The sequence below is a fragment of the Streptomyces yamdrokensis genome (assembly GCF_053890455.1).
Genome location: NZ_CM132679.1, coordinates 7,637,296 through 7,693,915, shown reverse-complemented (window position 1 = coordinate 7,693,915; position 56,620 = coordinate 7,637,296). Strand labels below are relative to the sequence as shown.

The following is a 56,620-nucleotide window of genomic DNA, read 5'->3' as shown; positions in this document are numbered from 1 at the left end:
AGGGATGTCATGGCTGCCCGCCCTTTGGGACCCGTGGGCTGTCTGGGGCAGGCCGTCATGGCAAGGCGACGGACCAGGAGGGAGCACGCTGCCTGCTACTAGTATCCTGAGTCGGGAATTCCGTTCAGATGTGTAGGCTTGCTCTATGGCGCGGACGGGGCGACCGAAGGCCGAGTTGACACTGTCGGACGAAGAACGGGCCGCACTCGAGGAGTGGGTGCGGCGACGTTCCGCACCACAGGCATGGGCATTGCGGTGTCGAATCATCCTGGCCTGCGCCGAAGGCGCCTCGAACAAGGACGTGGCTGCTCAACTCGGTTCCACACCACATGCGGTGGGCCGCTGGCGGGCCCGGTTCGTGCAGTACCGGATCGCCGGTCTGGGTGACATGCCGCGTCCGGGCGGCCCCAGGACCGTGACGGACGAGCAGGTCGCCGCGGTGGTCACCAAGACGCTGGAATCCACTCCGAAGAACGCAACGCACTGGTCGACGCGCTCGATGGCGAAGGAGATGGGCCTCTCGCAGTCGTCGGTGTCACGGATTTGGCGGGCGTTCGGCCTGCAGCCGCACCGGTCGGAGCCCTTCAAGCTGTCGACCGATCCGTACTTCGTCGACAAGGTCCACGATGTCGTCGGCCTTTACTTGGACCCGCCCGAGCGGGCCTTGGTGTTCTGCGTCGACGAGAAGTCTCAGATCCAGGCCCTGGACCGATCCCAGCCCGTGCTGCCGATGATGCCCGGAGTTCCCGAGCGGGCGACCCACGACTACGTCCGCGCCGGCACCACCACCCTGTTCGCCGCCCTCGAGGTCGCCACCGGCAAAGTGATCGGCTCCCCGCACCGCAGACATCGGGCTGAGGAGTTCAAGAAGTTCCTCATCAAGCTCGACAAAGAGGTACCCGCCGACCTGGACATCCACCTCATCTGCGACAACTACGCCACCCACAAGACCCCCGCGATCAAGAAGTGGCTGCTGGTCCACCCCAGGTTCCATCTGCACTTCACACCGACCGGCTCGTCCTGGCTCAACCTCGTCGAGCGATGGTTCGCCGAACTGACCAACAAGCAGATACGGCGCGGCGTTCACAGGTCCGTCCAAGCCCTGGAGAAAGACATCCGCAACTGGAACGCCGCCCGGAACGCCGACCCGAAGCCCTACGTCTGGACGAAGACCGCAGACGAGATCCTCGAACGCCTCGCCAGTTATCTGAACAGAATTCCCGACTCAGGATACTAGGGGTGGCGACTGGTGGCGTGTCCACCGGGGCCGTCGGACAGGGCGATGCGGGCCGTGATGTGCTTGCCGACCGGCTCCTGCTCGGTGAACAGGGCTTCGGTGACGGCCTTGACGATCTCCAGGCCGTGCCGGCCGATCCGGTCGGGATCGGCGGCCCGGGCAGCGGGCGCGGTGGGGTCGCTGTCCCACACGACAACGTCCACGGCGCGGGCATTGAGGCACAGTTCCAGCAGGACAGGGCCGGGAGCGTACTTGCGGGCGTTGGTGACCAGCTCGCTGACCACCAGTTGGGTGAGGTCCCTCGCGCGAGCGGGCACGGGCAGGTGACGGTCGGTCCGGGCCTTCTCGAGGAAGGCGACGGCGTGGTGGCGGGCTTCGGCGATGCAGCCGTCGTACCCGCTCAGGGCGTAGTCTGCGCGCACCAGGTATCCGTCCGCGGCCCCACAGCCGTCACCATCGGCATGGGATCCCACTGGCCTCGCCCTCATTCCCCGTACACGAGTGCGCGAGTACCCACCCTGCCTGCACACGTGGCAGAGGCACGTTGTTCGGCAGGCACCCGAATGCATTCCGCCTGGGCGGTGGGGCAGAATCATCCGCGCACGCCCTGCCCGGGCCAGCCCAGACGCAGTCGAGGAGACAGTGAGCAACGTCCAGAAGGAAGACCGGCCGGGCCGGTTCTCCGTCAAGCCCGAAGTGGTCGACGGCGTCCTCGTTGTGACCGTGCACGGCGAGATCGACCACAACGTCAAGGACGCCCTCAGCCAGGCGCTGACCTCAAGGGACGGCATGACGCCGCCCCTGCGGATCGTGGCGGATCTCAGCAGTGTGACCTTCATGGACTCCAGCGGCATCAACGTCTTCATCACCGCCCAACGCAAAGTGGGCCAGGCACAAGGGTGGCTGCGCATCGCCGGCGCCCAGGAGTCCGTCCTACGTGTGCTGCAGATGGTCGGCGTCGACACCGTCATTCCATGCCACCCCACCGTGGAGCAGGCGCTGAACGCCTGACCGCCCCCTCCTCGGGCCGGTCCATGGCCTCTGCATGAGGCCTGCGCCGCTGCGCCGCCGGGTCCAGTGCCTGGCCCAGCGGCTCCGGTGCGCGGGGGGCGGAAGTACAAGGTCTGCGAGACGAACGAGGCGGTCGTGGGCGCGGTTGGCTCCCTGGCCGCTCCCACCGGTCCATTCGGCGACGATGGTCTCCTGCAGTACACCGACCGCACCACCACCCTCGCCCCGACCGCCGGCTCACCGGTCGCCGGGCCACTCTCCCCGGCGCGGCGCGGTCAACCATGGACGGGCTGGTCATTCCCCGCCGGGCAGGGCAGCCGGGAAACGCTGAACGTCACTTCTGGTGGAACCCGAACTGGTGGTGGAAGCCGGCGTCGCGTCGCCCGCAATACCTCCGGCCGATGGAGCCACCCCACACACTGGTGCCACACCAGCTCCGGCCTCTCCCCCACCGGCACTCCCCGCCTGACATCGCCGCCGCACTCAGTGACTTGCGCAACCGTGATCCGAGGGTTTGCGTATGGTCGGGTTTCGAGGGTAGTTGAACGCCCTTAATCGGGTGGCTCAGGACAAGGCGGCGGTATGGGGCCAGTGGTGCACGAAGACGAGGACCAGTCACTGGCCAGCCGCCCCCCACTGTCCGCGGTCGCCCTGGAGGGCGGGGAGCGGATCGGTGAGGCCCGGGATGCGGCCCGCCGTTTTATGACCGAGGTGCAGGCAGTCCACGGGATCCCCGTGTCAGAACGCGCGATGGGCCTGGTGGAGCTGGTCGTCAGCGAGCTGGTGACCAACGCGCACAAGTACGCGCCCGGCCCGTGCTTGCTGGATCTGGAAGTCAACGACGGCGCCGTGGAAATCAGCGCCTGGGACAGCAATCCGGCTCTGCCGGTGCCCCAAGAAGCCGATCCGAACCGGATCGGCAAGCACGGCCTGGAGATCGTGATGGCCGTGTGCCGCAGCTTCGAGATCCACCGCGAGCCGGTGGGCAAGCGCGTCAAAGCCACAATCGTGCTGGCCGACGATCCCGACGGGCACCCCGCAGGCCGACTGATGTGACCGGCCCGGTTACCGGGCTGCTTGTCAACCTCCGGGGCTGGAGGGCCTCCCCAAGGCCGGGTAATTAACGTTTTCGCAAGTCACACAAGAGGTGTCGGAGTCCATGCCGTGACGGCGCAGAGGCCGGGGCCGGGTTTATGGATGAGTCCGGTCTCGGCCCATCTGGAGAACTGCCAATACATGGTCTCCATGGTGATGTCACCGAAGTGAGAAGCGATGTCGCGGGGGCGCCAGAGACGGGTGAGGTCTTCCTCGAACAGGCCAAGGATCCGGTGACGGCGGCGGCCGGCAAGGGCGGTGTTCCGGTCGTCGCGAAAGACCGCGGAGAGTTGAGGGCGCGGTTCGCGAGGTTCGAGGACGCTGATGTCGAGACTGGTAATGGTGCGGCTGGTGTCGGACCTGCCGTCGCCATGGCGGGCGCCGTAACGGGACATCGATGACTTGACCTTGCGGGTGCTGAGCCGTTGCCACCGAAAAGGAAACAGACCAGCGAGGACCTGACGGCCGATCGTCCCGAGAAGAGCATCCCGACCAGTGTCCGCGGTAACGACACCAGCGGCCTGGATCAGCCGGCGGTCAGCTTGGCCCAGACGAGCCGGTAGCCGACCTCGGGGAACAGGCACATCGCGAGCAGGAAGCAGACCCCGACCCGCGACGGAAGATCACGCAGCCTCCGCTGCACCGTCCGCGTCTCCGCAAGGACCGCGTCCACGAGCTCGAACGGCACGACGGCGGTCAGCTCCCCCAGATGGCCGGGCGCGAACCGGCCCGCTGCCACGGTGACCGTTCGGGTGATGACCGTCAGCGCAGACGGCAGGACACAATGACGGGGCAACGGAGCTCCTTCGGGACAAGCTGTCTTGGTCGACTGCCTGTACCGACGAGCTCCGTTGCTCTGCGTCCAGAATCCTGTAACTCACTTGCGTGACCTGCGAAAACGTTAACTACCCGGCCTTTGGTCAAGGCCCGTCTAGACTTCCGAGACCGACTGACGGAAAGCTGGCGCTATGCGGAGACTGCTCTACGGCATGAACCTGTCCCTGGACGGCTATGTCGCCGCGCCCGGCGACGACCTCAGCTGGAGCGGGCCGAGCGACGAGCTGTTCCAGTGGTGGCTCGACCAGGAGCGGGCGATCAGCCTGTTGCTGTATGGGCGCAAACTGTGGGAGACCATGAGCGCCTACTGGCCGACCGGCGACCAGCAGCCGGGCTCCACCCCAGCGCAGATCGAGTTCGCGCGGAACTGGCGGGACACGCCGAAGGTGGTGTTCTCCTCGACGGTCGACAAGGTCGACTGGAACACTCGCCTGGTCACCGGCGACGCGGTCGCGGAGATCACTCGGCTCAAGGCCGAGAACGGTGGGCCGATGAGGATCGGCGGCGCAGCGCTCGCCGGGGCGGCGATGCGGGCCGGGCTGATCGACGAGTACGCGATCGTCACCCATCCGGTCCTGGTGGGTAGCGGCACACCGTTCTTCACCGCGCTGGACAGCTGGACGAACCTGAACCTGGTGGAGACACGGACGTTTCCCGGCGGCGTGGTCCTGACCAGGTACGAGACGAGGCGCTGAACGCGCTGGTCGAGCGGTGGGACATCGACGACGACCAGCGACGGATCGGGTCACGCCCACAGACCGTCGGCGAGCAGTTCGCGGTCGAACAGCCGCTGCGGGTATCGGAGCGGGTGCGGACGCTGCTGCGGGTCACGCTGTACGCGGTCGCCCGCGACTGCGCAGTGCGGGAGCTGGCCTGAGTCATAGCCGGAGGGGTGTTCCCTCGCACGCCTGCTCGGCCTCGGACAGGACCTGATGATCACCCGCACGCCGGCCCCGCGGACGGGACAGCAGCGCGTCCGGCCACCCGCCTGCCACCTCGCCCACCACTTGTCCACGGCCCTGACCGACACCCTGAACAGGGCGGCAGCCTCCGACCGGCCCCGGCCCTCCACCAACGCGGACACCGCCGGCAAACGCACAGCCTCCTGCGCGTCCGGTGACCAGGTCCGCGCATCCCCCACCAGATCACTCACACACCGTCAACGAGCGCGAACACAAAGCGTTTCGGATCAATAGGCGACGTGGAAGATGAGAACGGCCAGCGCGCACAGGGCCCGGAGCCCGTCGAGCGCGGGGATCCTTCCGTTCGCGGATGGCGCCGCATCCTCCTGGCGTGCTGTAAATCCCGGATGCGGCAGGGCATTACCGTCAGGGCGTTTCGAGTGCCCCCAGGTACCAGGAATGAAAGTCTGCCGCTATGTGGTGCTCGTGCGGGACGAGAACACCGCCGGGTTCATAGACGCTGGACTTCATGTTGAGCTGGCACATCTCGCAGACTTCGAAGTCCTGCTGGTTCACCCGGTGAAATAGTTCGACGGAATGGTCGAGTTGCGCACTCTCCGGAACGTCTTTTGCGAACAGCCAGTCGCACTCGACGACCGTGCGTTCCGCGGAGACGGGGAAGAGCCGGTGAAAAATGACGTGGTCGGGAACGAAGTTGATGAAGACCTGAGGGTTGATGGTGACCCCCCAATATGTGCGGTCCTGGTCCTCGGTGATGCCGGGGAGTTTGTCGAACCCACCGGTGCCGTCGACGCTGAACGCCTCCGCGTCGTCCCGGAAACTGAGGCCGCGTCCCACGTAATGCTGAGCCGCGTAACCCTGGGCGCATTCGGGAAGGACGCTCGTCAGCTCGGGGTGGATGGAAGCACAGTGATAGCACTCCATGAAGTTCTCGACGATGATCTTCCAATTGGCCTTGACGGTGTAGCTGATGCGGCGGCCGACCTTCAGCTCCGCCATCTGCCAGCTGTCGATGGCCTGTTCGTCGTCGAACCGCTGGGTGATCGCGTGGACGACGGTCTCCTCGAAGGACGGCGGCTCCTCGGCGAGGCAGACCCACACATAGCCGAGGTATTCCCGCACGTGGAGCCGCTTGAGGCCCCAGTCACTGCGGTCCACATCGGGCATCTTGGCGAGATGCGGCGCCGCGACGAGCCTGCCGTCGAGGCCGTAGGTCCACGAGTGGTACGCACAGCGGAGGTTGCGCCTGACCTCTCCGTACTCCTCCTTGCAGAGCAGGAACCCGCGGTGCCGGCAGACATTCAGGAAGGCCTGGACCGCACCGTCGTGTCCACGGACCACGACCACGTTCTCCCGGCCCACTTGCGCCGTGCGGAACTTGCCAGGAGTGGGCACGTCCGACACGTGCGTGACGGCGAACCAACTCCGGTGGAATATACGGTCCCGCTCCTGCTCGAAGATCTCCGGATCACTGTAGTAGCGACCGGACGGGGTCGCCATCAGGCTGGGCACGATGGTGGTCACTTCTCTTCCCTTCCCATCCTCGCCGTCGGCGGTAGCAAACCACCGGTCAGATCTCCTTTATCGGTGGACCTTCACCTACTGCCATCTACAGAAGTACCCGGAGTGCCCTCAAGACCACAAGGCTTTTCAGACCACGGCCCCAGGTCCGCAACTTGCGATAAAAGCAGCGAGGCGCGCATCCGGTGCGCCGTAACTCACCGTTTACACAGGTAAATTCCGGCCGGCAACGCAGGTACCCTGTGAAATATTCCCAGAACAGGCGAGCAATCCACGAGATGCCGATCCGAACGGGTCTGACTAACGCTGGTTGAACTGCCATCCCAAGGAGGAATTGAGCATGGCGGAAGATCTGCTCACCCGAACCGTCTCAGAATCCGGCCAGAGTTATGCATGTGGCGTCGGCGACGTTCCGCTCCTGGACGAGACCATCGGAGAGAACTTCGACCGGATCGCCGCATCCTTCGGTGCCCGCGAAGCTCTGGTGGACTGCGTGACGGACCGCCGGTGGACGTACGCCGAACTGGCCGACGACGTCGACACCGTGGCCCGAGGGCTCCTCGCACTCGGGATCACCAAGGGCGACCGCGTCGGTCTGTGGGCGCCCAACTGCGCGGAGTGGACCCTGACGCAGTACGCGACGGCCAAGATCGGCGCCATTCTCGTCACCGTCAACCCCGCCTACCGCACCCATGAATTGGAGTACGTGCTCAACCAGGCGGGGGTGCGGCTCCTCGTGGCCGCGAGGAGCTTCAAGTCCTCCGACTACGAGAGCATGATCGCCGAGGTACGGCCCGCGTGCGCGAGCCTCGAGCACGTCTGTCTCATCGGGACCGACGACTGGGACACCCTGCTGGCCGGCGGGGCGCACATCACTCCCCGGGAGCTGACGGAGGCCGGGGCGTCCCTGGACGCCGGGGAGCCGATCAACATCCAGTACACCTCGGGCACGACGGGGTTCCCCAAGGGCGCGACGCTCTCGCACTTCAACATCCTCAACAATGGTTACTTCGTCGGCGAGTTGTGCAACTACACCGAGGCCGATCGCGTCTGCATCCCCGTGCCGTTCTTCCACTGCTTCGGCATGGTGATGGGCAACCTCGCGGCAACCAGCCACGGCGCGTGCATGGTGATCCCGGCCGCGGCGTTCGACCCCAGCGCGACCCTGGAGGCCGTCCACGCCGAGCGCTGCACCTCGCTGTACGGCGTTCCGACCATGTTCATCTCGGAGTTGGCCCACCCGGCCTTCGACTCCTTCGACCTGTCCTCCCTGCGCACCGGGATCATGGCGGGCGCGCCGTGCCCCGTCGAGGTGATGATGCGGGTGATCGACGAGATGGGCATGGCGGAGGTGACCATCTGCTACGGCATGACGGAGACCTCCCCGGTGTCCACCCAGACCCGTGCGGGCGACTCCCTGGAGCGCCGGGTGTCCACGGTGGGGCGCGTCGGCCCGCATCTGGAGGTCAAGGTCGTCGACCGGGAGACGGGCGCCCTGCTGCCCTGCGGCGAGCAGGGCGAGGTCTGCACCCGGGGCTACTCGGTGATGCAGGGCTATTGGGAGCAGCCGGACAAGACCGCCGAGGCCATCGACGCGGACGGCTGGATGCACACCGGTGACCTCGGAGTCATGGACGCCGACGGCTATCTGAGCATCACCGGACGGCTGAAGGACATGGTCATCCGCGGTGGCGAGAACCTCTACCCCCGGGAGATCGAGGAGTTCCTCTACACCCACCCCGACGTCCTGGACGCACAGGTCATCGGCGTACCGGACCAGCACTACGGCGAGGAGTTGATGGCCTGGATACGGATGCGGGAGGGCACCGAGCCGCTCACCGCCGCGTCACTGCGGACGTTCTGCGCCGGCAAGCTGGCGCACCACAAGATCCCCCGCTACGTACGTGTCATCGACGAGTACCCGATGACCGCAAGCGGCAAGGTGCGCAAGGTGGAGCTGCGCGAGCTCGCCGCCGACCTGCTGCGCGTCGACTAGCTGGTGAGCGCCTGAGCGGCCGGGCGGTGGCCGCACACCGCTGAGGCCGGGCATCGCCCCCTGAGCGGGCGGTAGTTCAGTCTCCGACCCCGTGCGTGCCGTTCCCCCGCGGCGCGCACCGCCCGAACACTCGCCATCACAGGAGGATTTCGTCATGACCGCCGAACTCGCACCACAACCGAGCACACCGGACTTGCCGCCACCCGCCCCGGACACGCACACGCACACGGGACGGCGTACGGCGGGAGGACGTCTGCAGTCCCTGACCGGTCTGCGGTTCATCGCCGCGTTCCTTGTCCTGATCGGCCACGCCGCCTACGTGCCCGTGTTCACGGATGCCGCGACGTACGAGTACTTCCACGCCCACGGGCTCAACTTGGGGTACCTCGGCGTCTCAGTGTTCTTCGTCCTCAGCGGATTCGTGCTGACCTGGGTGGCGAAGGCGGGCGACCCCGCGAAGTCCTTCTGGCGACGACGAGCGGTCAAGATCCTCCCCACCCATGTCGTCGTCTTCGGATTCGGCATCGTCTTCCTGCTCGCGCAGGGCCTGCCGGTCAAGCCGCTCGAGGCGGCCGCGACGCTGCTTCTGGTGCAGGCATGGCTGCCCGACAGCTCCTTCGTCATCCACTCCGTCAACGGCATCACCTGGTCGATCTCCGTCGAGCTGGCCTTCTACACGGTCTTCCCCCTGCTCATCGTCTGGATACGGCGCATCAGGCCCGAGCGCCTTGTGCACTGGTTCACGGCCGTCGCCGTCGCCGCGCTCGCCGTTCCCGTGTTCTCGTCCCTCTTCCTGGCGGGCCCGGACAGCCCCGTGCTGCCGGGCCTTTCCTGGGCGCAGCTGTGGGTCGGCTACTTCAGCCCGCCCGTCCGCGGCCTCGAACTGGTCGCGGGCATGCTGACCGCCCGGCTGATCAGCGAAGGCAGGTGGACGCTGCGCGTGGGCGTGCTGCCGGCGTCGCTCGCCGTGGCCGGGGTGTATGTGCTCACCCTGTTCCTGCCGGTGGTGTACGGCTTCGGCGCGTTCTTCGCCGTGCCGGTCGCCGCGCTGGTCGCCGCTTTGGCCACCCGCGACATACAGGACCGCGGCAGCTGGCTCGGGCGAAGGCCGATGGTGTGGCTCGGTGAGGCCGCGTACGGGTTCTGCCTGGTCAATCTGATCCTCCTGTTCACGATCCACATCGTGCTCGGGAGGCCGGTCATGGGCACCGCGGCCGCGGTCCTGTACCACCTGGGGACGGGCCTGGTCTGCGTCGTCGTCGCGCGGCTGTTGTACGTGCTCGTGGAGATGCCGGCGACGCGCCGATGGGGGCGGAAGCCGGACGCCGAACAGCGCAAACCGAAAGATGCGGCGGCCTCCGGTCGGGTGTGACCTTCTGGTAGTGCTTGGTCAGGTCGGTGCGGGGGTGGGTATGTCGCGGTGACAGGTGGGGCAGGCGCCGGTCCATGTCGCGAGAAGGGTCTGTAGCTCGCGGACGACGCGGTAGAGGCTCAGTCCGGCGCCGTGTCTTTTGGGGCTTTGGCCAGCCTCCGTAGGGTGCAGAAGGCGTGCGCGACGGAGACGAGGGTGACGTGGTGGTGCCAGCCGCCCCAGGTGCGGCCCTCGAAGTGAGCCAAACCCAGGGCCTGTTTCATCTCGCGGTAGTCGTGTTCGATGCGCCAGCGGAGCTTGGCCAGGCGGACCAGGGTGGTCAGCGGGGTGTCGGCCGGCAGGCCGGAGAGCCAGAACTGAACCGGTTCGCCCTGGTCGGCCGGCCACTCGGCCAGGAGCCGGCACGCGGGCAGTTCCGGGCCGTCGGCGGCCTGGCGGGCCTCGCGTCCGGCAGGCCGGATCCGCAGGGCCACGAACCGCGAGTACATCCGCTTGAAGCCGCTGCGGCCCGCGCCGGGCCGGGAGCCCTCACGCCATTGCACCGGCTTCGCCGCCCGGCGTCCGGCGGCCATGACCAGCTGTTTCACCGTCCGCGGCTTGTCCGGGTACTTTGCCACCGGTGGGCGTCCGGTCCCGGAGTACGGCTCGGTTACCGGCACGGCTGCACCGGGCTGGGCCGACATGGTGGTCGAGATGCCCACCACATAATGAAGGCCGCGGGCCTGCAGGCCGAGGCGGAAGGCCGCGGCATCGCCGTATCCCGCGTCCGCGATGGCCAGCGGCACCTCGATGCCCCACGAGCGGGTCTCATCGAGCATGTCCAGGGCGAGCTGCCATTTCTCCACATGCCCGATGTCCTCGGGGATGCCGCAGGCGGTGCGGCGGGCGACCTTGGCCGGGTCCGCCTTCACGGATCCGGGCGCCCAGGTCTCGGGCAAAAACAGCCGCCAGTCCACTGCCGCCGAGGCATGATCGGAGGCCAGGTGCACGGAGACGCCCACCTGGCAGTTGGTGACCTTGCCGGCGGTGCCGGTGTACTGCCGCGACACGCACGCCGAGGCGGTGCCGTCCTTTCCGCACCGCAGGCTGCCGCAGGGCGCAGGAAGCAGCCGCGCAGTGGGGTGCAAGTCTTGGGAGTCGAGCGCGCGTCCGACAGGTCCAGCGTGATCGGCCACTCCCTCAACGCTGCGCCAAATGGCCTCTTCTGCGGCTCACTTCGGTTGCCCGATTGGGCAGCGCAACCTTGTGAGCGGGTTGTGGGTCTTCTGATCGATCACTTTCGTGATCGGACCCATGAGGAGACCATCATCAGCACCATACGCAAGACCCTCACCGCTACCGCCGTCGTCGGTGCCGTACTCGCGGGCTCCGCTGCCTGCGGAACCGCGGAGCAGCTTTCCGCCGGCCAGAAGCTCGACCATGCCTTCGAGCAGCTCGGCAAGAAGAAAACGCTCTCCCTCCAGCTCGACCTGGACACCGACGTCACGTCCCTGAAGGCGCTGGACGCCAAGTCCGACCCCGCGCCCGGCGACGAGATCCCGGATGAGGCCGCCGAGTTGATGAGCGACGCGACGATCACGGTTACCGTGCGGTCGAAGAAGCCGCTCGACGAGTCCGGCGAGAAGGATCTCGTCGGTATGGCCATGAAGATCAGCAATCCGGAGGGCGACCTCGCCGAGTACCGGGTGATCGGCGACTACATCTACGTCCGTGCCGACGTCGACACGATCGGCAAGATGATGGGCAGCCCTGTACCGGCCGTTGAAGACCTGCCTCCGAAGGCTCAGTCCTTCAAGAGCGTCCTTGAAGGCAAGTGGGTGAAGTTCAGCGCCAAGAAGATGGAGGAGGTCACCGCCGAGGGCCAGGAGGGCCAGGGCGGCCCCGCGCCCGCCCCGTCCCTCGACGCCAAGACGCAGAAGAAGCTCGTGGAAGCCCTCCGGACGGTCGTCGCCCGTGAGGTGAGTTTCAAGACGGCCGACGGCGAGAACGGCATCGAGCACGTCACTGCCACGGCTCCCTTCCGCACGCTGATCACCGAGCTGCTCGACGAGATCCGCCCTCTGGCGAAGGACATGCCGCTGGGCATGGGGTTGCCGACTGACAAGGACCTCAAGGACGCGCCCGACACCAAGGTGACGGCGGACTTCACGCTGAAGAACGACGAGCTGACCGAGGTGAATGTGGACCTCGCCGCGTTGGCCGAGGACGCCAAAGTCAAGAAGCTCGGCCTGACTGTGCGGATGAGCGATGGCACCAAGCCCACCGCTCCGGCCGGTGCCACCGAGCTGGATATGCAAGAACTCATGGAGGGCTTCTTCGCCGGCCCGGCGATGAACGACGCCGAGTGGGACGAAAGCGACTACGCCGACCCGGACTTCCCAGAGGACGAGTTCTGATCGCACCGAGCGCTGACGGGGCCGGACGCCGCACTCGCGCGGTGAGTGACCGCACGGGTGCCCCCTGTCCGCCCGTGGCTCCCGGGTTGCGTATCCCTGCGATATGCACATGCGTCCCACTCTGGGACCTGTGGGGCTCGTAAAGTCATCGCTGCAGGTGGAAGCCCGCGCGCAAGACTTCTCGGTGGTGGCTGGGATGCTGCACCAGTGATCATCTCGCTGCTGTGCCGGGCCACCGGGCGTTGCTGTCCTTGCCTGCGGTCCCGCTGCGCCGGGACACAGCCAAGGACACCGAACTGCTGGTGCTGCGACACGAGAACGCGGTGCTGCGACGGCAGCTCGCCGGTCCGGTCCGCTACGAGCCCGCGGACCGGTTCTGGCCGGCCGCGCCGTCGTCGCTGATACCGCGCCGGCGCTGGAGCTGTGTCTTCCCGGTCACGCCGGGGACGCTGCTGGCCTGGCACCCCAGGCTGATCGCCAAGAAGTGGAACTACGCCGCACCGGCCGCCCTCCCACGGCCGCCACGCTCAAGAAACTGGTGCTGCGTCCGGCAAAGGAGAGCCCGCGGTGGGGCCACCGGCGGATCCAGGGTGAACCGGCCCGGCTGGGGCATCCGATCGCACCGTCCACGGTCTGGGAAATCCTGCACGCGGCCAACATCGGCCCGGCACCGAGCCGGCGTGAATTGCTCACCACCCAGGCCGAGGATCATCGCGGCGGACTTCTTCCACGTCGACACGATCACCGGCAGGCGGCTGTACGGCGCTGGCGTTCCTCGAACACGGCGGCCCGTGAAACATTGAGCCGAAGCTCAGTAGTTGTCACCCGCCAAGCTGGTTCAGTGGCGGCGACCAGAGCGCCCACCGCCGCAGCGGATATGGAGAGCTTCTTGAACATGGCGTCCCGTCTTCGGGCCGTTTGCAGGCATGTGGCGGCGACACACCGACGCATGAACTGGGATACGTGGGTTCTTCCTGCGGGGTGGTGTCCCGCGGGAGCCTTGAGGTAAGGCGGGTCAGGGCCGGGGTCGGGCAGAGGACGGGCGCCAGCTCGTTGAGGTAACGCCCGGTGATGGTGTGGGTGTCAGTCCCTGTCGGCGCGGGACCGTGGCCGCGCCGCGTCAGAGGACAGATCGGCCCGCGCGGCATCCTCGCCGGTGGTCTGGGCGAGCAGGGCGAGAGCGGCCCGCGACGGCGAGCCCACCTCTGTAGTGGCGACCACGACAACGGGACCTCGCCCGCTGCTCATGGTCTGCTGAATGACGGTCAGCGTCCCGACCAGAGGATGGCGCATCTCGTAGTCAGTGACGGTGCAGGCCTTGACCCGGTGGTCGGCCCACATCAAGGCGAACTCAGTGCTTTTCGCGGACAGTTCACCCAGGAGCGCATGCAGTGCCGCGTCCTCCGGGTGCTGGGCCGCTACCAGGCGCAGATTGCCGACCACGGCCCTGGCCTTGCTCGGCCAGTCCGCGTACAGGTCACGGACATGGCCGTCGAGGAACACCAGCCGGGCCATGTTGGGGCGCTGCGCCGGCAGGTCAGGGGCACCGAAGTCCAGATGCCCGGCGAACAGCGCATGGCCCAGCCGGTTCCACGCCAGCACGTCGCTGCGCCGGCCGAGCACGATCGCGGGAACATCGCCGAGCACGTCCAGGAGCTGGCGTGTCGCCTCCGGCACCCGTTCCGGAGCCGGACGCCGGCTCCGGGTGTGCCGCCTGTCCACCCGGGCCAGGTCGTGCAGGTACCGCCGCTCGGACTCGTCCAGCCGCAGAGCCCCGGCGATCGCGTCCAGAACTCCGGGCGACGCGCTCAGCGACTGTCCCTGCTCCAGCCGCGTGTAGTAGGAGGTGCTCACCCCCGCCAGCAGTGCCAGCTCCTCGCGCCGAAGCCCCGGCACACGCCGGCGTTCCCCGTAGGTGGGTACCCCGATGTCCTCCGGGCGCAGTTGGGAGCGCCGCGTCTGCAGGAAGTCTCCGAGCTGCGTCTTTCCATCCATGGCTCCGAGTATGGGCTGCCTCGCGGCACCGAGCCTGACCCAGCCGTGGATAGGCAAGAGCGGGTCTGGTTCCGCGCCCGCGTCCTTGATGAAGTCGGAGGTATCGAATCCGGTACCCCGCGCTCACTCAGGAGGCCGTCTTGACCACTACCACCATCGGAAACGATCCCATCGAGGCCCTGGATGCGGCCGATTTCGCCTTCACCAGGCGCGCTTGGGTCGACGCCGCACCCGCCCTCGTCTACGAACTGGTCAACGATGTGTCCGCGATCAGCCGCTGGAGCCCCGACGCCGACGACATCGCTTTCGATCCGGAGGCCGGCCCCTGGACCGGCGCCTGGTTCAGCGGCCGCAACCGCAGGAACGACAGGGTTTGGACCAGCCGCTCCCAGATCGTGCGAGCCGTCCCCGGGACGGCTTTCGGCTTCGTCGTCGGCGGCGCGGAAAACGACATCGTGCACTGGAGATGGACCTTCACTCCCCCGGGCCACGGAACCGTCGTCCAGCAGTCCTGGCAACTGCTCCGTCTCGACCTGGTGCTGGGCGCCACCCACGCCGACCTGGACGCGCTCCGTCGCCACATGGCCGAAAGCGTCGAGATCGCCCTCACCGCCCTCGCCCAGTGGCTCGCCGAAGAACGCTGAGGACGACAAAGGCTTCGGCCGCGCCGGCCGGGGCGAGACGCCGTACGTCACCGGGCCGCTCGTACGGTTGCGTAAATCCTTCGAATTCTAGGGACATCCCATGGAACAGATCACCCTCGGCGTTGTTTCCATCACTCGGGTATGGGAATATTTCGGATCCGTCGAAATGACGCCCGAAACTTTCTTCCCGGAAAGCTCGAAGGAAATCTGGGAAGCCGGTGACAAATGGCTGGCCCCGCATTTCCTGGATTCCGAGACCAACATCGTAAATTCCGCTATCCAAACCTGGCTGCTGCGCAGCGAGGGCAAGACGATCCTCGTCGACACCGGCGTGGGCAACCACAAGGAGCGTCCCTACGCCCCGGTCTGGAGCCACCTCGAAACGGACTTCATGGCCAACCTCGCCCGGGCCGGCGTCCAGCCCGAGGACGTGGACATCGTGATCAACACGCATCTCCACATCGACCACGTCGGCTGGAACACCTACCTGGACGGCCGGCGGTGGGTCCCCACCTTCCCCAACGCCACCTACCTGATGCCCAAGGACGACTTCGACTTCTGGAACCCCGAGAACGGCCACCAGCCGCTCCTCAGCCGCGGCAACCAGAACGTCTTCGAGGACAGCGTGGCCCCCGTCCACCAGGCCGGCCTGACCCAACTGTGGGAGAACAGCCACCAGATCGACGCGAACCTGCGCCTGGACACGGCTCCCGGGCACACCCCCGGCTCCTCCGTGCTGACCCTCACCTCCGGCACGGACCGCGCGGTGTTCGTCGGCGACATGTTGCACAGCCCGGTACAGATCCTGGAGCCGGCCGCCAACAGCTGCTTCTGCGAGAACCCCGCCGAAGCCCGTGCCACCCGCCGCAAGGTGCTGGGCTGGGCCGCCGATAACAGCGCCCTCGTGATCCCGGCCCACCTGGGCGGCCACGGCGCCACCGAAGTCGTACGGGACGGAAGCACCTTCGCCATCAAGGGCTGGGCGCCCTTCACCCCGTACACCGAGCAGCGCTGAAGCCCGCGGAAAGGCACGAGAAATGAACCACCACCCCGAACCCGTCGTGACCACCGTGCAGGGAGCCGTCCGCGGCCTGAGCCAGGAGGACGGCACCGCCGCCTTCCTGAACATCCCCTACGCCGCCCCGCCCCGCGGAGCCGACCGGTTCGCCCCGCCCCAGCCGCACGAGCCCTGGGACGGCGTACGGGACGCCGCAGTCCCCGGACCCAACGCACCGCAGTCCGAGCGCAAGCTCGGCAGCATCGACATGACCCCCTACTTCGGCACCGGCTGGAGCCGTGGCGAGGACTACCTCACCGTCAACATCCGGACGCCCGCCGTCACGCAGAGCGGCCTGCCGGTCATGGTGTTCGTGCACGGCGGCGGATTCGTCGCCGGCTCGACGCGGTCCGCGATGTACGACGGGTCCGCCTTCGCCCGTGACGGCGTCGTCCTCGTCACGCTCAACTACCGGCTCGGCATCGCCGGTTTCCTCGATCTGCCCGGGGCCCCCGCCAACCGCGGCCTGCTCGATGTCGTCGGCGCGCTGCGCTGGGTCCGGGAGAACATCGCCGGCTTCGGCGGTGACCCGGACAATGTCACGCTCTTCGGCCAGTCAGCTGGTGCCACCATCGTCGGAGGCGTCCTCGCCACCCCCGAGGCCGCCGGCCTGTTCGGCAGGGCGATCGTGCAGAGCGGCAGCGGTCTGGGCGCGTTCACCACCGAGCAGGCCGCCCGCGTCACCTCCGCGGCCGCCGAGGTCCTGGGCGTCAAGCCGCACGTGAACGCCTTCGCGGACATCTCCGACGAACGTCTGGTGGAGGCCGCCTCCAAGCTCGCGGGCATCGACCTGCAGACCGCCACCCACCACGACCCGCTGATCGGCCTCAGCCCCTTCAGCCTGGTCCTGGACACCCAGCCCGCCGAAGCCGTCGCCACCGGATACAGCTCCGACGTCGACCTGCTCATCGGCACCAACACCGAAGAGAGCCTCCTCTACCTGGTCCCCGTGAACAAGTACGCCACCTCGACCGCCAAGGACGTGGACGACACGGCGGCGCGCTCGCACCCGAACCCGGCGCGGCTCATCGAGACGTACCGCAAGACACGTCCCGAGGCGTCCTACGGCGAACTGCGCTCCGCCATCATGAGCGACGCGCTGTTCGGCGCGGGCACCCGCGCCCTGGCTGCCGCCCACGCCGCCCACTCCGAGTCCGCGACCTTTGCCTACGAGTTCGCCTGGCGCTCGCACGCCCTGGACGGAGAACTCGGCGCCACGCACGCGGTCGAGCTGCCCTTTGTCTTCGATCTCACGCACCTGCCGCAGTTGCTCGGCCCCTCCGCCCTGCTCGGCCCCGACAAACCCCCCGCGGATCTCGCGGACCACATGCACAAGACCTGGATCCGGTTCGCCACCACCGGCGATCCTGGCTGGGACCCGTACGACACCGAGCGCAGGACCACGATGCACATCGACGCCGAGTGGACCCGGATCGACGACCCCCGCAGCCGGGAACGGCAGGCCTGGAGCTGACGCCCGTACGAATTTCGCCTGCTCATCCCCTTCAAGGAACACCACCCGCTTCGTGGAGCTGTGTGATCAGGGCAACGGGAAACGATCTCCGTGAGCGTGGGAAACGACCTCTGATCAGCAGGCTCGGCAAACGATCGAAGCTCGCGGACCGATCAAGCCAACGGCCCGGGCCCACACTCACCACCAGGACCGTGCAGGCCCGATCCGATCCACCCGCCAGTCACCAGTCATGGCCAAAACCTGCATTCCGGCGATCAAGGACCACTCCTCACTCCCCGACGGCGTGTTCACCCAGCTCACCGGCGTACTGCTGTCGACGGTCACGCAATCCCCCCCTGTGGTCACGTAATTCCCCAGGTCGTGGGCCGTTGCATTGCACGATGTGGAGCGAGTCCGCCGGCGTGCGGCTGCGCTATCGTGTCCTCTGCCGTCGCCGGTGGTGGCTGTCGCGGCACCGGCCTGAGAAGCTGTTCGGATGTCGGCATCGGATACTCGGCGAGGGACATTCGAGGTGCACCGCGACGATCAGTCAGTGAATCTTCCAACCGCGTTGTCGTCGGAGCGGGCCTCTGAGATCAACGAGGTCATCGACCGGATCACGCGCTGGGCGAGGAGCCGTGAGGACATCGTCGGCCTGCTCTTGGTGGGATCTTGCGCCCGCAACGCCGCGCGACCGGACTCCGACATCGATGTCGTCCTGCTCACCACGAACGAGTCCCGATACCTCCTCGAGGATGCCTGGGCCGTGGAACTCAAGCTGGGCGAACTGATCCGCACCCAGTCGTGGGGACCGGTCACAGAACGACGCTGTTCCACGGCCTCCGGCCTGGAAGTCGAGCTGAGTATCGGCCCTCCGACCTGGGCAAAGACAGATCCCGTCGATCGTGGGACGCATCGTGTCGTCACCGACGGTGCCCAGGTGCTGCACGACCCGGCAGGCATCCTTGCCGACCTTCTCGCCGCCTGCTAATTGACCGGTGGCTTGTCGGTGGGGCCCTTTGGCCGCTTGTTGGGCCGGTAGCTGGGGCCGTTCATGATGACCTGGTGGCTGGCGGTTGGTCAGCCGGCCCAAGCAGGGACTCAGCGACGACGGGGTGGGGGAAGAGGGGATACCAGTCGCCGGGCGCCCGGTCCAGTCGCCGGACGCCCGGTTGCTGGTGATGATCAGGGGCCGGCCCTGCCGTTCGAAGACGGGCTCGTAGAGGTCGTCGGCCTGGGGTGCGGTCAGCCGGCGCATGGCGAAGTCGTCGAGGATGAGCAGGTCAGGGCGGACGAGTTCGCGCATGCGCTTGTCCCAGGTGCGGTCCGCGTGGCCGCCGGCGAGCTCGGCCAGGTGCGGCTGGTCTTGGTGAAGCGGACGTTTGCGCCCTGGCAGACGACCTGGTGGCCGAGGGCCTGGGCGACGTGTGTCTTTCCGACGCCGACCGGTCCGAACAAAATGACGGACTCGCCGGAGTGAAGCCGGCGCAGGGCAGTCAGGTCGCGAATCTGGGCGGCCGGCAGCTTCGGGGACGCGTGGAAGTCGAAGCCCTCCAGAGTGGCCTGTTGTTCGAACTTGGCTTTGCGCAGGCGGCGTTCGAGCGCGACGGTCTAGCGGCGGCTGATCTCGTCCTGGCAGAGGGCCTGGAGGAAGTCGAGGTGTCCGAGTTCACCGTTCTGGGCCTGGGTGAGGCGGGCGTCGAGGGTTTCGAGCATCCCGGACAGCCGTAGCCTCTTGAGCGAGTCGCGCAGGGCGGTGGTCATCACGCTCGTCGGGCGGCCTCCTCGGCGTCACCGCGGTCCTGGTCGTCGTGGACCTCGCCCGGCATCTGGGCGGGGATGGTGACGGCGAACAGGCTCTCGGGTCCGTGCAGGAAGGCCACGGCCCCGGCGTCACCGGTCTCCGGTTCGGTGCCGGTGCCGGCGACCAGGATGCCCTTGATCGTGCGGTAGGACGGATCGCCGACCGCGACCGTCTTCCGACAGGCGGCTTCCAGCCGCGTGTCGCCGCACTTCCTCCGCAGCCCGAGAACCCCTTGGGCCGCGCGGAGCCGGTAGGGGGCGTTGACCTCCAACAGCTGGTCGATCACTTCCCGGCAGGCGTCCCCTACCTACGAAGCTTGGCCGCGGCACCAGTTCGGTGTCCGCATCTGGAAGGCGATCTTCTCGGGCGGGTAGTCATTCCTGTCGGTGCGCTTGCCCTGCTCAAGTGCCGCATGGGTCTTGACCAGCTCACCCTCGTGGAAGATCTGCACCACGGTGACCGTGGAGCGGACATCGACGCGGCGTCCGATCAGCTTCCAGGGCACCGAGCAGAGAGTGCGGCCGACCTTGACGTGGATGTCCGGGCCGGCCATCGCCGTCGACCATCGGGCCAGCACGAACGGCGCGCGCGGCAGCGGCAGCGGCAGCAGGGCCTCGGCCTCCACCGCCTCGAACACGGACAGCGGCTTTGCGCCGTCCAGCGGGCGGCACTGCCGCTGACCTGCGACGTTCCTCGTCCAGAGCAGAGCCTCGACCTGCATGTGCTCCAGCGAGGTGAACGTCCGCCCGTTCCAGAACGAGTCGCGGACATAGGGCATGGGCCGTTCCACCCGCGGCTTGTCCTTCGGCTTCGAGGCGCGAGCCGGGCCCACCAACGTGCCTTACTGGGAGGCGAGTTCGGCATACGACTTGTTGATCTGCGGGTCGTAGGGATCCGTCTTGTCCACCCCGGTCTTCAGGTTGTCCGGCACCAGACGCCACGGGACGCCGCCGAAGAAGCGGAACGCTTCCACGTGCGCGAGGGTCCAGGCATGCTGGTCCATGTGCACCACCGGACGCACGAGCATGTGCCGCGAGGCGGGCGGCACCATCACGCATGCCCAGATCCGGTGCCGCTTCCCGCCGGCCGGGTTGGTCCACTGCCCCAGGAAGCCGTAGTCGATCCGGGCCTCCGAGCCCGGATCGACGTCCTCCCGCAGCACCGTGAGCTTGGAGCGGGCCGCCTCGCCTGGCAGGTTCTCGTGCACCCAGCGGCGGAACGTCGACAGAGGTACCTTCAACTTGCCTTCGTCCCGCAGGCGTTGGTGGACCGTGGTGTCCGTCGTCGTCTTCAGCAGCTCTTTGACATAGTCGCGGTGCGGCTCGTCTTCTGCCCACCGGACCTGGTTCAGCTCCCGGCCGGCCAGCTCCGGGAACCACCTCTTGAGCAGCTTGGCCCGGCCCATCTCACTCATTGGCGGCCCGCCCGGGGTGATCCGGGCCGCCTCCGCCGGCGCCAGGTACTTCCTGACCGTCTTGCGGTCCACCCCCAGCGAGGCGGACACCTGGCTTTTGGAGCGGCCCGCATACCAGTGCACGTAGATCTCGACGATGTCGACCACGGTGAACGTTCTCCTTGCCATCCGGTGCGTCCGTCGGCCTCTCGGCTCGCAGATCAAGGGACCGCGACCACTCCTAAAGATCAGGGCCCTCAACCCGGCACCGGCGTGCCCATGGGGAACCCGACCGATTCACAAGGAATAGCAAATCGCTACTCAAACCACCCCAAGCAGGGAACGTCGCACCAGTCTGAGTACGATCGGCGGCACCCGCGGTGGTCGGCGTCCCGGTGGGGAGTCGTGACCACGGGGGTGGGGAATTACGTGACCGCCGACACACCCTGAATGCCTTCGACATCACCCTCGACGGTCGGCTCTCCGCAGCACGCCAGTAACTTCAACAACCCGAGTTACGCCGTCCGTTTGACCCGGGGCCGGGGATCTGGCAGCTGGCCCGCGGGACGACCGGGTGAAGTACACGAGTGGGTCGGCATACTTCCTGGCACCAGCCCTGTACGTTCATGTTGAGTTCGCCTCGCCGGGCTGCCCGCCGCCGAAGTGTCGGACCGACTTGGCTTCCTGGGCCAGTCGGCGGAGGGCTAGCAGGGCGGGTTCGAGGAGGATCGAGACCAGAACGGCCCGTTCGGCTTGGGCCAGCAGGTCGCGCTCGCCGCGCATCTGCTCCACGTCCACGTCGGCAATGCTGTCGGCGAGTCGGGCGTAGGGCAGCAGGCCGCGCCAGTCGATGTCCGCGCCCAGGTCGGCGAGTGCGGCCAGGACCTCCGCCAGGGTGCGCGCGGCCGGGTTCCCCTGGGAGACCTCCCACTCCATCTCGGCGATCAGCTTGCGTGCGTCGGCCAGGCCCTCCGGCTCCGGCTCCTTCGAGGGCCGTTCCGTGCCGGTGCCCTCTTCCTTCTTGGTCGGACGTACGCCCAGCACTATCCCGAAGACCTGGTGCAGATCCTCTTGCTCGGCAGTGATCGCGTCCAGGATCTCCTTCGTCGCGCTGGTCGACAGGCCGCGCGTCCCGATCAGGGTGCGGATGAACCGTAGCCGGTGCACGTGGTCTTCGCCGTAGTCGGCCTGGTTGGACGCGGTGGCCCGCCCCGGGGGCAGCAGCCCTTCGCGCAGGTAGTACTTGATCAGCGGCACTTGTACGCCGGTGCGTCGACTGAGCTCGGAGACCTTCATCCACTCACTTCCTCGGCAACGGATAATGGATAGCGCTATTATCTATCCTGCTGTGGTGCCCATACGCTCAACCCCCGAAGGAGGCCCTTCGCCGTGCCCACATTAGGCTGGATCGCCCCGAACCCCGCGCCGCCACAGGCCCGGACACTCGTCATGGCATCCTGTTTTGAACTGCGGTCCCTCACGGACGTCCCCCGCTTTCTGATGCTCTCCATGTCCCCTTGGCGCCAGGTGAAGACTGCCCCGGGCGCCTACGGCGCCTCGCTGATCGCGCAACCCCTGCGACGGGTCTTCTGCACCCTCTCCGCCTGGCAGGACCGCGACGAGCTCTCCACGCATGCCGACACCGACCCGCACGGCGGTGCCATGCGACCCAAGATGCGGCAATCGGCCTTCGCCCTCTGGGAAACCGACGGCTGAGCACCTGCCGATCACATGGGACGAAGCCAAACGCCGCCTCGCCGGGAAGGCACAGGCCGACACCGCCGACCCCGGCGGCCGACCCGTCTGACGCTCGACGCCGCGCGGCCCACGCCCCCGAAGCTCTCCGAGTGGCGGTACAGCCGTGCCCGAACGCCGCTCCCAGGCTGGACGTCACCGGGGACCCTCTCTTCAGCCGGGGAATCATCGCCGGCGGCGCACAACATCAGCCCGGGTCATCGGTCCCCGCGCGCGGCGGGTCGTCAAGGACGGCGGCTCGGCGGCCCGGCCGACCCTGACGGTTTCTTCCTGTCCGCCCGCCGGGCGTACGGCACGGGCCTGTTCTTCACCGCGGCCTGAACACGCCCGACCTACCGAAAGGATTCTCCTCTCATGTTCGGCACACTCATGCTCATCGCCGTTCCCACCGTGCTGTTCCGGCTGCTCGGCGCGTTCGGCGTCGGACGGTTCGCGACCTGGCAGGTATCCGTCCTGCACGGTCTCGCGGTCATGCTGGTGTTCACGGCGAGCGCGCACTTCGTCCCGTCCGCCTTCGGCCCTATGCCCGGCCACCACGACCTGGTCGCGATGGTCCCGCCGTTCGTGCCGTTTCCCCGCCTCGCGGTCTACGCGACGGGCGTCCTGGAACTCCTCGGCGCCGCCGGACTCGTCCGGGAGGCCACCCGGCCGACGGCCGGGCTCGGCCTCGCCGCGCTGTTCGTCCTGATGCTCCCGGCCAACATCCACGCGGCCGTCGAGCAGATCCCGTTCAACGGGGAGCAGCCGACGCCGCTGTGGTTCAGGATTCCCGAGCAGGTGATCTTCATCGGCGTCGCGCTGTGGGCCTACGTCCCGGCGCGTGCCGCGGCTGCCCGCCGGGCCGACGGGGTGCCTGCTTAGAGTCGTAGCGGGTGGCCAGCCCGCGCCATCTTGAACTTGTTGATGCGGCGTTCGACCATACTGCAGTCTGCTCTTCTTCACGTCGCCGGTCTCTTCCACGACCAGTACCGCCGCCTCGTCGTTCTGAAGTTCCCCCCGCGAACTGGACAGCGGGTGTTTACGCTGCCGGGACGAGGTTCTGCCGGAGCAAGGTTCTCGTTTCGAGCGGGGTGACGTAGCCGTACTCGGGGTGCCTGCGGAGCCGGCTGCGGTTGTACTCGGTCTCGATGTAGCGGAAGACGTCGGCCCGGGTGGCCTCGCGGGTCTCCCGGACGGTGGTTCCGATCTCCGCTTCGGGGAGGGCGAACCAGCTTTCCGCAGCAGCGTCATCGCAACGAGAACCGACATGTCCCATTGACTGCCTCATACGCAACTTGCGTATCCCGGTGCGTAATTCATCGCTCGTGTATTCGCTGCCACGGTCGGTGTGTATGGTGCAACCGTTCTCCGGGCCACCGCTGCCGGACGCCATCCGCAGGGTGACAGCCGGCAGCTCGGCGTGGTGATGGTCCGCCATCGCCCAGCCGATCACCTCTCGTGTCGCGAGATACAACTTCCCTTCCGGCGTGACGAGTTCGGTCATGTCACCGATCAGCCGCATCCCGGGGCGGGGTGTGGTGAAGTCCCGGCCGATCAGGTCGGCGGCGAACACCACCTGCTTCGCCTGCCGGATCGGGCCCCGTAGGCGGCGGGTGATCCCGACGATCCGGTGCTTGCGCATCAGCCGCTCGACCTTCTTCGGATTCACCGCCCGCCCGGCCCGCCGCAGAGCGGCATGGATCCGCGGAGCCCCGTAGGCGCCACGCGATCCGGCGTGGCGTAATCGGATCTCGTCCACCAGGCGCTCCTCCTCGCGTCGCGCGGCCCGGCGCGCCGGCGCGGCCGTCTGGTGCGCGAGTGTGCCGAGCATGGCACTCCCAGTGCACGGCACAGCAGCGCAACGCTGTGACCTGTGAGATTGCCGTCCGATGCCTTCTCCGCGTCGATGAATCGGCACCGCGTGGCGGTGTCTACCTCATCTTGTCCTGGGCGAAGAAGGCGGTCGCTCTCCCCAGGCTGCCGACCGTCTTCCCCAGCTCGCGGACCTTGCGCCGCAGCTGGGCGAGTTCTTTCCGCTCGGCGCTGGTAAGAGCCCGGGCAGGCCCCTCGCCCCGGTCGCTCTCGGCCTGCTTCACCCAGCCACGCAGCGCAGACCCTCCGGGCTCACCTCCAGGTCCCGGGCGACCTCCGTGACCGTCTTGTCCGACGGCAACGCCAGCACGACGGCGTCCCGCTTGAACTGCGCCGTGTACCGCTTGCTCGTATTGCTCACTACCTGTGACTGCTTCCTCCGGGACCTTCAATCCCAGTATCAGGCTGTCCAGGTCAAAGGGGGGAGCTTCATTCGGGCCTGGCCCCCTCGACGGACACAGTCGGCGACTGCTACGACAACGCCGTGATCGAGTCGTTCTGGGGTCGGACGCAGACCGAGCTACTCAACCGCCGCAGATGGCACACCCGCCCGGAACTGGCTGACGCGATCCTCGAGTACCTCGAAATCTTCCACAACCGACAACGTCGGCACTCCGCACTCGACATGTTCACACCCATCGAGTTCGAGCTGAGACGCCCTCCTCGACCGCCTTCACCCAGGAGGTGTGACGGCAGAAAAAGGGGTGATCAATAAGTGGAGCAGACCCACTCGAGGCGAGGAGTGCGCGCGTATGGGAACCGTCGTCCACGTCCCACAGACCCGGGACATGATCGGGGACGAACTCTCCGGCGACGAGGCGTTCACCTCGCTGCGGCACTACGGAAGCCTGCGGCTGCTCATCGACTCCTTCGCCCGCTTCCGCTACGCGGACGGGTTCACCAATGCCCGGGCGCTCGCCTTCCAGGTCGTCCTCGGCCTGGTGCCGTGCACCGTGGCGTTGGTGGGCCTGGCGACCTCGGTGCACACCGAGAGTGTGGGCCGAGTCATCGAACTCACCCTCGGCCGGATCGTGCCCGGCGCCAGCGCCGACCTCGTCCAGGACGCCTTCGACGGGACGCGGCGCAGTGCCCACCACGATCTCGGGGCCACGCTGGCCCTGTGGCTCGGCCTGGGCTTCGCCCTGCTGAACCTCGCCTCGGCCATGGGCCAGATCGAGCGGGGTGCCAACCGCATCTACGGCATCGAACGCGATCGTCCCTTTCCTCATAAATACGGCAGGGCCGTCCTCCTCGCGTTCACGGCCGGTCTGCCGCTGGTGCTCGGTTTCGTTGTGCTCGTCGCCGGCGACGCCGTCGGCGACGCGGTGGCCCACGTGGCCGGAGGGCCGGGAAGTGGCGCGGGGTGGTGGGGTGCGCTCGACCTGCCGGTGGGGCTGACGCTGGCGTGGGTCGCTTCCGCGGTGATCTTCCGCTGGTCGCCCCGACGGGTCCAGCCCGGCTATACGTGGCTGGCTTTCGGCTCAGCCGTTCATCTCCTGCTGTGGGTCGCGGCGACGTGGCTGCTCGCGCTCTACGTCGAGGGGAGCGGCGCGTTCGGTGCCCTGTACGGGCCGCTCACCGCCTTCGTCGCCCTGCTGCTGTGGGCCAATCTCACCGCCGTCGCTCTCTTCCTCGGCATCGCGTTCGCGGCCCAGTTGGAGGCGGCGCGTGCCGGTATCGACACCGCTGTACAGCCGGACCCCGGGCCGGGCCGCTGACCGTCGAGGAGGACACGCCGTGCCGGTACAAGGCGCGCCGTTGCCGTGTTGCCAGCTCTGCAGCCCCTGCCACGGCGGCCCGCCCACCACCGTGTCACCCCGCTCAGCCCGCGCAGCCCCTCCCCACATGACGAACAGACCACTCAAGCTTGAGCTTTGCCCCAGTGCTGGCGGACAAGTCTCGTACGCGTTCGCTCAGACGCGTAATCCCCGCATGTCGGGGCGGCCTTCGCCTGATCCTGTGTTACCGGATCAGGAAACACACGGGACCAGCACGAAGGCCGTGGACATGAGTGTGCTGCGACGGGACGCCGAGCGGACGCATCTGCCCGGGCGTCACACTTCCGGAACATCTTCTACGCCTGCCCGACCGTGCGAGGTGATGCGCTCTTCGAGCTGACGGACGCGCTGCTGTGCGCGGAGGGGCCGGTGAGCACCCGGTCGGTCTGACGCTGGTGGCCGAGCACCGATGCGGTCACGGCGCCATGTACGACGTGCTGAACTGCGGCGGTGTTGATGCAGGACGCCTGCGCCGGCTTCCGGCCGCGCCGCAGCCGAAGGCCGCCGACGGGCGCCTCGTGCCGGCCGTGGACGTGACCAACTGGTTCCGCTCCGACGCCCCGACCAGCGCGGACCGTCTGTGCGGACATCGCCCCTGCCCGGCAGTTGGGCCTGGCCAAACTCTTGGCCAAGGGGCCAGGTGTGGAGATCCTCGCCGAGGCCCGGCTACCAGGGACTGGGTGCACGGAACGGCAGGCGAGTCGTGACACCACCACACCGCACGTTCGAGAAGAACCCGCCGGACTGGTATGAGGAGATCTACCAACGACAGCGCAAGGCGCGCTCCTCGCGCCGCATCCGCGTCGAGGACGCCATCGCCCACCTGAAGAGCTGGCGGGCCCTCGCCCGCCACCACGGCCGCCGCGAGCACATGAGCGACATCGTCCAAGCCGTCGCCGGCCTGCTGTCCGCCAACAGACCACGGACCTGAATGCGGCACGGCAGATGTGAACGCCGAGAACCACTGAAGTCCTCAACGTCTCACCGCCCAGCATGCACGAGCTCGCAAGCGATGTCCCGTAAACGACCTTTGGCTCGGTGCGGACGTGGTTGTTCGCTGTGCGGCCCGCCCACTTGTCCGGCGAGGGTGAAGTTGTGCAGGCGCGCGATGGTAGTTGCCCTTCAGGCTTCAGCCCTCATGACGTGAGAGCTCGGGACCTGCCGGTGCGGGGGCACGATGCCGTACTGACGTTGGACGTATACAGCGACGCCCAGGTCGGCGGGAAGAACCTCGAAGGTGGTTATCGGTCGGAAGGCCCGGTACCGCGGGCAGCTCGCCCGTGGGCACCGATGGCAGTTACAGCCGTCGCGAGCAGGTGGTCATGGTCGCCACTGGCATCTGCCGCCAGGTTCAGGCCGCGGTCTCTGCAAGTTTCCGGAACTCGCCCAGATCATGGTTGGCGAGCGTGGAGTCCAGATTCGTCAGTGCCCCCAGATGCTCGACGAAGCCCTTCGGGTCGTACTCGATCTGCAGCGTCACCCTGCTCGACTTGTCGCTGAGCCGGTGGAAAGTGACCACGCCCGCGTGATGGACCCCCTCCGTCGTCCGCCAGGCGATCCGGTTCTCGGTCGCCACCTCGGTCAGTTCGGCAACGAAGTTCTTGTCCGCGCCGGGCAACGACAGTTGCCATGCGAAACGGCGTTCGTCGAGTGGTTGCACTATGCGGACGTGGCTGAGAAAGGAAGGCCACTTGGTCACGTCACTCCACAGTGCCCAGGTCACGGACACGGGGGCCTCGATGTCGACGGTTTCCACCAGGGAGGCGGACACACTGCACCTCTCTCACTTTCGGCCATGGGCTGCGCTGCCGCAGGCGATGAACAGATAGGTCCCTGCTACCCGCAGCGGGCCGGAGCACACGGAGCTCCCGCGCTCACTCACGCGCCCTCGGCCATGGGCGCGATCAGCGCGTTCCGGCAACGAGAAGGCGCAGCCCTCCCGGTCCGGCTGGTCGACGAGTTCAGCACGTACCTCCGCCCAGCGGTCGCTGGGATGGTAGGCCAGCGCGCCGTCGTCGATGCGGTCGTGGCGGAGAAAGCCAGTGCCCCGCTCGGGCGGCCTGCTGTCCGCAGACGGACGGGGGCCCCATCACAGAACGAGCAGCGACCCGCCTGCCGCTTGCCCGCACGACCGCGCTGGGAACGGCAGCCGATGAGGGCGCGCGGGACGTTGATGTAACAGTGCAGCAGACGCTTGATGCCAGCCACATCCACTACAAGGCCGTTGAGGACGCGGCGGGTCCGAGAGCCGGGATTGGCGGCGATGACCCCGGCCTCGGCTACGACGACCGCGATCACATGGATCAGCGGCTTAGAAAATGATCTTCAGGGTGGTTGGATCATTCCGCAACTGATGATCCGGGAGTGTGGAGTGGCTCGGCCGAAGCTGTGGGAAGTCGACGACGAGCTGTGAGCGGTGATCGAGCGGCTGTTACCGAAAGCGGAGCGTCGGCCCCGTCATCCCGGGCGCAAGCGGCACCCGGGCCGGCTGGTGTTCCAGAGCATCCTGTTCGTCGGGCCGTGAGTGACGGCGCGCTCTCGTATGCCGTCCTGGAGCTTGGCGGCGGCCAGGGCAAATCGCCGGGGCTCTGCTCCACCGGCCGGTACACGGTGCAGGCACCGAACGCGCGGATCGCCGATCCCCGCCGGCCATCGCGCGGCTCGGACAACGACCGCACCCCGGGCAGCTTCGGCGAGCGGGAACCGTCGGTGGCCTCATGGTCCAGCACGTACGCGGCCCGCTCCCCCGGCGGGTGACCCCGCGCCTCTTCGTAATCGGCCATCAGGGCGGACACCACGTCCGCGATCTGCTGACGGCGGGTGGACTGCCAACCGGTCAGGCGCCGGTCAGTACCCGCGATCTCCATGACCGGCCTCTTTTCGGGCGTCACCTCGCGCGGCTCCCACGTCCACCCGAGCCGGGCAAACGCTTCCTCCATGAAATAGAGGGAGGACAGGGTGCCGGCCGCCGCAATGTGCTCCGGCATCGAGTCCGCCGACAGGTCCCACAGGTCCCCTCCTCATCCGGCCGCCGGGCACGGACCGGCACAATCGCCGGCGGGGCTCGCTGCTGTCGGGCCCGGAATGCCCTCAGGGCGGAGCGGATGCTCCTGCGGTAGAAGGCGGTAGCGGTGAAGCCTGAGCCGCTGTCGGGGGTTCCCGGTCGTGACTTTTATGGACCGGTTGGGCAGGTGCGCTTTGGCCCTGTCCTTCGGACCACGACCGCATAAGAGTGAGAGGACCTTCAACCTCGCGGAGGTTTTGTTGAGTATCGCGTTCCTGCTGACCACCCTGGTAGTGGTGATCACCCCTGGCACCGGCGTGGTGTACACCCTCGCCGCCGGGCTGTCCCACGGCCGCCGGGCGAGCCTGGTGGCCGCGCTCGGCTGCACTCTCGGCGTCGTGCCGCATCTGTTTGCGACGATCACCGGGCTCGCCGCGCTGCTGCACACCAGCGCCGCCGCCTACGAGGTGGTGAAGTACCTCGGTGTCGGCTATCTGCTGTACATGGCATGGGCGACGCTGCGTGACAAGGACGCGTTGGCAGTCGAGGAAGAGGCCGGGCCGCGGTCGGCGGCTCGCGTGATCACCTCCGGAGTGTTGATCAACTTGCTCAACCCGAAACTCACGATGTTCTTTGTTGCGTTTCTCCCCCAGTTCGTCCCCGTCGGCGAGCCCGGTTCCCTTGGCATGATGCTCCGGCTCAGTACGGTCTTCATGGCCCTGACCTTCGTTGTCTTCGCCGCATACGGCATGTGCGCTGCAGCTGTACGCAACCGCGTGCTGGCACGGCCGCAGGTGATGACCGTCATCCGCCGGGTGTTCGCTGCCTGCTTCGTGGGCCTGAGCGCACGGCTGGCGGTGGCGTGAGATGCACTTCCGACACGCAGACGCGATCTGGTCCGACTACCCCGAACTCGTCGCGGGTGCGCTTCACGCCAGCGGCGTCAGCGGCACTGGCGACGTCACCCCGCGCCTTGCGGAGTACACCGACCGCGCCGAGGCCCGGCTGGCCCGCGCCTGCGAAGGCCAGTTCCCCGAAGTGCTGGCCTGGCGGCGGGCCTTCACCCGGATGGGGCTGAAGCCGACCCAGTACCGGTGCGCCTCGGAGTCGCTGCTACGGCGGCTGCGGAAGGAGGGGACGCTGCCGCGTATCCACCCAGTGGTCGACCTGTGCAACGCGATCTCCGTCGCGTACGCGGTCCCGGTCGCGGTCCTCGACGCCGACCGTATCGCCGGCCCGCTGCTCGAGGTGCGCTATGCCCGCGGTGATGAGCACTACACGACCTTCAGCGGCGACACCGAGCACCCAGCCTCTGGCGAGGTGACGTATGCCGACTCCACCGGGCGGGCGCATGCTCGCCGTTGGACCAACCGGCAGAGCGGCCACTCCGCGGTCAGCGGGCACACCAACCGGATCCTCGTGGTGGCGGAGGCCATGCATGACGGCGGTGGCGAGACCGTTTCCGAGGTGATGAAGACGATCTCCGAGGAACTCACCGCGCACTGGCGGACAACCCACGCGGCAGCCGTTCTCACCTCATCCGCACCGGAGTTCACCCTCAGTGGCCAGTCGCCGGTCAGCGCTCATGCGCCGCAGCGGCGCATGGCACCATGAGTCCGGTGAACGAGGAGGAACGGATGACGAGCGGCGCGTCTGCCGCATCCACGGCGGCAGCCGCGTCAGCGGACGCCGGACCCCCTGCTCACGGCTCCGACTTTCTGCAGCTGAACGCCGGGGACGCGCCCGCAGGCGGCAAGGCGGACTGGTTGGCGCGACGGCTGCGGCAGGCGATAGCAGACGGCCGGCTGGCCGTAGGCGGCAGACTGCCGCCCACCCGGGTACTCGCCGCCGAACTACGCGTCTCCCGGGGGGTGGTCATCGAAGCGTACCGGCGGCTTACCGAGGACGGCCATGTCGAGGGGCGGCGGCGCGGCGGTACGGTGGTGGTCGCGGCACCCCCTGCTTTCCTGCAGGCGCCCTCCGAGTCGGGGCCGTCCCGGGGCACTGCCCCGGCCTGCGGTCACGGAGCCGGTCAGACCGTATCGCGCGCGCTGTTCACCGGCGAGCCCGGCGCGGATGTCTTCGACGCGCTGCGTGCCACCCGCGCCCGCATCGACCTCACCCCCGGCCAGCCCGACCTCTCCGCGTTTCCCCGCGCGGCCTGGCTGCGCGCCGAACGAGCTGTGCTCGCCGAACTGTCCGCCCGGAACCTCGGATACGGCGACCCCCGCGGTGCCCCGCGGCTGCGCCGTGCCGTCGCCGGCTGGCTGGCGCGCAGCCGCGGCATCCGTGTCGCCCCGGACGAGGTGCTGATCGTCGCCGGCACCGCGCAGGCGCTCACCCTGCTGCACCCCGTACTGCGGGCAGAGGGCATCACCAGCGTCGCGGTGGAGGACCCTGGCTCGCTCGGCACCCGCCAGCACCTGCAAAACGGAGACCTGGCCACCCCACCCGTACCGGTCGATGGCGACGGCCTACGCGTCGACGCACTGCGCGCCACCGGCGCCCCCGCGGTACTGCTCACACCCGCTCACCAGTTTCCCACCGGCGTCGTGACGAGCGGTGAGCGCCGCCGCGAGCTCCTGCACTGGGCAGCAGACGGCGGGCTGATCGTGGAGGACGACTACGACGCGGAACACCGCTACGACCGGCCACCGGTGTCCGCGCTGCGCTCGCAGCTCGCCGACCGGCTGTGCTACATGGGCAGTGTGTCCAAACTGCTCGCACCCGCACTACGGATCGGCTGGGTGGTGCCGCCGCCTCGCCACCGGGAAGGGATGACCGACGCGAAACGCTTCATCGACCTGGGCAACGCCGTGCTGCCGCAGCTGGTGCTCGCCCGGCTGATGGAGTCGGGCCAACTGGAGCGGCATCTGCGGCTGCTCCGTGGCCGCCACACGCGCCGCCGCGACGCGATGATCAACGCCATCACCGAACACCTACCGAGCGCGGTCGTGCACGGCGCGGCGGCCGGCCTGCACTTGACCATCACGTATACGCCCGAGGTGCCCGACACGGAGCTCGCCGCTGCCGCGCTCGCCCGCGGCGTGAAGTGCCAGCCCTTGTCGTGGCACCGCCAGCTGCCCGGCCGCCCCGGCCTCGTCCTCGGCTACGCTGCCGGCTCGCCCGGCGCAATCACTGAAGGGGTAGTGGCGCTCGGCCAGGCGCTGCGCGAGCTGACCTGACGCCCTTGGCCGCCGTGCAGGGCTGTCGGCTGGTCCATCGCGGATCACATGCGCACCTCCCTGGTCACCGACGCGACCGAGACGGCCGAGGCCGCCCGTGGCGGCCAGGTCCACGGCGTGGTCTTCCCCACGGACAGGAACTCTCAATATACGAGTGCGGCGTTCGCCGATGTCTGCCGTGGGCACGGCATCCGCCGCAGCACGGGCCTCGTCGGCTCGAGCTACGACCATGCCCTCGCCGATCCCTCGGCCTCGCGTTGCGGACCCTGACCGCCGGCCACCTGGACCTGCCGGCCGGGCAGGGCGAGCGGCGCGCGCTACTGGCCGCAGCCCAGCGGGACGACGGCTCGTGGCCGGCCTGCGCCGATCGAGGTGAACGGCCTCCTCGACCGGTTGGCCGCGGCGCACCACCGCGACCCCACCCGGTTGGCGCCGTGGGCAGGGAGGGGAGACCGCGTCTCCGACCGGGGGCCGCGGCCAGTGGGCGGGTCTTCGCCGGGCCGAGCGGGGTCAGGTGTGGCGTGTGGGCGGGGGCTCCCATTCGAGGAGGGCGAGTCCGGCGGCCATGCCTCCGCCGAAGCCGGCCAGGAGAACGAGGTCGCCCGGCTCCATCCGGCTCGCCGTGTGGTCAAGGGTCACCGGTACCGACGCCGCCCCGGTGTTGCCGTAGTCCCGTACGGTCATGTGGGCATGTGCCTGCGGGAAGCCGATGTCGGCCGCCAGCTTCTCGACCATGCGACCGTTGGCCTGATGCGGCACGAAGTGGACGCGGGCTGCGCCCCCGCCGCCGGCTCGAGCGCCGTGCTCGTGGAGGAAATCGTGGATCATCGGTCCCACGTGCTCCTCCACGAAGGCGCGCACGGCCCGGCCGTCCATCGTGAAGTAGTGCAGACCGTCCGCGAGTGATTCGGGCGAGGCGGGAATCCGGGAGCCGCCGGCCGGGACGCGGATCAGGTCCCGGTGGTCGGGAAACGACGCCAGGCGGGCGGCGATCACGCCCCTCCCGCGGACGGGCCCCAGGACGACGGCGCCCGCGCCGTCGCCGAACAGGACCACGGTGCGGCGGTCGGCGGGGTTGAGGATGCGGGAGTAGATGTCGGCGCCGACGACCAAGGTGTGTCCTCCGGTGCCGTTCAGCATCCGCTCGGCCGTGGTCAGGGCGAAGACGAAGCCGCTGCACACGGCGTTCATGTCGTAGGCGGGCCTGCCGGGCGGGACACCGAGTTCGGCGGCGACCGCGAGCGCGGTGCGGGCGGCGGTCGCGGCGAGACCGGAGGTGACGTCGTCGGGCTTGGCCCAGCGGCGTGTCCGGATGCCGGTCCGCTGCACGATCCACTCAGGTGTCACGCCGGCCGGTGTTCCCACCTCCTCGTTGGTGACCACGTTGCCGGGCAGGCAGGAACCGGTACCGAGCGCACGTGGCCGAGCACCGCGTCAGAGGCGGCGGTGCGGTAGCGGACGGCGGGCCGCGCGGCCTCCATGGTCGCGCGCATGCCAAGAGCGTTGCGCTCGGCGACCGCACCGACGGTGGCCATGTCGCCGTCGCGCAGCGCCTTGTGCATCCGGGCGAGGTCCGCGCGGCTGTCCGTCACCCAGCCCCGGTAAAGTGGCGAGGTGGCGACCGTGTGCCGCGTGGCCTCCCGGCTCGACACGGGTTTGGGGCCCGCCTCCAAGACGACGGCGACCAGCACGGCGTCCAGGCGGGTGTCCGCGACCGGTTCCGCGTAGGAGGCATGGTCGGGGTCGGAGGCGTCGGGATCGCCCGCGTGCCAGACCACGAAGCCGCCGAAGACGGACCGCGCGGCCGATCCGGACCCGCGGCGGGCCAACCGGGACAGTTGCACGGCGTCGAGGGGCAGGCCGTAGGCGTGGGCCGCTGCCAGGGCCAGCGCGGGCGTCCCGCCGGGCAACTCGCTTGCGCAATACATGGACGATGCCTGCGAGAGCCACACGGTCCGGCCCCGGCGGAGACGCCAAAGAGTTGGCCCAGGAGACCCATGTGGGCGAGTTTGCGCAGGTGGAGCGCCGTAGCCAGGATCCGGTCAGCTGCGGTGAGCTTGGTTTTGGCGCCTGTGCCCGGTGCGACCGGACGCTCGTGACCACGACGTGCGCGGAGTACTTCCTCGCGTTGCATCTCCAGCGCGGGCGTCGGAGTGTCGATGAGCCGGCTGAGCTGCCGGCGGGTCGTACCGGTCGGTTCAGGTGCCTGCAGCGAACGCTGGGCGAGGTGATGCAGCCTGTTCGCCGGGGCCCGCGAACGCACCTTCTCCTGGCTGATGCGGACCCGGCGGCTGGCCCGTGACTACCAAGCGCATCCGGCCAGCAGCGAAGCCATGGTCCTTCGATCGATGACCATGGTGACGGGCCGTCGCTGCTGCTGCCGCGCGGTCACCGCGCGGCAGCAGCGGCCGGACCTGGTCCGGGCAGCGTGAACCGGCCCGGCCCGCCCTCGACCGGTCAGCCCCGCTCCACCAGCCGTCTCGGCCTCCCCCGGGCACCCTCGACCCGGGACACGACAGAGCTGTCCCAGCCCAGTGCCACCGCCGTCTGCCGCGCGGTCGGACCGTCCCCGCCCGCCTCGTCGAGCGCGGCCATGATCCGCCGGCAGTCTGGTCCCAGGACCTCCACCGGCACTCCGTCCTCACGGCGGGCCACCGTCCTGAGCGGCCCGGCCACCGGCACCGGCTCCTTCAGCGGGGCCTGGACGGCAGTCGGCACGGGCGTCCTTCCCACAGCGGACACGTCCCGCTCGGCCAGCGCCTCGAGATACTGTTCCAGGCCGATCACCCGGCGGTTCAGCAGCTCTTCCGCCTCAGCCAGAACCGCCCGCACACGCTCGGACTCGGCCCGCGGTTCCTCCACCTGCATCAAAGCAGCCTTCTCACGGTGCTCGAGTACTGCCCGCATCGATGGCGTCCGCCACCTCCACCTCGCTGACGGACAAGATAGCCCAAGCCTGTCTCGACGATGGGGACGTTATGCCTGACCTACGGAAAATCGCACATCAGATTCGGAAAGGAACCGCTTCCAAGGCTTGCCGCTGATACACCGCGTGCAGGTGGCGACGGCGCTGGGCTGCTAACCCGCCACCAGCTTGCGTACGTTCTCCACGCTGCCGCAGCCGGCCTCCAGGTACCTTGCGCGCGCTTCACGGAACGCCGTCCCGAGCTGAGCGCGACGATCGTCGGCGACGTTTTCGCGGGCGTCATTGAGCAGGGTCCGCTCTTCCTCGTCCGCGTGGTGATTGACCGCCGTGACAAGCTCTTCGAGCTTGTCCTCCCACTCCTGCGAAGCGGTGTCCTTCACTTCCAGCAGAGCAAGCAGTGCCTCGTTTCCCTCCTCGTGTTCGTGCACGCTGTGGTCGACATCGTCGTCGTCCACGTTCTTGTAGCGTCGCAGGGCCGGGTAGACCTTCTCCTCCTCGGCCGAGGCGTGCGCGATGAGCAGGTCCGCGAACTCCGCGAGAGCGGTGGCGCGGTCGGCCTCGACGTTGCGCATGGTGCGGAAGAGGTCTTCCATACGGCGATGGTCCTGCAGGATGAGTTCGACGACATCATTGGACGACACAGTGGCTCCTCACCTGTGAGCGTTGGTGTTCCGGTCTCGCAGCTACCCCCGTTCTCGCTGCTGAGACATTTCCTGTTCCGCCTGCCGCTCGTAGCCGGACTCAGCTCTCGGGCGTGTCGAGGCTGTGAATGGTGGTCAGGTCGGCAAGTCCTGAAATGTTCAGGACCGGAGCCAGCAGCGGGGTGGCGATGAGTTCGATGCGGTCGGTGTGAGTGAACAGCACGCTCAGGCCGGCGCTGTCGAGGTACTCGACGGCCGTGAGGTCAATGACGAGAGGGCCGTCGGTCGTCTCGATGGCCGTGGCCAGGGTGTCGGTGTTGCTCATGTCGATTTCGCCGACGACCGTCAGCAGCGTTGCGCCATCGGGACGCCGACTGGGGGTGAGAGTGAGCGGGGTGGTCATGAGGCGATCCTCGTATGCATGTCGACAGTGGTCCCGGTCGCGCCGGAGGTGATGGTCACCTGTTGCATCAGAGCGCGCATCAGGGCCACGCCCCGCCCACGGTGGGGGTTGAGGTCAGGCCGGGGTGTCTTCCACCGGCCGGTGTCGGCGACGGTCAGGCGAAGATCGTCGACGAGGGCTTCGGCGCGTAGCCGGATCGTGTCTCCGGGGGCGTCGCGGTGCCCGTGCTCGATGGCATTGGCGCAGGCTTCTCCCGCCGCCACCAGGATGTTCTGAACGGTGTGAGGTGGAAGCTCACACTGGTCGAGCCAGCTGCGCAGGGCCTTGCGGACCGGTGCAAGCTGTGACGACTCCGCCGGGAAAGCCACGTCCAGCGGTGCCGGGTGCCGGTAAAGCAGAAGAGCCACGTCGTCGTCGTAGCCGTCGGTGGGTGCAAGCCGTGCCATGACCTGGGTGGCGAGGTCGTCGATGGCTACGTTGCGGCCCTCCTGGATGGCCTCGCTGGCCTGGTCGATGCCGGCGGTCAGCGGGCGGCGCCGACGTTCCACGAGGCCGTCGGTATACAGCAGGAGGATGGCGCGTGCGGGCACGGTGCAGGTGCCTTCGGGGCGGTGCTTGCCCGGGCGTACGGCCAGGGGAACGGACCGCCCTTCGTCCAGGAGCAGGGTGGTGCCGTCGGGGTGGGTGAGGATGCCGGGCGGGTGTCCGGCGCTGGAGTAGGTGAGGTGGCCGGTGTCGGGGTCGAGGACCCCGCAGAAGACGGTGGTGCACATCGCGCCGGGGATGCCTGCGGCGAAGTGGTCCAGGGCCATGAGGGTCTGAGCGGGGCTGGCGTCCTGAAGGAGCAGGGCGCGGCAGGCGCTGCGCAGCTGGCCCATGACGGTGGCGGCCTCGAGACCGCGTCCGACGCAGTCGCCGACGACGATGCCGATGCGTCCGTCCTGGAGCCGGACGGTGTCGTACCAGTCACCCCCGACTTCCAGGGGCTGGGTGGCGGGCTCGTAGCGGACGGCGAAGCCGTCGGGCAGATTGGACGGGCCGAGGATGGCTCGTTGCAGGGCGATGGCCGTCTCGCGCTGCTGGTCGATCTGATGGGCGCGGGCCAGCCCCTGGGCGAGCTGGCCGGCCAGCAGGGACAGCAGCAGTTGGTCCTCATCGGTGAAGGGACGGTGGCCCCCGAGATCGATCCACACCACCATGGCCCCTTCGGGGTGGTTGACGGTGATGGCTGCACCCGTGTCGTCGTCGACCTGAGTGAGCGGAGGCTGGTCGAGCCAGGCGGTGAGCTTGTCCCGGTGGTCGGCGGGCAGGTCCTGCCAGCACAGATCGGCATCGGTCGCGGTCACGGACGTTTCCTTGCCGGCTGCGGCGACGGCCGCCAGTACGCGTTGGGCACGCCACAGGTGCTTCAGCTCGGCCAGGACGCCTGCCAGCGCTTCCGGCAGGCTGGTCGCCTGGGTGAGCCGCATGCTCAAGGCGGCCTGGGCGCTCTTGCGCTGGATTGCGTAGTGCTCGGCGGTGACGTCGCGGAAGGTGCCGACGGTGACCTGACGTCCGGTGTCGGGGTCGTGGGCCTGGTTGAAGGTGGCGGTGACCCACACCCTGTGCCCGTCGCGATGGCTGACCGGAATGGTGTAGGAGCCCTTGGGATTGCCCAGCAGTTGAGCGAAGGCCTCGGAGACCTGGTGGTGCGCTTCAGGGTCGGTGTCGGCGTCCGGCCACCAGGGGTGTACCGGCGAGTAGGGCAGGCCCTCGGGATCGTAGCCGAGGATGTCGGTGAAGGCCGTGTTGATCTCGACGACGGCACCGTTCTCGTCGCAGACGAAGAAAGCCTCCTGGAGGGAGTCGATCAGCGCGGTGCGCCAGCGCGCCTGGTGATTGCGCAGCCGCGCCAGCTCTACGTTGGCCCGCACCCGTGCGAGGAGTTCGGCCGCGGCGAACGGCTTGACGAGATAGTCGTCGGCGCCCGCCTGGAACCCCTCGATGGACGCCTCCTGCCCGGCCCTGGCGGACAGCAGCAACACCGGCACGGAGGAGGTCCGTGGGTCGGCGCGCAGCGTCGTCACCAGTGTGAGGCCGTCGAGGCCGGGCATCATGACGTCGCTGATCACCAGGTCGGGGGCGTCCGCTCGGACGGCCTGCAGGGCCGCCAGGCCGTCGTTGACGGTGTCGACCCGGTATCCGCCGCCGTGCAGGAGGCGGGTGAGGTACTCGCGCATGTCGGCGTTGTCGTCGGCGACCAGAACCCGCGCCGGCACAACCGGACCGGTGGTGTCTCCCGACGCTCCGGCGGCAGCCACTGCGGCAGCTGTCTGCTCGTCGGCGCCGGCCGCCTCGTCCGGCAGCCAGCGCAGCGCTTCCAGCAGATAGGGGTCGGCGGCGGACGCCACACGGCTGCCCCTGGCCGGCACGAGAGCGTCGAAGGGGAGGTGAGCCGTGCCGAACGGCACGCGGATGGTGAAGCAGGTGCCCTCGCCTTCGGCGCTGTCGGCGGTGATCGTGCCGCCGTGCAGGGCTACCAGTTCCTTGACCAGGGCCAGCCCGATGCCACTGCCCTCGGTGGAGCGGGAGCGGACGGTCTCTATCCGGTGGAACCGCTCGAACAGCCGGGGCATCTCCTGAGCGGGCACGCCGATGCCTGTGTCGGCGACCTCGACGACCGCGTGGGTGTCCTCGGTGTGGACGGCGACGCGAATCGAGCCGTTGAAGGTGAACTTCAACGCGTTGCTGAGCAGGTTGAGGATCACCTTCTCCCACATGCCGCGGTCGATGTACACCTCTCCGACCGGCGAAGAGCATGCGATGTCGAATTCCAGACCGGCCCTGTCGATGGCGGATCGGAACACGCTGGCCAGCTCCGCTGTGACCTCGGCCAAGTCGACCGGTTCGTAGCGCGCCTGCATCCGGCCGGCCTCGATACGGGAGAAGTCCAGCAGCGAGTTGACGAGCTTGCCCAGTCGCAGCGCGTTGCGGTGGATCGCGTCCAGTTCCTCTCGCACCGGCGCGTCGGCGTCTGCCAGGCGAGCGCGCAACTCCTCCACCGGTCCCGTGATCAGGGTGAGCGGGGTGCGGAACTCGTGGCTGATGTTGGAGAAGAAGGTGGTCTTGGCCCGGTCCAGCTCGGCCAGATCCTCCGCCCGCCGCTGTTGCTCCTCATAACTGCGGGCACTGGCGATTCCGGCCGAGAGGTGACCGGCGACCAGCTCGACGAATCCGCGGTAGCCCTCGTCCAGCGCGCGGTACCGGTTCAGTCCGGTCACCAGAAATCCGTACGGTGCGCTGCCCGACTGCTGCAACGGCACCACCAGCGCCTGCACGGGCGGCTCGGGCCAGTCCCCTGCCGGCAGGCCGACGAACGGGGCGCCATCGAGCGACACGAGCACGGACTCCCCACGAGCCGGCTCTTCCACCGGCCAGACGTCGCCGGAACCGGGACCGGGACCGGGCAGGGTGGCTGGGGCGGTCGCGTGGCCGCTGGGTACCCCGGTCGTACCCGCGAGCTTCGCAAAACCGTCGGGCTGGAACAGGTAGGTCAGCGTGAACGGCAGGTCCTGCAGGTTGCGGCCCAGCTGCTGGTCCACGAAGGTCAGCATTTCCTGTTCGGTGCGGACCACGCTCGGATCGGATCCCAGGTCGCGCAGCGTCGCCATCCGCCGCTCACCGATGACCCGCTCGGTCTCCTCGCTGACCACGCACAGCATGCCGACCACCGCGCCGCCGTCGTCGCGCAGCGGACTGTACGAGAAGGTGTGGTAGCTCTCCTCCGTGTAACCGGACCGCTCCAGGAACAGGAGCAGACCTTCGTCCCAGGTCGCCTGTCCCGTGGTCATCACGGTGTCGATCCGGGGGCCGATGTCGTCCCAGATCTCCGCCCACACCTCACTCGCCGGCCGGCCCAGCGCCCAGGGGTACTTGCGGCCCAGCGTGTCCCGCCGGTAGGCCGCGTTGCAGAAGAACGTCAGTTCCGGACCCCATGCCATCCACATGGAGAACCGCGACGACAGCAGGATGCTGACCGCCGTCTGCAGACTCTGCGGCCACTGGGACAAAGGGCCCAGCGGGGTCGACTCCCAGTCCACCTCGGCGAGGTCCCGGCCGACCTCCGCCTCGGCGGCGAACACGCCGGAACCGGCCGTCACCGCCGGCTCGTGTTCAGCGTCTTGCGAACGCGCCACAGGACACCCTTCCCCTCACGTCCTCACCACACCGCCGCACCAGGCTGCCGCGCCTCATGACGGACAGCACTCGCGTCGCCCCGGAGTACAGCACGCACGGACACAGCCGGACGGCTCTGTTCCACGAGGTCGTCGCTGCCGAACTTGCCCGCAGGCCCCGACAGCTTCGTAGGATAAGCCAGGCTGCCCCAGGCGCCTCGCCGCAGGCGGTATCACGACGGACGCACGACAGGGAGCAGTAAGGGTGGCAGCAAGTCCTTTGCAGGTCCCCCTGCCACGAGCGTCCGACGAGGGAAGACGCCTCGACGCGGTCCGGCGCTACCAGATCCTGGACACGCCGCCGGACCGCGCGATCGACAGGATCGCAAGCCTGGCTGCCCGGATCTTCGACGCGCCCATGGCCACGGTGGCGATCGTGGACACCGACCGAGTGTGGTTCAAGGCCGCCCACGGACTGACCGGCGTCACGCAGATACGCCGCGATCCGGGCCTGTGTTCCTCCGCCGCCCTCCACGACGAACCCTATGTGGTCACCGACGCCGCGACCGATGCCCGCGCGCTCGCCAACCCCCTCGTCCGGGGCGACGTCGGCGCCCGCTTCTACGCCGCCGCGCCCATCACCACGGCCGACGGGCAGCGTCTGGGCACGGTCGACGTCCTCGACACCCGACCGCGCAAGCCGACCGATGTCCAACTCGAGCCCCTGCAGGACCTGGCCGCGCTGGTCATGGACGAACTCGAGCTGCGCCTGTCGGCCATCCGCACCGTCGCCGCCGAACGCGACCGGCGCACCGAAGCCGAACACCTCGCCCGGACTGTGCAGCGCACCCTGCTGCCCCCGGCCCTGCCGACGGCCCCCGGCCTGCAGACGGCAGCCGCCTACCACACGGCCTCCCCGCACGAGGTCGGCGGTGACTTCCACGACCTGTTCCCCCTCGACGACGGCCGCTGGGCCTTCTTCCTCGGGGACGTGTGCGGCAAGGGCGCCGAGGCCGCCGCGCTGACCTCGCTTACCCGTTACACCCTGCGCGCCGCCGCCATCCACGATCCCGACCCGTGCACCGCGCTGTCCAACCTCGACAGCGTCCTCAAGGGCGAGTACCAAGGCGGCGCCCCCCGCTACTGCACGGCGGTCTTCGGCGTGCTGCAGCCCCTTGCCGACGGCTCCTTCACCGTCACTCTCGCCGGCGGCGGGCACCCCTCGGCCCTCGCAGTACGCGCCAGCGGAAGGGTGGAACCGATCTCCACCGCCGGCGGCCAACTCGTGGGCATGCTGCCCGACCCCCAGTTCGTACAGACCACCACGCGGTTGTCACCGGGCGAGAGCCTTCTGCTCTACACGGACGGTCTCGCCGAGGCACGCACCCCGGATGGCACCATGCTCGACGAGGACGGACTCACCCAGCACCTGCTCTCCACGTACGTCCACGCCGAGGACCGCTCCGCCGACGGATTACTGGGCTCCGTCGAAACACTCCTGCACCTCCTGGGCGACGGCGTCAGCGACGACACCGCGCTGCTCGCCCTGCCCGTACCCGCACAGCCCGAACCCCGCAATCAGGAGAAACGGTGACCGAGCCCGAACACCTGCTGACCGTCACCCCGCGACAGACCCCCGCCGGTCCCTTCGTACTGGAGGTGACGGGTGAGTTGGACCACCACAGTGCCCCACTCCTGACCCAGGCCGTCAAAGAAGCCCCCTTCGACAGCCATGGTGTGATCATCGACCTGTCCGGGCTGACCTACTGCGACTCCACTGGAATCACGGTGCTCCTCACCGTCTACCAGCGGTCACGAGAAACCGGCTCACCGCTCAGCCTCGCCGGCGTCAACCCGGACCAGATGCGCGTCTTCCAGGTGGTCGGACTCGACCAGGTCTTCACCTTCCACGCCACCGCCCGGGAGGCCGTCTCCGCCCTGCAACGTTGACCCCGCGCCCCGCTGTCCACACGCTCGGTCTCCGACCGACCGCCGTACCGCAGTGCCCCGGCTGTGGACGCAGTGTCCGGTACGCGGTTGTCCGGCCACGCGGGAACACGACACGGGGATGCCGTGAGCAGGCCGGACCGCCAGGTCCAGGACATGAACCATGGTGACCACTTGTGTCCGGCGTTCACCGCCCGGCTCTGGAGAAGAGCCGGCTCGTGGTGTGAGGCTGATCCCGGGGAGTGGACACCCTGACAATGGACCTTGAAGGTCCAGGTAGGGGTGTCCAGGTGGGACGCAGGTCTTCGTACCCGGAGGAGTTCTGGAAGGACGCCGTCGCCTCGACCGGGCGGCAGGCGCCGGGCGCACCTGCACCGAAGGCCCGGTTCGAGCCGTTCCGCCGGATGCCGTACTACAGCCGGCGTCGCCGTCACTCCGCCCTCGGCCACCTCACACCCGTCGAGTTCGAACAGCGGCGGCTGGTCACTTCACGTACGCTGTCGCTTGCCGCATGAAATCCGGTGCCCACTCCCGGGGGTCGGCCTCAGGCCCCGTCGGACCCGACCGGCTGAACACGCACCCGGCCATGTTGCGCGACGCCCTGGCCCACATCGACGACCGCCCCGAGCGGCCCGTCACCGTCGCTGAACCACGCCCGCGGCACACGCGTCATCCGTCCACGCGCCGCAGTACGCCTTCGCCGGCACCTGGACACCCCGCCACTCACCCGCCGGCCACGGACTCCGGCTCCCACGGGCGCGGCCCCACGCCGTCCTGCCAGCGCAGGAGCTCCTGACCGTCCATGCACACGATGCCGCACTGCTCGGCGTATTCGATCGCGGGAGCGGTGAAGTCGCTGGTGGTGACCACGACGGCGACATCGGCCCCGTGAACGGTGAAGCACGTGCCGCCGAACCGCTGCATGTCCTGGGAACCGACCCGGTTGGCCTCGCAGTACCGCTTGCACTGGATGACGACCAGGCGCCCGTCCGGCGTCCTCGCCACGACGTCGGCACCCAGGTCACCGGCCCCGCCCACGACGTCCACGTCGAGGCAGCCGTCGCGTCGGCACAGCTCGGCTATCGCCTGCTCGAACTCGGTGGGGTCCAGCGCCTCATAGCCGATCTCCCCGGTGTCCGCGGACACCTCGTTCACGGGCTCAAGGAGGGGGACGGTCCGTTCCACCTCGAGGCGGCCGCCGCGGGCATCGGTCCGTGCTGCCACGGGTCCGGCGGCAGGAGTCGGTGGAGCGGTGTCGAGGGCTTCGACCGCCGTCTTCGTGGCCTCGTCCAGGGCTTCCGCGGCGTGGCGCGCGAGCCTCGCCGCCGATATCCTGCGCCTTCTGCGACAGGCGGCCACAACACCGCCGACGCCCACGAGGACGAGCGCGACGGCCCAGGCAGGACGGCGTTCGGCGGCGGCCGTCGCGGTACGGACAGCCGTGCCCGCCAATGTCAGGATGACGGCGAGAAGGACGAAGTACAGGGCCGTCGCCCGCAGTTCGAACCGGCGGGAGCGGCGCGCGGAGCGCGAAGCACGTGTGGGTACGGCCATGGTGATGCTTCCCCTCCAAGGACGACAACGAAGATCAAGAGGCGTCTGCCCAGGTACGGGAGGTTCTATCGAACCGGTGCGACCACCCGTTTCGCCGGGCTTCCGCACTGTCGGCGAGGCCCACGCCGCCGCCGGGTCGGCTGCGTCACCGCATGAGGAACCGCTGCCACTCGTACGGCTCCCGCGTGCGCCCGCCGAAGGCCGAGGACGTATGTGAGGTTGGTTCCCGGGAGTGGGCGCCGGGTTTCATGCGGCGAGTGGCAGCCAGTCGATGTGATCAGCCGCTGTTCGAATCCGGTCGGCGTGAGGCAGCCGAGCAGGCTGGCAGAAGAGGCCCGGCCAAAGCGGCCCGGCCGTCACCAGGGAGGCACGCCACTTGCCACAGACGATCAATCAGCGGCCCTCCTGTCACCAGGCCAGGGCGTGACGCGAGACTGTCCCGTCGCGATGCCCGGCGAGCAGACCTCGGCACGCGGACCTGCACGCGACGCCTTGATCGCCGGGATGCCTTTGTCATCCGGGACGGCCTCGTCCCTGCCGGCCGGCTCCCGGACACCTACCGAGTACGGTTTCGTCGCACCACGAAGCGCGGCCTGCCGACAGAGGCCCTCGCCGCTGCCATCGACATCTTCGAACACGCGGGGGAAGAGCCACTCCGTACCGGTCGCACAGACATGGCAGACAGGTCCTGGACGTTCATGCTCTTCCTCAGTGCCGCGACCACAGCAGTGGTGGCCTGCACAGGGGACACCCCGTGCAGGCAGCCCGCAGGCACCGGGCGACGACCGCAAGTGACGACAAACCTGCCTCTGCCAACGTCGGGCGGACCGCCGTGGCCGGAGGTCAGTCCGCGTACACGACGATCAGGCACAGAGCCGCGAACGGCACGACGGACGAGCCGAGCAGCGTCAGCACCGCCGGAACCGCCGCCGTCAGCCGCTCACTGCCCTTGCGCCGGCCCGAGCGGAACACCACGCGGGCCAGGACGAACGGCAGCGCCACGAGAGCGAGGAAGGTCACCGGGGCCGAGAGCCTGCTGAACGCGGTGGTGCCGGTGACCAGGTACCAGGCGGTCGTGCCGAAGACGATTACCGGGCCGGCCAGCAGGCCGAACGCAAGGACCGACGCCACGGCGACGGTCAGTCCTTCGGTCAGCCGCTCGGCACGCGCACGCCTCCGGCGCACTTCCGTTGTCCCGCTGTCCCCCATGCCCCTCCCCAGGTGCCACAGTCCGGTGTCGCCGGCGCTCCGGTCAAGCCGCTCAGCCTGTGGCCGCCAGGACGACAGCGCCGGGGCCCCCAGAGCCGCGGACACGATGATCTCATGGGCCCACCAGCCCACCAGCCCACCGGCCCACCAGCCCGTCGGCGTCCTGTGCGCCTCCGTACGGCTCTCGTCCGCTCGGCCGGCGCCCCGTTCCCCAGCCGGCCCCGCACCCGCTGGGCAACGCGCACCGTCCCCAGCGCTAACCGTCACGCGCTTCGTTCGACGTCACTCGCTTCGTGGATCCGAGCCCTCGCCGCAGCGCAGACCGACGGTGCGGGGCAGGCGGGCACTTCGCTCGAAGCCGCCGCCTCGGTGACAACGGGTGTGCCTTCGTGTCAGCTGTCGCGCCTCGGCTCATCCGGGGCCGGCGGGCTGTTCGGAGCGCGGCTGCTGCAGGTCTGCAGGTCGAACTCCAGGTGCTCGATGCCTGTGGAGCTGACCTCTTCCAGGCTGCCGGCGCGGCGGCCGCTGTCATGGCCGACACGACGATCGCCGCCCCGGGGCCGCGCTGCCGGTAGCCGTCCCCCCACTGCCAGGAAGTCTTCCGGGCCCAGGTCGGCGTTCACGCCGAGGTCGGCCATGGTGGCAGGGTGGGCGTCGCGCAGCCGCTGGTGCCAGGCATCGAGGTAGCGGCCGTTGTCGCAGCACACCCACGCCTCGATCGGACGCTGAAACGAGGGGAACAAAGCATGGCGACACCTGCGGGAGATCCGCTCGGCGATGCGGTGGGCAAGGGGGTGCAGGCGTCTGCTCCGGCGTGGCGCCTGGTGATGGCTGCGGCGGACACTGGGCGACGGCATGAGCTGCAACGGCGCAAGAAAGGAGGACCTGTCTCGCGAGCAGGCGTTGAGCGCGGCCGCTACCGTGACGCATCTCCTCGCGCCGGGTCTCTCTGCGGCTTTGAGGGCGGAGGCGGCCGTCCGGAACGCCTGGCGCGGCCCCGTGGAGCGGAGTGGTGAACACGGTCGAGTTGCTCCTCGACCAGGAGACCGAGCGCAGGGTCCGGCATGTCTGGGAGCATCTGGCCGCGCGAGGAGAGCCCAGCCAGACGCACCACGGTCATCCGACGAACCGGCCCCATCTGACACTGGCAGCGGTCGGCTCCCTGACCGCTGCGGCGGAGGAGGAGCTACGGGTGCTGTTGGGCGGCCTGGACTGTCCCGCCGTCCTCGACGGGCTCGTGCGCTTCTCCGGCCGCACGCACGTGCTCGCCTGGCGCGTACGGCGCGTCCCCGAACTCCTCGCCGTGCACGCCGCCGTCCACGACGCGCTTCTCGCCACGGGGTGCGAGCCGGACCACCCCCTGCTCCTGCCAAAGACCTGGCAGCCGCACATCACCCTCGGCCGCAGTCGCCGACCGGCGTGGAACATGCCGGACGGCCGGCTCCTGCCGCCCGGTCTGCACGACAAGCCCGTGCGCGGCCGCTTCGTCACCGCACGCATCTACGACTCGCGCACCCGCACCGTCACTTCACTCCCACCCGGGTGAAGACCGCCGGAGACCGCCGATACGGAAGCGTGACACGCCCGGAAGCAGAAAGCAGGAAGCAGGAAGCACAGTGTGTGCGGCATCGTTCGGGCGGCGACCGCGATCACTGCGGCATCCATTTTCGTCCAGGCCGAGGAAGACACCCAGGTCCTCCATGTCGGACACCCCCGTTCTCGTGTCTCCGACGTCAAGGACTGCCGGGGATGGGTGACACCGGCGGATCCGAAGGGGAACGAGTCCTGCGTCGAGCGCGGCGCCGCCGAACATACGGCCTGACGGCTCAGCGGCCCCCGGGCCCCGGACCCCCACCCTGCGGTCTGTCCTCGCCAACCGGAAGGAGCGGAGTCCAGGGCAGTGCCGTGCGCCAGCCATCGCCGCCGCGCATCCAGTCCCCGATGACCTTGGCCACCGGCTCGGGCCCGACGATGTCCCCCCGCCACGGCACATGCGCCTCGAAGTGCAGGTGGTCACCGCCCTCGCGGTACTCGACCTGGTAACTGAAATCGGCGTTCAGGTGGACCTGCATGAAGTGCTGGTCCACGGGTTCCCTGTCGGTCCGCTCGACGATCACGAACGGGTGCGACAGATTCATGTCGGCGAGCAGGTCATGGACGTCCACCTCCGACGGGTCGTCGATGGACTTCCCCCCGGCTTCGGTGGCCCGGATCAACGGCTTGGTCATGCAGGCGACTGTAGAGGTGCGGTCCGACAGTCTGGCCGCTCAGTCGGCCAATTCCAGTGCCAGGCGCCTCGAGGAAGGCACGACCATCGTGATCATCACACACGACCGGGGCATCGTCACGGCCACGGAAACGGGCCGCTCGTGGGCCGGTTCGGTTTCCCGCAACCTGGCGGCCAGATCGGACACCAGGGTCGGGGCAACTGCTCGGGCGGGATTGGGACAGGCGCAAACCGTGTCGGCATGCCGTCTTTGTGCGCGCAGTCAACGGTACAGCGACTTCCTCGTCCCTGCCCGTGCCCTCGGCGACGTCAACCAGAGCTGAGGCGAGGAATCAATCTTGAATGTGCGAGCGGAGCAAGGCGAAACCCTCACTCTCGTCACCTCGACCGTGCCGGGCGAGGAGGCGCCCGGAGAACTCTGGCGCCGACCGGTCTTCGGCCTTTGCGTATGGGCGGATCTTCGGCCTTTGCGTATGGGCGAACCAGCGCGATCGCTTCTTCGGCCCTCCCCCACCCCTCCAACAGCTCGGCCATGGTCCCGGCCGCCTTCCACCGACCCGTGGCGACGTACGGGGCGAGCAGGTCCAACGCCTGCGCTTGGTGGTTCTTCCCCCCAAGCAGCCGTGCCTGCTCTCGCGGACAGAACCACTCCCCGAGGCCGGCCAGGAACTCCACCTCCTCGGCATGACCGAGCTCGAAGAGTCGGGCGACCGGATGCGGGGGAACACAGCCGGAGAGCGCCCAGGCCCGGCAGTCAAGATCAGCGGCGTCCATGGGGCCGCACCGCAATGCCCGACTCCGACACCGATCGGTCCTAGGGACAGCCGTCGCCGGGCTCCACCTCCCCTGCGGCCGGGCCCGACGATTGGCCAACGAAGTGGCCGGACACGCTTCCCGGGATGAGCGGCTGTGTCGTGGCGCAGATGGGCCAGCACCAGCAGAGCCTGCCGGTCCCCGGTGAGCCGGCGCCTCCCACGCTCCAGGCACCGGGGGACAGCAGACGGGCCGGGTGGTGCAGCGTCGAACTGGACAGATCGGTCCCCGGTGGGTGGACAAGCACATGATGGCCAGGGCGGACAGGTTGATCCCGGTCGACGATCCACCTACCAGGAGCTTCACCTCTTCTCCAACGCCACCCCGCGCCAACCGGCCAGCGCTTCAACCGGGTCGGCAACAACCCAGTGTCCTGTTGGGGCGTTCGGGAAATCAGTCCGGACGCGTGCCGGACGACGGTCCGACGGGCGGGACGACCGAGCGGCTTGCTTCCAGCGCCTCGTGCGGAAGCTCGAAGAAACCGTCAATCCCGAGGTGGGGCCGGCCTTCCGCGGCTCTCGTCCGGGGCGCGTCATTACACCGAGGGCTTGCTCGCGAACACCCACCGGTTGCCCTCCAGTGCGTCGTTCTGCTCGGGCAGCGGGCCGCGCCCGAGCCTCCGGGTGAAGTCGAAGGGGGTGTGGACCGATGTGGACCAGCCTCTGTCCGCCAGGTCCCCGGCGGAGTCGGGCCGCGGCTCTCCGTCGAAAAGGCTCAGCAGGTCGATGCCGATCTGTTCTTTTGTCGCGGTGTAGAGCGGGCTGTCGCGATACTCCAGCAAGTCTTTCTCGATCTTGACCTCAAAGGCCAGAGCACTCCCGTCCGTACTCAACCGGTCCACCGTGTCGATGAGATGGATCTCGGCGGCGCGGGGCAGGTAGAACAGCAACCCCTCCGCCAGCCACGCTGTCGGTGCGGTCGCGTCGAAGCCGGCGTCGGTCAGTGCTCCCACCCAGTCGGCACGCAGATCGATCGGAATCGGTACGCGCGCCGCCCTCGGAGTGGCTGACAAGCCGCTGAGCACATCATGCTTGAACGCCAGCACACCTTCCCTCTCGATCTCGAAGATTACGCAGCGCGCGGGCCAGTCGAGCCGGAACGCCCGGGAATCCAGTCCCGCGCCGAGCAGGACCACCTGGCGTGCGCCCGCCTGCACCGACCGGAGAAGAAAGTCGTCGAGCACTCTCGTGCGCAGACCGAAGTAACGCGCGAAGCGCCCCCACAGGGGGTTCGCGTCCCCGTCCGGAACCTGGTGCATCCGGACAGGCCAGCCTGCGGACGCGGATGCAGCGAGCACGAAGTGCTCCGCGTAGACATCCCGTGCCAGGCTGTCGTCGCGGTGGGTCTCGATAGCCCGTGCCGCAGCGACCATGAGAGCAGTCACACCTACTCCTCCGTCCACGCCTCCCGTCCCGGGGCCCCCTTGCGCTGTGCCGACCATGTGTCCTCCTTGGAAAATGCGAGATCATGAGAAGGGAGAGGGAAGACGCTGCCGAACACCCCGGTGGACGTCAGACGGCCGTCGGGCCGAGCCGGTCGGACAGGCAGCGGCGTGCGTCGAAGAGCTCACGCATCAGCTTCCGCTCTCCGGAATCAGGACGGGTTTGACCACGCGGCCCGCATCGCAATCGCGTTCGGCCTCGTTGATGTCGGTGAGCGGGTACGTACGGATCAGCTGGTCGAAGGGGAACCATCCGGCCTGCCACAGTGCCGTCAGCCTCGGAATCAGAAGTCCGGGAACCGCGTCTCCCTCGCAGATGTGGGAGATTCGCCGGCCCCGGTCCAGTGCCCCCGGTTCGAGTGGCAACGTGGTATGGAGCCGCGCCACCAGCCCGAGGTGACCGGTTGGGCGCAGGGCCCGGAGCGCGTCGTTGATCAGTTGGGCGGAGCCCGTGGTGTCCAGTGCGTACTGCGCGCCCCCGTCGGTCAGTCGCCGGATGTGGCCGGGCAGGTCGGACGATGCGGCGTGCAGCGGGAGCGCGTGGAACCGTTCGGCGAGGGTCAGCCGTTCGGGGTGTCGGTCGACGGCCACGGTCACCGCCCCGGCGGCCGTGGCCGCCAGCACCGCGGCCAAACCCACCGCTCCCGCGCCGAAGACAGCGACGGTCTCTCCGGGACCGACGCCGAAGGAGTTCAAAACCGCCCCGGCACCGGTGAGGAAGCCGCAGCCGAGCGGCCCGAGCAGTTCGAGAGGCAGTGAGGGATCGACCCGGACGGCGTTGCGGGCCAGGACCATCGCGTACTCGGCGAACGAGGACTGGCCGAACCACCGGGGAGCCAGTTCGCTCCCAGCCGTGTCGATGAACCGCGCCGCGTTCTCCCCGCGCCCTCCGAACAGGTTGAGCGAGGCGAAGGAGTCGCAGTAGGCGGGAGCCGCGCCCCTGCAGTTACGGCAATGTCCGCAGGAGTCGAAGCTCAGCACGACATGGTCGCCGACACTCAGCCCCGTGTCCGGGCCGCCCGTCTCCACCACGACCCCGGCACCCTCGTGGCCGAGCACCGCCGGCAGCGGCGAACGGCCCCCTGGACGCCGGACGGCGAGATCTGTCCGACACATCCCGCAGCCCGCGATGCGGACCAGGACCTCGCCGCTGGCCGGTCCCGCGTCCAGGGTCACCTCCTCCACGGCGAAGGGGCTTTCGTACGAGCGCAGTACCGCCGCGCCGAACTTCACGGTCGTGCCTCCTCCGGGCGGTGTACGACGAACGGTCTGAGATTGCCGTAGAGCCCCCATGGCCCTCCCGCGACACCGACACCGCTCTCCTTGGCACCCGCGAAGGGCTGGGCGAGGGACAGTTCGGCGTGATGGTTGATCCACACAGTCCCGCACTCCAGCCGGTCGGCCACCGCCTCGGCCCGGTCGAGGTCGGTCCCCCATACCGAGCCGCCCAGCCCGAAACCGGTGTTGTTGGCGGCCTCGACGACTTCGTCAAGGCTTCCGTACGGCAGCACCGGCAGGACCGGGCCGAACTGCTCCTCCGTCACCACCGGGCTGCCGGCCGGCACGTCGGCCAGAATCGTCGGAGTGAAGAAGTAACCCGGCCGGTCCAGTCGGCAGCCACCGGCCGCGACTCGAGCACCGTCTGCCAGAGCCTGGTTCGTGTAGCGCTCGACGCGGGCCAGTTGCGGGGCGTTGTTGACCGGCCCCAGCTGGGAACCGGGGTCGAGCCCGGGGCCGACGACAACGGTCTTCGCGCGCTGCGCGAGTGCCTCGACCACCTCGGAACAGAGCCGGACCGGAGCGTAGACACGCTTGACCGCCATGCAGACCTGCCCGCAGTTGCGGAACGCCGCCCAGAACAGCCGGTCCGCGATCTCCTCCACATCCACGTCCTCCAGCAGAATCGCGGCGTCATTACCACCCAGTTCCAGGGTGACCCGAGCGAGCGAGGCCACCGCCCCCTCCGCGACGGCCCGCCCTGTGGGGGCCGAACCGGTGAAGGTCACGTGGCGGATCCCCGGATGGGAGGCGAGGCGGGCACCGAGGGGTTCGCGGCCGGTGACGATCGTCAGTACGTCCTCAGGGAGGGCGGCTGAGACGACGGACCCCAGCAGCCGCGTGGCGAGGGGCGTGTGCGGGGAGGGCTTGAGCACCATCGTGTTGCCTGCGGCGAGCGCCGGTGCGAACTTCGCCGATGCCAGCTGAAGAGGAAAGTTCCACGGGACGATCGCTGCGACGGGCCCGAGCGATCGCCAGCGGATCTCGCTGCGTACCGCTCGGCCGTCCGCGAGCCGCTGAGGTCCGTAATCCATTTCGGCGAAATAGCGCAGACGGGCGGCCGTACGGGCGACCTCGGCGTGCGATTCGGCCAGAGGCTTGCCCTGCTCACGGGTGAGCAGGGGCGCGAGATCGGCCCCGGCCGCCTCCACGGCGTCGGCTGCCGCAAGCAACGCGGTCGTACGGGCGACAGGGTCGTCCCGCCAGCTGCGCCAGGCGGCGTGGGCCCGGTCGACGACGGTGTCCAACTCGTCCGGCTGCCGGTCGGGAGCCGTGTCGAAACCCTCGCCCGTCGCCGGATCGACGACGACGAAGTGCCCTCCGTGGGTTCCGGGCACGCCGCGGGAAAGCCTTGCCTCCATGCCGACGGTCAGCTCGTGGCGACGACGGCTGCGTGTTCCCGGACACGCCGGTCCATCTCCGTCCGAAAGGCGGCCACCAGCTGCGGCTGAATCCGGCCGGCGCTGCGGTCGCCCCCCTCGCACACCGCCCCGCGCACCCCCACGATGTCCGTGTTCATGCGGGCCAGCTCGCCCAGGTCGCCGATCTTGACGCTGCCTGCGAGGGCTGCGAGCAGACCGGCCTCATGGGCCAGCCGCACGAACTCCGCGCAGACGTCCGGCGGGGTGTGGTCGAACAGCCGTGTCCCGTCCTTGATCGCGGTGTCGAGCATGGCCCCGTCGGAGCCGGAACGGCGGGCGATGTCGGGGAGTGCGAGCGGGTTGACGCAACCGATCCGGTGGGCGTCGGCGTACCCCGAGGCGACGACGAACGCATCCGGTCGATGGTCCTTCACCGCCCGGACGACTCCTCGCATGACATCGACGGCCTGTTCGGGCGTCGTGCATCCGTAGAGGCCGACCTTGATGTACGTGGCTCCGGAGACAGCCGCGCCGAGCGCCGCCTGGGCCACTGTGCCGGGCTTGTACGGTACGTCCCCTACCGTGGCGGATACCGGCTTGTCCGCCGGGACCACGTCGCGGATCGCCTTGATGACCCACGGGAAGTTCGCACCGAGCGAACCCTCGTCGGGCTTCTTGACATCGACGATGTCGAGGTGCTCCGCCGCCTTCGCGCAGTCGAGAGCCTCCTCGACGCTGTCCGGAGAGATGAGAAGCAACAACGTAGGCTCCTTCCACCACACGTCCGCCTGCCGAGGGGCAGGGGTGCGCAGTCGCCAGGATCACTTGCGGTCACCTCATCATCACTGCAGTCCGTGACCTCGGGCAGAGCGCGCGGAGTCCTAACGGGGCGTCGCCATGCCATGTGCACCCCCTCAGTGCGCCGTCCACGCCTGCTCGAAGGCCGTCGCGGTGTCGAGGAGGGCCGTTGTTGAGCCGTCCCGATCCAGGCGTTGGAGGACCCGGCCCCTTCCCAGGGATATCGCACGTTCGCGACACGCCGGGTCCGCCGCGGTCGTCCGGTGAAGTGGTGCCGCGCCTGGTTCGCGAGGACCGGAAACGACTGCGGGCACGGTACCGGTGACCGTGTGGGTGTCTGCGTCGCATGATCACCGAGCGAGCCCGTGCCCGCATCCGAGTCTTCTCCGGTGCCTCGCGGCCTGGGTCAACCGGCCCGGCCGGAACCGGACGCACCGCTGCCCGTGGCGGTGGCGACCGTGCTGACCGGGGCGAAGTCCCTGAGTGTGATCGGCGACATGTGGTGAGGTCGAGATCGCGCATCCGGCCGACGGCCTGCGTGGCGTGGTGGAGGCCGTCGCCTCCCTGCCGGCAGACGCGGAAGGTCTTGTGGTTCTTCATGCGCCGATGACGTGCTCGACGCGGACGCGGTGGCGCCGGGTACCGGCCGCCGCCACCAGGAGTCGGGTCTTCGCATCCACGACGACCTGAACGTTCACCGAGAAGCGGTAGGTGCAGGAGGGGAGACGCGCAGCTTCCGGTCCGGTCCGGGTTCCTGACGTGTCCGGCCTGCTCACATGCTCGATCAGGCCCGGGCAACGCCGGTTGCTGTCGGCATGCAACGAAGCCGGGCGGGCAGACGGAGGTTCGGAACGGGAGGAAACATGAGCTTGACGGTGGAGTCGACCGAGCGGCCGGAAGCAAAGACCGACCGGTGCGGTGGGTGCGGCGGTCACGCCACCTCTCCTGGGGAAGAGGCGTCGGAGACCCCACGTGAGCGCGTCAATCGCCGGTGGAACGAGATCATGCAGGAGACGCGCGTCGCTCAGACGGGAGTCCAGATCCTCTTCGGCTTCCTGCTCAGCGTCGCCTTCACTCCCCTCTTCCACGACTTGGGCACGTTCGACCACGTCGTCTACGTCATCACGGTGCTGTCGGGCGCGGCGGCGACCGCATCCCTGATAGCGCCGGTGTCGATCCACCGCTTCCTGTCCGGGCAGCGCATGAAGGACGAGATGGTGGAGGTGGCGCACCGGCTCATGATGTGCGGCATGGCTCTGCTGGCCGTGACGATCGGCTGCACCCTGCTCCTGATCCTGCACGTTGTCGTACCGGGCCTCATGGCGAAGCTGCTTGTCGGCGCGGTGATGCTGTGGTTCGCCCTGTCCTGGTACGCCCTCCCCCTGTGGCTGCGCCGTCGCTCGACCCGCCGAGCGGCACAGCAGGACTCTTCCTGACGGATGCTCTGCAGGCATCGCTTCGATTACTTGTCCGTCGACAGTTTCCGCCTCACCGCCGACAATCTGGAGGTAGCGCGCACAGGCCTGCCACCAGCGCTGCGAGGCCTTGCCCCAGACGGCTTGGAAAAAGTTGCAGGTGCGGGTGAGCCGGGGTTTCCGGCCGATGTCGGCGATGTCGAAGCCGGTTGCGGCCGACACCAGGCTGCCGTTGGAGACGTTCACCCGCGCCGCTGCCGCCGACCGGACGTGAGGAAACCCCCCGGCCCTGGACCACAGAGCCGGAGGGCTTTCCTGCCCAGGCCCGCTTCACCCCGAACGGGCAGGACTCCCCACGCTGCGGTCCCTGCCCAGCAGCGAGCTCCACGCTGTGCGGGGCGGCCCTGCCATGTTCGCCGTCACCGTCCGCGCAGGGAAGGCCCGCACGGTGCCGCAGGCCCCGAAGGGCCTCGGCGGTGAACAGGCCTGTTGCAGACGTGCTGCCGGACGGGCCCGGCGGCACGGAGGTCACCACCGTCGCCGACAGGGCGAGCAACCTCATCCATTCCGCATGTGCGTCCGCCTCACCCGGTGGAGACGGCCTGCCGGCGTTTCACGGTCTTCACGGGATGAAAGGGGCGGCGGAGCGGGCACGCTCCCACATGCCGGGCAACTGTTCCTCGGGACGCTGCTGCTCGCCGTGCAGGGCGTTGAGGATCACCAGGCATCCGGTCAGGGCCGGCACCGCCCATTGCGCGTAGGCCAGCTGCCGCCGGGCCTTGTCGATGTCGATGGGGTGCTGCTCCGCCTTTTCGACGTCCTGTGGGTCGGTCGAGGAGGCCAGCTCGACCTTCTTGCCCAGAACGCGGGCGTAAGCGGTGGCGGCCAGGGCCCCGGCGGTGACGACGGTCTTGGCCGTAGTGGAGGCGGCCACACCCTTCTGTGCGGCAATCCGGTGGGTGTTCGCCACGAGCAGGCCGCCGCCGCCGAAGAGGTGCGCACCGATGGCAGCGGCGTTGACCGGCGTCCACTTCGCCCAACCCGACGAAGCGATCAGTGCCTTGGCCTGGTCCGTTCCGCCTTCCTCCTTGGCCGCGCCGTTCAGACCGACCGCGCCCATGAGTGAACCGCCGAACCAGGCTGCCAGGCCCAGGTCGTGCAGGCTGCGGATCCAGGTATTGCGTTCGGACACGAGAGTGCTCCTTCGAAAGGTGGTGAGCTGACAGGAACATCGAGCACTCCTCCACCCTCACCCGGCCCTGCTCCCGCCGCCATCACTGCTGACCCGGGCGGGTGATCCGCTTGCGTATGGCAACTCGTCAGGCGGAACCGTGTCCGGGCTCGGATCCAGGCGGTCCCTCCGTTGCCGCAGGAGGTTTTTACGGTGGTCCGTACTGCTCGGGCGCATCCAGAGCCACGGAGCACCCGGCGTGCTCCGCAGGCGGGTCCTCACCTTCCGGCGCGGGTCTGCCCACCGGCGTCGGCCCGAAGGCGCGGCTGTCGCCGCGTACGTACGCCGGGCCACGGGTCCAGGGCGATCCCGACGGTGAGTCGCACAGCTCGCGCGGCGCCGGCGAAGTACTCAACGCCACCGGCGGCACCCCATTGCCCCGGCCACCGGTGGCGCCTGCTCGCTCCCTCTTGACCTGCGGGTCAGAGGAGGTCGCGGGCAATGGTCTCGTTCCACGTGCGGGAGAACACCCGGCGCCCGCCCTCGTATCCGTCGAGGGTGGCGTCCACGAAGAACCGTTTCTCGTCGCACGTGAGCCGGGTGTGCGTCTCCACCCGCACATCCCAGCCGGCACGCCGGAAACGCATGGTCCAGGTGGACTCACCGGTGGCGGACGTGAAGTCCTCGGCGACGGAGGCATAGCGTTCGCAGGCCCGGCGGCCGACATCCAGGCCGATGTCCTCGAAGCGGACCAGACCCCGGTCCTTGACGATCTCCAGCCCGGCGTTGTATCCGACGAGGTCACGCGTGACCAGCCAGCGCTCCTCCGGGTCCGTCAGTTGAGTGGTGTCCAGCGGCGGGGTGCCCTCCGGCTCGCCGAACGCGTTCCGTGGCAGCCCGTCGGGCGCGGTCACGGGACGGACGGGCAGTGTGAGCGTGCTGGATTTCTCGTACACGCTCAGCAGCACCGGCCGG

50 protein-coding genes and 10 pseudogenes (1 of these 60 cut by a window edge) are annotated in these 56,620 nt (G+C 68.7%); 28 read left to right on the top strand and 32 right to left on the bottom strand.

Annotation, left to right across the window (positions count from 1 at the left end; genetic code table 11):
• The first annotated feature begins 145 nt into the window (after positions 1-145).
• On the top strand, positions 146-1,237 hold the full coding sequence (locus ACWZEH_RS33975) for an IS630 family transposase (protein ID WP_456194887.1): 1,092 nt from the start codon (positions 146-148) through the stop codon (positions 1,235-1,237).
• Here the strand turns inward: ACWZEH_RS33975 and ACWZEH_RS33970 are convergent.
• A complete protein-coding gene (locus ACWZEH_RS33970; protein ID WP_456194886.1) occupies positions 1,234-1,710 on the bottom strand; it encodes an ATP-binding protein in 477 nt (158 codons plus the stop codon). The genes ACWZEH_RS33975 and ACWZEH_RS33970 overlap by 4 nt on opposite strands.
• A 169-nt stretch (positions 1,711-1,879) precedes the next feature.
• On the opposite strand from ACWZEH_RS33970, the gene ACWZEH_RS33965 reads away from it, so the two are divergent.
• Together ACWZEH_RS33965 and ACWZEH_RS33960 are read left to right on the top strand one after the other, a co-directional pair.
• Positions 1,880-2,248 (top strand): STAS domain-containing protein, encoded by a 369-nt coding sequence (locus tag ACWZEH_RS33965; protein ID WP_456194885.1) that lies wholly within the window; start codon positions 1,880-1,882, stop codon positions 2,246-2,248.
• A gap of 594 nt (positions 2,249-2,842) precedes the next feature.
• On the top strand, positions 2,843-3,304 hold the full coding sequence (locus ACWZEH_RS33960; RefSeq protein WP_456194884.1) for an ATP-binding protein: 462 nt from the start codon (positions 2,843-2,845) through the stop codon (positions 3,302-3,304).
• An 80-nt stretch (positions 3,305-3,384) separates the two neighbouring features.
• On the opposite strand, the gene ACWZEH_RS33955 is transcribed toward ACWZEH_RS33960, so the two are convergent.
• Both ACWZEH_RS33955 and ACWZEH_RS33950 read right to left on the bottom strand, forming a co-directional pair.
• The gene (locus ACWZEH_RS33955) at positions 3,385-3,738 is read right to left on the bottom strand and encodes a hypothetical protein (protein WP_456194883.1); all 354 of its coding nucleotides are present in this window, start codon (positions 3,736-3,738) and stop codon (positions 3,385-3,387) included.
• Positions 3,739-3,872: 134 nt separating this feature from the next.
• A pseudogene (locus tag ACWZEH_RS33950) lies at positions 3,873-4,121 on the bottom strand (transposase domain-containing protein); the annotation flags it as partial.
• A gap of 190 nt (positions 4,122-4,311) precedes the next feature.
• Here ACWZEH_RS33950 and ACWZEH_RS33945 point away from each other — a divergent pair.
• Positions 4,312-4,875: a dihydrofolate reductase family protein gene (locus ACWZEH_RS33945; protein WP_456194882.1), complete on the top strand. Its 564-nt coding sequence runs from the start codon at positions 4,312-4,314 to the stop codon at positions 4,873-4,875.
• A gap of 50 nt (positions 4,876-4,925) precedes the next feature.
• Here ACWZEH_RS33945 and ACWZEH_RS33940 read toward each other — a convergent pair whose 3' ends face one another.
• Together ACWZEH_RS33940 and ACWZEH_RS33935 are read right to left on the bottom strand one after the other, a co-directional pair.
• Positions 4,926-5,252 carry a helix-turn-helix domain-containing protein gene (locus ACWZEH_RS33940; protein WP_456199969.1) on the bottom strand — a complete coding sequence of 109 codons (327 nt, stop codon included), beginning with the start codon at positions 5,250-5,252 and terminating at the stop codon, positions 4,926-4,928.
• 256 nt (positions 5,253-5,508) lie between these two features.
• Positions 5,509-6,603, bottom strand: coding sequence for an aromatic ring-hydroxylating oxygenase subunit alpha (locus ACWZEH_RS33935; RefSeq protein ID WP_456199967.1), 1,095 nt, complete (start codon positions 6,601-6,603; stop codon positions 5,509-5,511).
• A gap of 361 nt (positions 6,604-6,964) precedes the next feature.
• On the opposite strand from ACWZEH_RS33935, the gene ACWZEH_RS33930 reads away from it, so the two are divergent.
• Positions 6,965-8,620, top strand: a complete 1,656-nt coding sequence (locus ACWZEH_RS33930) for an AMP-binding protein (protein ID WP_456194881.1) — start codon at positions 6,965-6,967, stop codon at positions 8,618-8,620.
• Between the two features lie 154 nt (positions 8,621-8,774).
• Complete coding sequence (locus ACWZEH_RS33925; protein ID WP_456194880.1) at positions 8,775-9,992, top strand: acyltransferase family protein; 1,218 nt, start codon at positions 8,775-8,777, stop codon at positions 9,990-9,992.
• Between the two features lie 119 nt (positions 9,993-10,111).
• Here the strand turns inward: ACWZEH_RS33925 and ACWZEH_RS33920 are convergent.
• A pseudogene (locus tag ACWZEH_RS33920) lies at positions 10,112-11,065 on the bottom strand (IS701 family transposase); the annotation flags it as partial.
• A gap of 57 nt (positions 11,066-11,122) precedes the next feature.
• On the opposite strand from ACWZEH_RS33920, the gene ACWZEH_RS33915 reads away from it, so the two are divergent.
• Both ACWZEH_RS33915 and ACWZEH_RS33910 read left to right on the top strand, forming a co-directional pair.
• Positions 11,123-12,388, top strand: a complete 1,266-nt coding sequence (locus tag ACWZEH_RS33915; protein ID WP_456194879.1) for a hypothetical protein — start codon at positions 11,123-11,125, stop codon at positions 12,386-12,388.
• A 207-nt stretch (positions 12,389-12,595) separates the two neighbouring features.
• A pseudogene (locus tag ACWZEH_RS33910) lies at positions 12,596-13,174 on the top strand (integrase core domain-containing protein); the annotation flags it as partial.
• A gap of 297 nt (positions 13,175-13,471) precedes the next feature.
• Here ACWZEH_RS33910 and ACWZEH_RS33905 read toward each other — a convergent pair.
• Positions 13,472-14,383 carry a helix-turn-helix domain-containing protein gene (locus ACWZEH_RS33905; protein ID WP_456194878.1) on the bottom strand — a complete coding sequence of 304 codons (912 nt, stop codon included), beginning with the start codon at positions 14,381-14,383 and terminating at the stop codon, positions 13,472-13,474.
• A 140-nt stretch (positions 14,384-14,523) separates the two neighbouring features.
• Here ACWZEH_RS33905 and ACWZEH_RS33900 point away from each other — a divergent pair, with 140 nt between their 5' ends.
• The 4 genes from ACWZEH_RS33900 to ACWZEH_RS33885 all read left to right on the top strand — a co-directional run bounded on the left by ACWZEH_RS33900 (position 14,524) and on the right by ACWZEH_RS33885 (position 18,528).
• On the top strand, positions 14,524-15,027 hold the full coding sequence (locus tag ACWZEH_RS33900) for an SRPBCC family protein (protein ID WP_456194877.1): 504 nt from the start codon (positions 14,524-14,526) through the stop codon (positions 15,025-15,027).
• Between the two features lie 100 nt (positions 15,028-15,127).
• On the top strand, positions 15,128-16,042 hold the full coding sequence (locus ACWZEH_RS33895; RefSeq protein ID WP_456194876.1) for an MBL fold metallo-hydrolase: 915 nt from the start codon (positions 15,128-15,130) through the stop codon (positions 16,040-16,042).
• Positions 16,043-16,064: 22 nt separating this feature from the next.
• A complete protein-coding gene (locus ACWZEH_RS33890; protein ID WP_456194875.1) occupies positions 16,065-17,558 on the top strand; it encodes a carboxylesterase/lipase family protein in 1,494 nt (497 codons plus the stop codon).
• 532 nt (positions 17,559-18,090) lie between these two features.
• The gene (locus ACWZEH_RS33885) at positions 18,091-18,528 is read left to right on the top strand and encodes a nucleotidyltransferase domain-containing protein (RefSeq protein WP_456194874.1); all 438 of its coding nucleotides are present in this window, start codon (positions 18,091-18,093) and stop codon (positions 18,526-18,528) included.
• Here ACWZEH_RS33885 and ACWZEH_RS33880 read toward each other — a convergent pair.
• From ACWZEH_RS33880 to ACWZEH_RS33870, 3 genes and pseudogenes are all read right to left on the bottom strand, one after another.
• Positions 18,525-19,301 (bottom strand): annotated as a pseudogene (locus ACWZEH_RS33880) (ATP-binding protein). The gene ACWZEH_RS33885 and the pseudogene ACWZEH_RS33880 sit on opposite strands and share 4 nt — an antisense overlap.
• Positions 19,301-20,902 (bottom strand): annotated as a pseudogene (istA, locus tag ACWZEH_RS33875) (IS21 family transposase). The pseudogenes ACWZEH_RS33880 and istA overlap by 1 nt, the downstream one beginning before the upstream one ends.
• Positions 20,903-21,358: 456 nt before the next feature.
• On the bottom strand, positions 21,359-22,030 hold the full coding sequence (locus tag ACWZEH_RS33870; RefSeq protein WP_456194873.1) for a MerR family transcriptional regulator: 672 nt from the start codon (positions 22,028-22,030) through the stop codon (positions 21,359-21,361).
• 93 nt (positions 22,031-22,123) lie between these two features.
• On the opposite strand from ACWZEH_RS33870, the gene ACWZEH_RS33865 reads away from it, so the two are divergent.
• Positions 22,124-22,450, top strand: a complete 327-nt coding sequence (locus ACWZEH_RS33865) for a DUF3291 domain-containing protein (RefSeq protein ID WP_456194872.1) — start codon at positions 22,124-22,126, stop codon at positions 22,448-22,450.
• A gap of 393 nt (positions 22,451-22,843) precedes the next feature.
• Positions 22,844-23,350, top strand: a complete 507-nt coding sequence (locus ACWZEH_RS33860) for a DoxX family protein (protein ID WP_456194871.1) — start codon at positions 22,844-22,846, stop codon at positions 23,348-23,350.
• 157 nt (positions 23,351-23,507) lie between these two features.
• Here ACWZEH_RS33860 and ACWZEH_RS33855 read toward each other — a convergent pair whose 3' ends face one another.
• The 3 genes from ACWZEH_RS33855 to ACWZEH_RS33845 form a co-directional block, all read right to left on the bottom strand.
• Complete coding sequence (locus tag ACWZEH_RS33855; RefSeq protein WP_456194870.1) at positions 23,508-24,299, bottom strand: IS3 family transposase; 792 nt, start codon at positions 24,297-24,299, stop codon at positions 23,508-23,510.
• Positions 24,300-24,399: 100 nt separating this feature from the next.
• Positions 24,400-24,564, bottom strand: a complete 165-nt coding sequence (locus ACWZEH_RS33850; RefSeq protein WP_456194869.1) for a hypothetical protein — start codon at positions 24,562-24,564, stop codon at positions 24,400-24,402.
• Positions 24,561-24,701, bottom strand: coding sequence for a transposase (locus ACWZEH_RS33845; protein ID WP_456194868.1), 141 nt, complete (start codon positions 24,699-24,701; stop codon positions 24,561-24,563). Before ACWZEH_RS33845 ends, ACWZEH_RS33850 begins: the two co-directional genes overlap by 4 nt.
• A gap of 9 nt (positions 24,702-24,710) precedes the next feature.
• Here ACWZEH_RS33845 and ACWZEH_RS33840 point away from each other — a divergent pair, with 9 nt between their 5' ends.
• The 4 genes and pseudogenes from ACWZEH_RS33840 (at position 24,711) to ACWZEH_RS33825 (ending at position 27,049) form a co-directional block, all read left to right on the top strand.
• On the top strand, positions 24,711-25,055 hold the full coding sequence (locus tag ACWZEH_RS33840) for an integrase core domain-containing protein (RefSeq protein WP_456199966.1): 345 nt from the start codon (positions 24,711-24,713) through the stop codon (positions 25,053-25,055).
• A gap of 37 nt (positions 25,056-25,092) precedes the next feature.
• Complete coding sequence (locus ACWZEH_RS33835) at positions 25,093-26,058, top strand: YihY/virulence factor BrkB family protein (RefSeq protein WP_456194867.1); 966 nt, start codon at positions 25,093-25,095, stop codon at positions 26,056-26,058.
• Between the two features lie 351 nt (positions 26,059-26,409).
• A pseudogene (locus tag ACWZEH_RS33830) lies at positions 26,410-26,708 on the top strand (transposase); the annotation flags it as partial.
• Between the two features lie 113 nt (positions 26,709-26,821).
• Positions 26,822-27,049, top strand: a complete 228-nt coding sequence (locus ACWZEH_RS33825) for a hypothetical protein (RefSeq protein WP_456194866.1) — start codon at positions 26,822-26,824, stop codon at positions 27,047-27,049.
• A gap of 420 nt (positions 27,050-27,469) precedes the next feature.
• On the opposite strand, the gene ACWZEH_RS33820 is transcribed toward ACWZEH_RS33825, so the two are convergent.
• The gene (locus ACWZEH_RS33820) at positions 27,470-27,889 is read right to left on the bottom strand and encodes an SRPBCC family protein (protein WP_456194865.1); all 420 of its coding nucleotides are present in this window, start codon (positions 27,887-27,889) and stop codon (positions 27,470-27,472) included.
• A gap of 410 nt (positions 27,890-28,299) precedes the next feature.
• Between ACWZEH_RS33820 and ACWZEH_RS33815 the strand changes: the two genes are divergently transcribed.
• Complete coding sequence (locus ACWZEH_RS33815) at positions 28,300-28,440, top strand: hypothetical protein (RefSeq protein ID WP_456194864.1); 141 nt, start codon at positions 28,300-28,302, stop codon at positions 28,438-28,440.
• 17 nt (positions 28,441-28,457) lie between these two features.
• Here the strand turns inward: ACWZEH_RS33815 and ACWZEH_RS33810 are convergent, their stop codons facing one another.
• On the bottom strand, positions 28,458-29,057 hold the full coding sequence (locus ACWZEH_RS33810) for a relaxase domain-containing protein (RefSeq protein WP_456199965.1): 600 nt from the start codon (positions 29,055-29,057) through the stop codon (positions 28,458-28,460).
• 325 nt (positions 29,058-29,382) lie between these two features.
• On the opposite strand from ACWZEH_RS33810, the gene ACWZEH_RS33805 reads away from it, so the two are divergent.
• From ACWZEH_RS33805 to ACWZEH_RS33790, 4 genes and pseudogenes are all read left to right on the top strand, one after another.
• Entirely contained in the window at positions 29,383-29,988 is a 606-nt protein-coding gene (locus ACWZEH_RS33805; protein WP_456194863.1) for a LysE family translocator, read from the top strand.
• Position 29,989: 1 nt separating this feature from the next.
• Positions 29,990-30,736, top strand: a complete 747-nt coding sequence (locus tag ACWZEH_RS33800) for a B3/B4 domain-containing protein (RefSeq protein ID WP_456194862.1) — start codon at positions 29,990-29,992, stop codon at positions 30,734-30,736.
• Positions 30,737-30,759: 23 nt separating this feature from the next.
• Positions 30,760-32,307 (top strand): MocR-like pyridoxine biosynthesis transcription factor PdxR, encoded by a 1,548-nt coding sequence (gene pdxR / locus ACWZEH_RS33795; protein ID WP_456194861.1) that lies wholly within the window; start codon positions 30,760-30,762, stop codon positions 32,305-32,307.
• Between the two features lie 18 nt (positions 32,308-32,325).
• Positions 32,326-32,550 (top strand): annotated as a pseudogene (locus ACWZEH_RS33790) (DDE-type integrase/transposase/recombinase); the annotation flags it as partial.
• 267 nt (positions 32,551-32,817) lie between these two features.
• On the opposite strand, the gene ACWZEH_RS33785 reads toward ACWZEH_RS33790, so the two are convergent.
• The 7 genes and pseudogenes from ACWZEH_RS33785 to ACWZEH_RS33755 all read right to left on the bottom strand — a co-directional run bounded on the left by ACWZEH_RS33785 (position 32,818) and on the right by ACWZEH_RS33755 (position 40,452).
• Positions 32,818-33,654: a 3-oxoacyl-ACP synthase III family protein gene (locus tag ACWZEH_RS33785; RefSeq protein WP_456194860.1), complete on the bottom strand. Its 837-nt coding sequence runs from the start codon at positions 33,652-33,654 to the stop codon at positions 32,818-32,820.
• Positions 33,651-34,235: a hypothetical protein gene (locus ACWZEH_RS33780; protein WP_456194859.1), complete on the bottom strand. Its 585-nt coding sequence runs from the start codon at positions 34,233-34,235 to the stop codon at positions 33,651-33,653. The genes ACWZEH_RS33785 and ACWZEH_RS33780 overlap by 4 nt, the downstream gene beginning before the upstream one ends.
• 35 nt (positions 34,236-34,270) lie before the next feature.
• Positions 34,271-34,561 (bottom strand): annotated as a pseudogene (locus ACWZEH_RS33775) (ISAzo13 family transposase); the annotation flags it as partial.
• A gap of 203 nt (positions 34,562-34,764) precedes the next feature.
• Positions 34,765-35,214, bottom strand: a complete 450-nt coding sequence (locus ACWZEH_RS33770; RefSeq protein WP_456194858.1) for a hypothetical protein — start codon at positions 35,212-35,214, stop codon at positions 34,765-34,767.
• A gap of 171 nt (positions 35,215-35,385) precedes the next feature.
• Entirely contained in the window at positions 35,386-35,874 is a 489-nt protein-coding gene (locus ACWZEH_RS33765; RefSeq protein WP_456194857.1) for a hemerythrin domain-containing protein, read from the bottom strand.
• 100 nt (positions 35,875-35,974) lie between these two features.
• Positions 35,975-36,277 (bottom strand): STAS domain-containing protein, encoded by a 303-nt coding sequence (locus ACWZEH_RS33760; protein ID WP_456194856.1) that lies wholly within the window; start codon positions 36,275-36,277, stop codon positions 35,975-35,977.
• On the bottom strand, positions 36,274-40,452 hold the full coding sequence (locus ACWZEH_RS33755; protein ID WP_456194855.1) for a SpoIIE family protein phosphatase: 4,179 nt from the start codon (positions 40,450-40,452) through the stop codon (positions 36,274-36,276). The genes ACWZEH_RS33760 and ACWZEH_RS33755 overlap by 4 nt, the downstream gene beginning before the upstream one ends.
• Before the next feature lie 244 nt (positions 40,453-40,696).
• On the opposite strand from ACWZEH_RS33755, the gene ACWZEH_RS33750 reads away from it, so the two are divergent.
• From ACWZEH_RS33750 to ACWZEH_RS33740, 3 genes and pseudogenes are all read left to right on the top strand, one after another.
• Positions 40,697-42,025, top strand: coding sequence for a PP2C family protein-serine/threonine phosphatase (locus ACWZEH_RS33750; protein WP_456194854.1), 1,329 nt, complete (start codon positions 40,697-40,699; stop codon positions 42,023-42,025).
• Positions 42,022-42,381, top strand: a complete 360-nt coding sequence (locus tag ACWZEH_RS33745; RefSeq protein WP_456194853.1) for an STAS domain-containing protein — start codon at positions 42,022-42,024, stop codon at positions 42,379-42,381. The genes ACWZEH_RS33750 and ACWZEH_RS33745 overlap by 4 nt, the downstream gene beginning before the upstream one ends.
• A 374-nt stretch (positions 42,382-42,755) precedes the next feature.
• A pseudogene (locus tag ACWZEH_RS33740) lies at positions 42,756-42,893 on the top strand (IS3-like element ISRhosp1 family transposase); the annotation flags it as partial.
• Positions 42,894-43,101: 208 nt separating this feature from the next.
• Here the strand turns inward: ACWZEH_RS33740 and ACWZEH_RS33735 are convergent.
• The 3 genes and pseudogenes from ACWZEH_RS33735 to ACWZEH_RS33725 form a co-directional block, all read right to left on the bottom strand.
• Positions 43,102-43,932 (bottom strand): restriction endonuclease, encoded by an 831-nt coding sequence (locus ACWZEH_RS33735; RefSeq protein ID WP_456194852.1) that lies wholly within the window; start codon positions 43,930-43,932, stop codon positions 43,102-43,104.
• Positions 43,933-44,775: 843 nt separating this feature from the next.
• Positions 44,776-45,117, bottom strand: coding sequence for a hypothetical protein (locus tag ACWZEH_RS33730; protein WP_456194851.1), 342 nt, complete (start codon positions 45,115-45,117; stop codon positions 44,776-44,778).
• Between the two features lie 546 nt (positions 45,118-45,663).
• A pseudogene (locus ACWZEH_RS33725) lies at positions 45,664-45,866 on the bottom strand (hypothetical protein); the annotation flags it as partial.
• Between the two features lie 287 nt (positions 45,867-46,153).
• Between ACWZEH_RS33725 and ACWZEH_RS33720 the strand changes: the two are divergent.
• Positions 46,154-46,687 carry a 2'-5' RNA ligase family protein gene (locus tag ACWZEH_RS33720; protein ID WP_456194850.1) on the top strand — a complete coding sequence of 178 codons (534 nt, stop codon included), beginning with the start codon at positions 46,154-46,156 and terminating at the stop codon, positions 46,685-46,687.
• 280 nt (positions 46,688-46,967) lie between these two features.
• Here the strand turns inward: ACWZEH_RS33720 and ACWZEH_RS33715 are convergent, their stop codons facing one another.
• The 5 genes from ACWZEH_RS33715 to ACWZEH_RS33695 all read right to left on the bottom strand — a co-directional run bounded on the left by ACWZEH_RS33715 (position 46,968) and on the right by ACWZEH_RS33695 (position 53,022).
• Entirely contained in the window at positions 46,968-47,369 is a 402-nt protein-coding gene (locus ACWZEH_RS33715; protein ID WP_456194849.1) for a hypothetical protein, read from the bottom strand.
• Positions 47,370-48,716: 1,347 nt separating this feature from the next.
• Positions 48,717-49,622, bottom strand: a complete 906-nt coding sequence (locus ACWZEH_RS33710; RefSeq protein WP_456194848.1) for a class I SAM-dependent methyltransferase — start codon at positions 49,620-49,622, stop codon at positions 48,717-48,719.
• Between the two features lie 132 nt (positions 49,623-49,754).
• On the bottom strand, positions 49,755-50,855 hold the full coding sequence (locus ACWZEH_RS33705) for an alcohol dehydrogenase catalytic domain-containing protein (RefSeq protein WP_456194847.1): 1,101 nt from the start codon (positions 50,853-50,855) through the stop codon (positions 49,755-49,757).
• Positions 50,852-52,261 (bottom strand): aldehyde dehydrogenase family protein, encoded by a 1,410-nt coding sequence (locus ACWZEH_RS33700; RefSeq protein ID WP_456194846.1) that lies wholly within the window; start codon positions 52,259-52,261, stop codon positions 50,852-50,854. The genes ACWZEH_RS33705 and ACWZEH_RS33700 overlap by 4 nt, the downstream gene beginning before the upstream one ends.
• 8 nt (positions 52,262-52,269) lie before the next feature.
• A complete protein-coding gene (locus ACWZEH_RS33695) occupies positions 52,270-53,022 on the bottom strand; it encodes a (5-formylfuran-3-yl)methyl phosphate synthase (RefSeq protein ID WP_456194845.1) in 753 nt (250 codons plus the stop codon).
• 900 nt (positions 53,023-53,922) lie between these two features.
• On the opposite strand from ACWZEH_RS33695, the gene ACWZEH_RS33690 reads away from it, so the two are divergent.
• Entirely contained in the window at positions 53,923-54,495 is a 573-nt protein-coding gene (locus tag ACWZEH_RS33690; RefSeq protein WP_456194844.1) for a DUF6328 family protein, read from the top strand.
• A gap of 601 nt (positions 54,496-55,096) precedes the next feature.
• Here ACWZEH_RS33690 and ACWZEH_RS33685 read toward each other — a convergent pair.
• Positions 55,097-55,666, bottom strand: a complete 570-nt coding sequence (locus ACWZEH_RS33685) for a hypothetical protein (protein WP_456194843.1) — start codon at positions 55,664-55,666, stop codon at positions 55,097-55,099.
• A gap of 461 nt (positions 55,667-56,127) precedes the next feature.
• Positions 56,128-56,620, bottom strand: partial view of a CocE/NonD family hydrolase gene (locus ACWZEH_RS33680; RefSeq protein ID WP_456194842.1) — the 3' end only. Its footprint extends 1,556 nt past the window's final position; only the last 493 of its 2,049 coding nucleotides appear in the window; its start codon lies off the right edge, out of view; its stop codon occupies positions 56,128-56,130.

What these genes read in the sequence shown, in the direction of transcription:
- ACWZEH_RS33835 (WP_456194867.1), top strand. Translation starts at nt 25,093, where the DNA reads ATGGGAACCGTCGTCCACGTCCCACAGACCCGGGACATGATCGGGGAC.
- ACWZEH_RS33975 (WP_456194887.1), top strand. Translation starts at nt 146, where the DNA reads ATGGCGCGGACGGGGCGACCGAAGGCCGAGTTGACACTGTCGGACGAA.
- ACWZEH_RS33955 (WP_456194883.1), bottom strand. Translation starts at nt 3,738, where the DNA reads ATGTCCCGTTACGGCGCCCGCCATGGCGACGGCAGGTCCGACACCAGC.
- ACWZEH_RS33895 (WP_456194876.1), top strand. Translation starts at nt 15,128, where the DNA reads ATGGAACAGATCACCCTCGGCGTTGTTTCCATCACTCGGGTATGGGAA.
- ACWZEH_RS33855 (WP_456194870.1), bottom strand. Translation starts at nt 24,299, where the DNA reads ATGCTCGGCACACTCGCGCACCAGACGGCCGCGCCGGCGCGCCGGGCC.
- ACWZEH_RS33690 (WP_456194844.1), top strand. Translation starts at nt 53,923, where the DNA reads ATGAGCTTGACGGTGGAGTCGACCGAGCGGCCGGAAGCAAAGACCGAC.
- ACWZEH_RS33890 (WP_456194875.1), top strand. Translation starts at nt 16,065, where the DNA reads ATGAACCACCACCCCGAACCCGTCGTGACCACCGTGCAGGGAGCCGTC.
- ACWZEH_RS33800 (WP_456194862.1), top strand. Translation starts at nt 29,990, where the DNA reads ATGCACTTCCGACACGCAGACGCGATCTGGTCCGACTACCCCGAACTC.
- ACWZEH_RS33925 (WP_456194880.1), top strand. Translation starts at nt 8,775, where the DNA reads ATGACCGCCGAACTCGCACCACAACCGAGCACACCGGACTTGCCGCCA.
- ACWZEH_RS33710 (WP_456194848.1), bottom strand. Translation starts at nt 49,622, where the DNA reads ATGGTCGGCACAGCGCAAGGGGGCCCCGGGACGGGAGGCGTGGACGGA.
- ACWZEH_RS33735 (WP_456194852.1), bottom strand. Translation starts at nt 43,932, where the DNA reads ATGGCCGTACCCACACGTGCTTCGCGCTCCGCGCGCCGCTCCCGCCGG.
- ACWZEH_RS33810 (WP_456199965.1), bottom strand. Translation starts at nt 29,057, where the DNA reads ATGGAGGAAGCGTTTGCCCGGCTCGGGTGGACGTGGGAGCCGCGCGAG.
- ACWZEH_RS33945 (WP_456194882.1), top strand. Translation starts at nt 4,312, where the DNA reads ATGCGGAGACTGCTCTACGGCATGAACCTGTCCCTGGACGGCTATGTC.
- ACWZEH_RS33700 (WP_456194846.1), bottom strand. Translation starts at nt 52,261, where the DNA reads ATGGAGGCAAGGCTTTCCCGCGGCGTGCCCGGAACCCACGGAGGGCAC.
- ACWZEH_RS33770 (WP_456194858.1), bottom strand. Translation starts at nt 35,214, where the DNA reads ATGCGGGCAGTACTCGAGCACCGTGAGAAGGCTGCTTTGATGCAGGTG.
- ACWZEH_RS33715 (WP_456194849.1), bottom strand. Translation starts at nt 47,369, where the DNA reads ATGACCAAGCCGTTGATCCGGGCCACCGAAGCCGGGGGGAAGTCCATC.
- ACWZEH_RS33860 (WP_456194871.1), top strand. Translation starts at nt 22,844, where the DNA reads ATGTTCGGCACACTCATGCTCATCGCCGTTCCCACCGTGCTGTTCCGG.
- ACWZEH_RS33780 (WP_456194859.1), bottom strand. Translation starts at nt 34,235, where the DNA reads ATGTATTGCGCAAGCGAGTTGCCCGGCGGGACGCCCGCGCTGGCCCTG.
- ACWZEH_RS33870 (WP_456194873.1), bottom strand. Translation starts at nt 22,030, where the DNA reads ATGAAGGTCTCCGAGCTCAGTCGACGCACCGGCGTACAAGTGCCGCTG.
- ACWZEH_RS33935 (WP_456199967.1), bottom strand. Translation starts at nt 6,603, where the DNA reads ATGGCGACCCCGTCCGGTCGCTACTACAGTGATCCGGAGATCTTCGAG.
- ACWZEH_RS33760 (WP_456194856.1), bottom strand. Translation starts at nt 36,277, where the DNA reads ATGACCACCCCGCTCACTCTCACCCCCAGTCGGCGTCCCGATGGCGCA.
- ACWZEH_RS33930 (WP_456194881.1), top strand. Translation starts at nt 6,965, where the DNA reads ATGGCGGAAGATCTGCTCACCCGAACCGTCTCAGAATCCGGCCAGAGT.
- ACWZEH_RS33905 (WP_456194878.1), bottom strand. Translation starts at nt 14,383, where the DNA reads ATGGATGGAAAGACGCAGCTCGGAGACTTCCTGCAGACGCGGCGCTCC.
- pdxR (WP_456194861.1), top strand. Translation starts at nt 30,760, where the DNA reads ATGACGAGCGGCGCGTCTGCCGCATCCACGGCGGCAGCCGCGTCAGCG.